Below are 55,004 nucleotides of genomic sequence, written 5' to 3' on the forward strand. Positions count from 1 at the left end.
CCGGAGCCGCTGCGCCCGGCGGCCGGCCTCGAAGGCCGCCGGGCGCAGCGGTGGCGGCTCAGACGTCCGTGACGCGGAGGCCCGTGTGGGCCTTGTAGCGGCGGTTGGTGGAGATGAGGTTGGCGACCAGGGACTCCACCTGGTGGGCGTTGCGCAGCCGGCCCGCGAAGACTCCGCGCATGCCCGGGATACGGGCGGCCAGGGCCTGGACGATGTCCGTGTCGGCGCGGGATTCGCCGAGGACCATCACGTCGGTGTCGATCTCCTCGACCGACGTGTCCTGGAGCAGGACCGCCGAGAGGTGGTGGAAGGCCGCCGTGACGCGGGAGTCGGGGAGCAGGGCCGCGGCCTGCTGCGCCGCGCTGCCCTCCTCGACGTGGAGGGCGTACGCACCCTGCTTGTCGAAGCCGAGCGGGTTGACGCAGTCCACCACGAGCTTGCCCGCGAGGTCCTCGCGGAGCGCTTCGAGGGTCTTGGCGTGGCCCTCCCACGGCACCGCGATGATCACGATGTCGCTGCGGCGCGCGCACTCGGCGTTGTCCGCGCCCTCCACGCCGAGGCCCAGTTCGTCGGCTGCGCTCTGCGCGCGGTCGGCGGCGCGGGAGCCGATGATCACCTTCTGTCCGGCCCGGGCGAGCCGGTAGGCCAGGCCCCGGCCCTGGTCTCCGGTGCCGCCGAGGACGCCGACGACGAGGCCGGAGACGTCCGGCAGGTCCCACGGGTCCTTGGCCGGTGCCTTGGCGGTGGAGGTCTGAGTGCTGTCTGTGGAGGTCATGGGGGCGAGGGTAATGCCGGTATCCGCAGAGTCGAACGGCCATGGGGCGGCTCACGGCCGGCCGATGCGGGCGAAGCGCTCCCGCGCGTCCCTTCCATGCGGCAGGATGCGGCCATGGACGCCGTGAGGGTCGCGCTGCTGCGCGAGGTGCTCGCCGGTACGCAGTGGATCGGTGCCGTGCGCCGCTTCGCCGGATCGCTGCGGCGCTCCGTCGAGCCGGCCGGCGGGAATCTGCTGCTGGTGGGGACCGAGCAGTACGAGCCCTGGCATCTGGCGGCGCACCTGGTGGACGAGGCCGCCTGGGCCGGGCTGCCGGAGCTGGCGCCCACGCTCGTACGGCACCGCGTACTGCCCGGGGAGCCGCCGCACCTGTCGGTGGGGCTGGGCCGGCTGGAGGCGGCCCGGCGCGGGCACACCCTGCTGGTGGTGGCCCCGGAGCAGCCCGGGGCGGGGCTGCTGGAGCGGGTGCACGACGCCCGGCGCGCGGGGGCGACCGTACTGTCCCTGGACGGTGGGGATCCGGATCTGGCCGCGCTCGCGCACGACGCCCTGTCCGTCGGGGAGGGTGCGGACGAGCTGGACCTGGACACCGTGCAGCACCTGGTCAGCGCGGCGGCCGGGGAGAACGGCCTGCCGGTGCGGCGCGGGCCGCGGCGGCTGCGGGACCGGCTGGCGCGGCTGGCCGACCAGCTGACCGCGCCGCCGCCCAGCCGCTGGTAGGACGCGACGGCCAAGGGCCGGCTAGGAGGCCGTGCCCTCTTCCTCCTCGCGGGACTTGTCGTTCCACTTGGGGTCGTTCTGCCATTCGAGGTTGCGTTCCTGAGCGCTTTCCATGGCGTGGGCGGCCTCCTCCGGCGTGGAGTACGGTCCGAAACGGTCCTTCGCCGGGCACTCCGGGCCTTCCTCGACCTTGTGGTGCACCAGGCAGTAGTACCACTCGCCGGGTTTGCCCACCTGACGCTTCTTGAACAGGGCCATCGTCCTCGGGCTCCTCTCGATACCGCTCTCTGCCGCCATGCTGCCCCATCCCCGCTGGATACACTCGCTTGCATGTCTGGCCAGTCGCTGCTCGTACCAGGCGAGCTTTCTCCCGTCCGTTCCGTTCCCGGAAACATCCGCCGGCCCGAGTACGTGGGCAAGCCCGCGCCCACTCCGTACACCGGACCGGAGGTGCAGTCGGCCGCGACCATCGAGGCCATGCGCATCGCCGGCCGGATCGCCGCCCAGGCGATGGAAGAGGCCGCCAAGCTGATCGCCCCGGGGGTGACCACCGATGAGCTGGACCGGGTCGCGCACGAGTACATGTGCGACCACGGCGCCTACCCGTCGACGCTGGGCTACCGGGGCTTCCCGAAGTCCCTGTGCTCCTCGGTGAACGAGGTCATCTGCCACGGCATCCCCGACTCCACCGTCCTGCGCGACGGCGACATCGTGAACCTCGACGTCACCGCCTTCATCGGCGGCGTGCACGGCGACAACAACGCCACGTACCTGTGCGGTGAGGTGGACGAGGAGTCGCGGCTGCTGGTGGAGCGCACCCGCGAGGCCCTGAACCGGGCCGTCAAGGCCGTCAAGCCGGGCCGCCAGATCAACGTGATCGGCCGGGTCATCGAGTCGTACGCGAAGCGCTTCGGCTACGGCGTGGTCCGGGACTTCACCGGGCACGGCATCAACTCGTCCTTCCACTCCGGCCTGATCATCCCGCACTACGACAGCCCGCACGCCACGACGGTCATCGAGCCCGGGATGACCTTCACGATCGAGCCGATGCTGACCCTGGGCACGCACGAGTACGACATGTGGGCGGACGGCTGGACCGTCGTCACGAAGGACCGCAAGCGCACCGCGCAGTTCGAGCACACACTGGTGGTGACGGACACGGGAGCCGAGATCCTCACCCTGCCGTAAAACCTCCGCCGGGGGCGTTTTACCGACAATGCGTCGGGAAGACATGGACTTAGGTAAACCTAAGCACGAGGATCGGGCGTGACGGCCGTGCCGTCACGCCCGTCGGGCCCGTCTCCTCGTCCCGTCTCCGGAGGATTCTCTTGGACGCCTTCTCTACGGTCATCCGTGTCGCGTCGCACGAGCAGCACACCGAGGCAGAGACCTCCACGTTCATGAGCGACCTGCTCGGCGGCCGGCTCGGGGTGGACGCGTACACGCGCTACACCGAGCAGCTGTGGTTCGTGTACCGGGCTCTGGAGGACGCGGCCGAGTCCTTGAAGGACGACGCGGTGGCGGGCCCGTTCATACGGCCCGAGCTGATGCGCGTCGCCGAGATCGAGCGCGACCTGGCGCACCTGCGCGGGCCGTCCTGGCACGAGACGCTGATCGCGCTGCCCGCGACCGAGGCCTACGCGGCCCGCGTGGCGCAGTGCGCGGCCAGCTGGCCCGGCGGGTACGTCGCCCACCACTACACCCGGTACCTGGGCGACCTCTCCGGCGGCCGGATCATCCGCGACAAGGCCGAGCGGACGTGGGGCTTCACGCGCAAGGGCGACGGCGTGCGGTTCTACGTCTTCGCGGACATCGCCAACCCCGCGGCCTTCAAGCGGACCTACCGCGAGCTGCTGGACGCGATCGCCGCGGACGACCTGGAGAAGCAGCGCATCATCGACGAGTGCAAGCGCGCCTTCGCACACAACGGCGCGGTCTTCCGCGAGCTGGGCGCCGAGTTCCCGCTGAGCGCCTGACGCGCTCCACGTCGTACGGCGCCCGGCGCCCCCAGGCATCCCCAGGCGCCCCATGAACTCCAATGCACCCCCATGCACCCCCAGGCGCACCGGCGCCCGGGGGTGCCTGCGCACTCAGTCGCCCTGGATCAGCCAGGTGACCAGGCCGACGAAGATCAGCAGGACCTCGGCGGCCTTGGCGTAGACGAGGGCGAGCGTGCAGCCGATGCTGCCCGCCACGATGCGGTTCGTCCGCTGCTGCGGGGTCCGCGGCCGCCGCCAGGTGGCAGCCGCCAGGCCCAGCGGGAGCAGGTACGGCAGCGAGAGCCAGAGCGACGCCTGCACCAGGTAGGAGGCCGAGTAGCTCAGGCCGCCGGCCACCAGCGTCAGTGCCGTGAAGAGCGCGGGGACCAGCAGCCACTGCTGCGTCTCGGCGGGGCGCGGGGCGGCACTCGAGGTCGTGTTCATGCCCCCATTCCACCCCCGGAAGGCACCCCGGCCCCAGGGCGCACGTACTCAACTACGGCTGCGTACCTACTCAGTCCCGGTGTGCGCCTGGGGCGGCTTCGCGAAGCGGACGCGGCCGCCGATCTCGACGGTGCCGTCCGGGCCGGGTGCGGTGAGGATCTGGGAGCCCGCGCCCTGGGTGATGTTCAGGGCGCGGTTCAGCTCGGCGGTCAGCAGTATCGCGGCCGATCCGGTGGCCTCGTCCTCGGTGATGAACCCGTCGGGGCGGCGCGGGAAACCGCGGGCCCGGATGCGGCCCGCGGCCTCGTCCTCCCAGGCCCAGGCGTACAGCCAGCCCTCGCCGGGCGGCGGCGCGGGCAGCGCGTCGACCTCGGCGGGGCTCGCGTACTGCTCGGTGCGCTTGCCCTCGACCCACTCGGGGAGGGCCGTGATCCAGGTGAACTCCCCGTCGTCACGGGCCCATACGGAGCCGGCGGGCGGCTGGAGCTCCTCTACGTCGAGCAGCCAGGCGACCCCGACCAGCGGATGGCCGGCGAAGGACATCCGCGTTCCGGGTGTTCGGATGTCGACGACTCCGCGCTCGGGGTCGTCGACGAACACCGTCTCGCTGTAACCGAGTTCGGCGGCCAGCGCCTGCCGCGACGCGTCGTCGGGGCAGGTCCGGCCGTCGCGGACGACGCCGAGCAGGTTGCCGTACCGCCCGTCGCCCGCACAGAAGACCTTGAGCACATCGAGATCGTTCACGCGGGAATTGAAACACGGTTGAGATCCGGACGGTGCGCCGCCTGCGCGCGAGGTGGATCGCGCCCGCACCGGCCGCGAGCGACCGCGCCGGAGGTGGCGAGCAGGGCCCCGGCCGGGGGGTCTACCGGCAACCCGTGGAGGTGCTCCCGCATCCGCGTACCGGGGTTCCGCTCGTGGTCCCCGTGCGGGACGACGGCCGTTCCGCCGTACGGAGCAGTCGCAATTCGCTTGACCTCTGCTTGAGCTTCCCATGGGATATTCATGGAGATTCCGTGACGCCCTCGTGTCCGGCGGTCGTAGGTGTGGGCCGAATCACTGGACGCGCGGGTACGGGTCAGGTAAGCCTCGGTTAAGTTAGGTCCGCCTCACCGGCCGCCCTCCTGATCGGGGCGGCCGTCTGCCGAACGCCAGCCAGCCAGGAGCCCGCATGCGCCCCGCCCGCCTCACCGTCCTCGCCGCGGCTGCCGCCGTGGCCGCGCTCACCGCCGTCACCGGCTGCGCCGAGAAGAGCGGTTCCGGCGACGAGGCCATCAAGGTCGCCGCCTCCGACAGCGCCTGCGAGCTCTCCAAGGCGGAGTTCCCGGCGGGCAAGGCGAACTTCGAGGTCGAGAACAAGGGGTCGAAGGTCACCGAGGTCTACGTCTACTTCCCGGACGGCCGGATCGCCGCCGAGCGCGAGAACATCGGCCCCGGCACCAAGGCCTCCATCGCCGCCGAGCTCAAGGCGGGCGACTACGAGATCGCCTGCAAGCCCGGCATGAAGGGCGACGGCATCCGCCAGAAGGTCAAGGCCACGGGCAAGGGCGCCGCCGAGAAGCGCAGCCCCGAGCTGGACGCCGCGGTCGCCGAGTACCGCAAGTACGTACAGGAGCAGGCCGACGAGACCCTCCCCAAGGCGCAGGCCTTCGCGGACGCGGTCAAGGCCGGCGACGTCGAGGCCGCCAAGAAGGCGTACGCCGCGTCCCGCATCGGCTGGGAGCGCACCGAGCCGGTCGCCGAGTCCTTCGGCGACATCGACCCGAAGGTCGACGTCCGCGAGGACGGCCTGGAGGCCGGCCAGGACCCGGCGAAGGACTGGACCGGCTGGCACCGCCTGGAGAAGGCCCTGTGGGCCGACAACAAGATCGGCGACGAGGAGAAGAAGCTCGCCGACCAGCTGATGACCGACCTCACCGACTGGCAGAAGAAGGTCGGCGGAGCGGAGATCACCCCCACCTCGATGGCGAACGGTGCCAAGGAGCTGCTGGACGAGGTCGCCAGCGGCAAGGTCACCGGTGAGGAAGAGCGCTACAGCCACACGGACCTGGTCGACTTCAAGGCCAACGTCGAGGGCGCCCAGAAGGCGTACGAGCTGCTCAAGCCGGTCGCGGCGAAGAACGACGCGTCCCTGTCCGCCGAGCTGGACAAGCAGTTCGGCGCGATGGGCACGCTCCTCGACAAGTACCGCGCCGACAAGAACACCTACGAGTTCGCGTCGTACGAGACGGTCGGCAAGGACCAGCGCAAGGAGCTCTCGGACGCGGTCAGCGCGCTCGGGGAGCCGCTGTCCAAGCTCGCCGCCGCCGTCGCCAAGTAACGCGTATCAGGGGTAGGGACATGTCTGAAGACACCAGCACCACCACCGAGGCCGCCGAAACCGCCGCCGTCGATGCCGCCGGCGGGCCGTCCCGCCGGTCCGTGCTCGGCTGGGGCGGTGCCGGGCTCGCGCTCGGCGCCGCCGCGGCGGGCGGCACGGTCGCCGCGTTCACCGGCGCCACGGACACCGTTCCGGCCGCGCTCAGCGGCTCCGCGGTGCCCTTCCACGGCGAGCACCAGGCCGGTATCGCCTCCGCCGTCCAGGACCGGCTGCACTTCGCGGCGTTCGACGTGAAGACGAAGGACCGTGCGGAGCTCGTCCAGCTCCTCAAGGACTGGACGCGGGCCGCCGAGCGGATGACCGCCGGTCTCGCCGTCGGCGAGGGCGCGGTCGGCGGCCTCCCCGAGGCCCCGCCGGACGACACCGGTGAGGCGCTCGGCCTCAAGCCGTCCCGGCTGACGCTGACCATCGGCTTCGGCGCCTCGCTCTTCGCCAAGGACCGGTTCGGCCTGGAGGGCAAGCGCCCCGAAGCCCTGGTCGACCTGGAGCAGTTCCCCGGCGACAACCTCGACCCGGCCAAGAGCGGCGGCGACCTCTGCGTGCAGGCCTGCGCGGACGATCCGCAGGTCGCGGTGCACGCGATCCGCCAGCTCGCCCGGATCGGCTTCGGCAAGACGGCGGTGCGCTGGTCGCAGCTCGGCTTCGGCAAGACCTCGTCCACCACCCCGGACGAGCAGACCCCGCGCAACATGATGGGCTTCAAGGACGGCACCCGGAACGTCTCGGGCACCGACAACGCCGCCCTCGACAAGCACGTATGGGTCGGGGACGAGGCCAAGGACGCCTCTGCGTGGATGGCCGGCGGCTCGTACCTGGTCGCCCGCCGGATCCGGATGCACATCGAGACCTGGGACCGCACTCCGCTCCAGGAGCAGGAGGACATCTTCGGCCGGGACAAGGCCGAGGGCGCGCCGGTCGGCAAGTCGAAGGAGCGCGACGAGCCGTTCCTGAAGGCCATGAAGCCGCAGGCGCACGTCCGCCTCGCGCACCCGGACACCAACAGCGGTGCCACGATCCTGCGCCGCGGCTACTCGTTCACCGACGGTTCGGACGGACTGGGCCGCCTCGACGCGGGCCTGTTCTTCCTCGCCTACCAGCGGGACGTCCGCAAGGGCTTCATCCCGATCCAGCGCAACCTGTCCAAGAACGACGGGCTGAACGAGTACATCCAGCACGTCAGCTCGGCCCTCTTCGCCATCCCTCCGGGCGTCCGCGACAAGGACGACTGGTGGGGCCGGGCACTGTTCGCGTAGTTCCGCGGCTAGGAAAGGAACCTACGTGTTCAGCAATTACCTGATCGGCCTGCGCGAGGGGCTCGAGGCCAGTCTGGTCGTCTGCATCCTCATCGCGTACCTGGTGAAGACCGGGAACAAGGACAAGCTGGGACCGCTGTGGCTCGGCGTCGGCCTCGCGGCCGCGCTCAGCCTGGCCTTCGGCGCGGCGCTCGAATTCGGCACCTCGGAGCTGACGTTCCAGGCGCAGGAGGCGATCGGCGGCAGCCTGTCGATCGTCTCGGTGGGCCTGGTGACGTGGATGGTCTTCTGGATGAAGCGCACCGCGCGGCATCTGAAGACCGAGCTGCACGGCAAGCTCGACGCGGCCCTCGCGATGGGCACGGGAGCCCTGGTGACGACGGCGTTCCTGGCCGTCGGCCGGGAGGGCCTGGAGACCTCGCTGTTCGTGTGGCGGTCGGTCCACGCGGCCGGTGACGGCGCGGGGCCGCTGGTGGGCGTCCTGCTCGGCATCGGATCGTCGGTCCTGCTGGGCTGGCTGTTCTACCGCGGCGCGCTGAAGATCAACCTGTCCAAGTTCTTCACGTGGACCGGCGGCATGCTGGTCGTGGTCGCCGCGGGCGTGCTCGCGTACGGGGTCCACGACCTCCAGGAGGCCGAGTTCCTGCCCGGCATCATGAACAAGGCCTTCGACGTCACCGCGGCGATCCCGCCGGACAGCTGGTACGGGACCCTGCTGAAGGGCACGTTCAACTTCCAGCCGGACCCGACCTGGCTCCAGGTCGGGGTGTGGGTGCTGTACCTGGTCCCGACGCTGCTCCTGTTCCTCGAGGTGCAGAAGTTCGGCCGTACGGCAGCGGCTCCGGCAGCTCCGCCGGCTCCGGCGGCCTCGGCGGCGGCCGTCTCCGCGGAGACCAAGAGCGGCTCGTGAGCCATCGGCAGACATGACCTGCGGAAGGGGTCCGGATCATCCCGATCCGGACCCCTTCCGCACGTCCGGACCGCGCCCGTGTCACCAGAGGCGGTCGACGAGCCCCGGGTACAGGGCGATCCGCGCTCCCACGAAGGCCGCGGCATCGGTGCCGGGGCCGGGGAAGTCGGCCAGGACCTCCTTGTCGAAGCCGGGAGCGTCCGTGGCCAGCGGCTCCTCGGGCGTCCCGCCGACCAGTACGGTCCCGGGCAGCCGGGTGAAGCCGGCCGCCTCGTAGAACGGGACGAGCGGCCGGTCGCAGCTGAAGAGGACCAGGTCCACGGCCGGGTCGGCGGCCAGCGCCGCGCGGGCCGCCGCCACCAGCCGGCCGCCGTACCCGCGGCCCCGCGCGGTGTCCCGGGTCACCACCGCGCTGAGCCCGGCGGCGCGGTACGTGCGCCCCGCGTGCCGGACCGGCTTGTGGAGCAGCGCCAGCGAGGCGGCCACCGTCCCCGACCCGTCCAGCAGCAGCATCGCCCTGGGCGCGAGGGCGGGATCGTGCCCGGCGCGGGAGCCGGGCCAGGCCTGCGCCTCCAGGGCGGCGACCTGCACGGCGAACCCGACCGGAAGCTCGGCCTCTTCGTACGTCAGCACCGTCGTCACGGGCGGTCCTCCTCTTCCTGCCACGGGCTCCTGCCACGGGTTCCTACAGCGGGCCCCTGCCGCGAGCCGGCGCCGCGGCCGCGCGGGCGGGTGTCGCAGCCCGCGCGGGCCGCCGGGCCGCCATCCGGGAGGCGGGGGCCGGCGCCGCGCGGGCCGTGGCTCATCCGATCCGGACCCCGCGGCCGCCGACCCGCACCCGCGGGTCTCCGGCCCGCAGCTCCACCGTCAGGACGCCCGGGCGGCCCATGTCCTCGCCCTGGTGGAGCGTGAGCACGGCGTCCTCCGGGGCCAGGCCGAGCTCGCGCGCGTACGCCCCGAAGGCGGCCGCGGCGGCTCCGGTGGCGGCGTCCTCGACGACGCCGCCGACCGGGAAGGGGTCCCGTACGTGGAACAGCGCCGGGCCCGCCCGGTGCACCAGCTGGACGGTGGTCAGGTCCAGGCGCCGCATCAGCGCCTCCAGCCGGGGGAAGTCGTACGCGAGGTCCGCGAGCCGGGCCCGGGTGGCGGCGCCGAGCACGAGGTGGCGGTTTCCGGCGTAGGCGATCCGGGGCGGGATGCCCGGGTCCAGGTCGGCCTCCGGCCAGTCCAGTGCGGCCAGCGCCTCGGCGAGGTCGGCCGGGTCGACGTCCTCGACGTGCGGCTCGACGCTGGTCAGGACGGCCCGCAGGCCGCCGTCGGACTCGGTCACCGAGACCGGCACCGTGCCCGCCGGGGTCGCGAACACGAGCTCGCCCGGACCGATCCGCTCCGCCAGTGCCACGGAGGCGGCCACGGTGGCGTGCCCGCAGAAGGACACCTCCGCCTTCGGGCTGAAGAACCGCAGGGTGAAGGCGCGTCCGGGCTGCCCGCCGAGCCCTTCCGGCGGCGCGGTCAGGAAGGCCGTCTCGCTGTAGCCCAGGCCGGCCGCGATCTCCAGCATCCGGGCGTCGTCCAGGCCGCTCGCGTCGAGCACGACCCCGGCGGGATTGCCGCCCGCGGGGTCACCGGAGAAGGCCGTGTAGCGCAATACCTCAGTCGTCATGATCGCCTCAACTCCGGTCCGCGGCACCGCATTCCCGCCGCACCAGCGGTACGTGCGCCGGTTCAGCCGCGCCCGACGTACGGCATCGTCGTCGCCATCACCGTCGCGAACTGCACGTTCGCCTCCAGCGGCAGCTCCGCCATGTGCAGCACCGTGCGCGCCACGTCGGCGGCGTCCATCACCGGCTCCACCGCCAGCTGCCCGTTCGCCTGGAGGATCCCGGTCTGCATCCGCTCGGTCATCTCGGTGGCCGCGTTGCCGATGTCGATCTGCCCGCAGGCGATCCGGTACGGCCGTCCGTCCAGGGAGAGCGACTTCGTCAGGCCCGTCATCGCGTGCTTGGTCGCGGTGTACGCGATCGAGTTCGGCCGCGGCACGTGCGCGGAGATCGAGCCGTTGTTGATGATCCGGCCGCCCTGCGGGTCCTGCGCCTTCATCTGCCGGAAGGCCGCCTGCGCACAGAGGAAGGCCCCGGTCAGGTTGACGTCCACGACCGAGCGCCAGGCCTCGTACGTGAGGTCCTCCAGCGGGACCCCGCCCGGGCCGAAGGTCCCGGCGTTGTTGAAGAGGAGGTCGAGGCGCCCGTAGTGCTCGCGCACCGCGGCGAACAGCGCGGCCACGTCGTCCGGATCGCTCACGTCCGCCCGTACGCACAGCACGTCCGCGTCGGTTCCGGCCGCCTTCGCCGTCTCCTCCAGCGGTTCGGTCCGGCGGCCGGCCACGGCCACGGACCAGCCGGCGGCGGCGAGGGTCAGGGCCACGGAGCGGCCGATGCCGGAGCCCGCTCCGGTCACCACTGCGATCTTCTTCCCACTTGCGCTCATGGGGCCGCAGGGTACGTCACATGTCGCATCGGCCCACGGACGTTCCGACAGCTGAGAGCATGGGCCGTCCGGGGGTGTGAAAAGACGACGAAAAGACTGGAGTTCCGCATGTCGGAGAGAGGCCCTGCGACGGCCCCCTCGCACGAGCCGTCGCCCGAGACGCCCTCCGCACCGCACACCGCTTCCGCCCCCCTGACGTCCGCCCGCCGTACCGGACTGCTCGTCACTTTCATACTCGGCGGGCTCAGCGCCCTCCCCCCGCTGTCCATGGACATGTACCTGCCGGCCCTGCCGGAGGTCACCGGCGCCCTGGACAGCCCGGCCGCCACCATCCAGCTCACCCTCACCGCCTGCCTCGCCGGCATGGCGCTGGGCCAGCTCGTCATCGGCCCGATGAGCGACAAGTGGGGCCGCCGCCGGCCCCTGCTGACCGGCATGGTCGTCTACGTCCTCGCCACCGCGATCTGCGCCCTCGCCCCGACCGCCGAGCTGCTGATCGGCTTCCGCCTGCTCCAGGGCCTGGCCGGGGCGGCCGCGATCGTCATCGCCCGGGCCGTCGTACGCGACCTGTACGACGGGGTCGAGATGGCCCGGTTCTTCTCCACGCTGATGCTCATCTCCGGCACGGCCCCGATCATCGCCCCGCTCATCGGCGGCCAGGTGCTCCGCTTCGCCGACTGGCGCGGGGTGTTCGTCGTCCTCACCGGCGTCGGCGCCGTGCTCACCCTCGTCGTCTGGCGCAGCCTCGGCGAGACCCTGCCGCCCGAGCAGCGCCAGACCGGCGGCGTGGGCTCCGCGCTGCGGACCATGCGCGGGCTGCTCGCCGACCGGGTCTTCGCCGGGTACACCCTGGCCGGCGGCTTCGCCTTCGCCACGCTCTTCTCGTACATCTCCGCCTCGCCCTTCGTGGTGCAGGAGATCTACGGGGCTTCGCCGCAGGCCTTCAGCCTGCTGTTCGGCCTCAACTCCGTCGGCCTGATCGCCGCCGGGCAGGTCAACGGCAAGCTGCTGGTCGGCCGGGTCCGCCTGGACAAGGTGCTGGCGGGCGGGATCGCCGTCATCACGGCCGCCTCGGTGGCGCTGCTGCTGATGTCGTCCGGGGTGTTGGGGGAGGTCGGGCTGGTCCCGATCGCCGCGGCGCTGTTCGTGCTGATGTCGGCGATGGGCATGGTCCTGCCGAACACCAACGCGCTGGCGCTGATGCGCACCCCGCACGCGGCCGGGTCGGCCTCGGCGCTGCTGGGCACCTCCTCCTTCCTGGTCGGGGCGATCGCCTCGCCGCTGGTCGGGATCGCGGGCGAGGGCACGGCGGTGCCGATGGCGGTGGTCCAGCTGGTGTGCTCGCTGCTGGCGGCCGGCTGCTTCACCGGCATGTGCCGGCCGTGGCAGAACCGGGAGTCGGCCGTCTGAGCCGGGCGGCGACGACGCGGCCCCGAGCCGGGCGGCGACGGCGTGCGGCGGACGGCGGGGCCCCGAGCCGGGCGGCCGGGGGCCTGAGCACGACGTCCGGGGCGCCCCGGACGACGGCGTCCGGAGCGCCCCGGGCGCCGTAAACTTCGCAGGTGAACGCCTCCGCCTCCGTCCCCACCACCGCCGAAACCCTCCGGTCCGCGCTGGGCGGGCTGCTCGACGGGCTGCCGCCGAAGCAGGCCACGGCCGCCGTCGAGCGGCTGATCGCCAACTACCGCGGCCGGATCCCGACCGACACGCCCGTCCTGCGCGACCGCTCCGACGTGGCGGCGTACGCGGCGTACCGGATGCCGGCCACCTTCGAAGCCGTACGGTCCGCCCTGGACGCTCTCGCCGAGGCCGCGCCGCAGTGGTCCCCGGCTTCCCACCTGGACGTGGGCGGCGGGACGGGCGCGGCGTCCTGGGCGGTGGACGCCACCTGGGACGGCCCCCGCGCCACCACGGTCCTGGACTGGGCGGAGCCGGCGCTGGCCCTCGGCAAGGAGCTCGCGGCGTCCTCCGGCTCGCAGGTGCTGCGCGCCGCCGAGTGGCGGCGTGCCGTCATCGGATCCGGACTGGCCCTTCCCGAGGCGGACCTCGTGACGGTGTCGTACGTCCTCGGCGAGCTCACTCCGGAGGCCCGCCGGGCCGTGGTCGCCGAGGCGGCCCGCGCCGGGCAGGCCGTGGTGCTGGTCGAGCCGGGCACGCCCGAGGGGTACCTGCGCATCCGCGAGGCCCGCGACCAGCTGATCGGGGCGGGGCTGAGGGTCGCCGCCCCGTGCCCGCACGACGGCACCTGCCCGATCGAGGTCGGGCAGGACTGGTGCCACTTCTCGGCGCGGGTCAGCCGGTCCTCCCTGCACCGGCAGGTCAAGGGCGGCTCCCTCCCGTACGAGGACGAGAAGTTCAGCTACGTCGCCGCGACCCGCTTCCCGGTGGAGCCGGCCCCCTCCCGGATCACGCGGAGGCCGCAGATCCGCAAGGGGCTCGTCCTGCTGGACCTGTGCGGTCCGGAAGGGGAGGGCCTGACCCGGGCCACCGTGACCAAGCGCCACGGTGACCTGTACAAGGCGGCGCGGGACGCCGACTGGGGCCAGGAGTGGCCGCCGGCCGCTCCGTAACTCCCCAGCCGCTACATCCGCAGCTCCTGGGTGCAGCACTTCACGCTGCCGCCGCCCTTGAGCAGCTCGCCCAGGTCCATCGGGATCGGCTCGAAGCCCCGGTCCCGCAGGGGTGCGAACAGCCCGGCCGCCGCCTGCGGGAGCAGGACGTGCCGGCCGTCCGAGACCGCGTTCAGGCCGAGGGCCGCCGCGTCCTCGGCGCCGGCGATCAGCGCGTCCGGGAACAGCCGCCCGAGCACGGCCTGGCTGCCGGGCGAGAAGGCGGGCGGGTAGTACATGACCTCGTCGCCGTCGAGCACGCACAGCGCCGTGTCCAGGTGGTAGTACCGCGGGTCCACCAGGTCGAGTCCGATGACCGGGCGGCCGAAGAACTCCTGGGCCTCGTCGTGCGAGAGCGGGCTGGAGCGGAAGCCCCGGCCGGCCAGGATGTAGGTGGCCGTGACGGCGAAATCACCTTCGCCCTCGTTGACATGCGACGGCTCGTGGACCTCCCGGAAGCCGTGGGCCCGGAACCAGTCGAGATGGATCTCCGCCTCGGCGGCGCGCTCCGGGTAGGCGAACCGGGCGCCGAGCACCCGGCCGTCGACGACGAGGGCGCCGTTCGCGGCGAAGACCATGTCGGGCAGCTCGGGGTCCGGTACGAGCGTCTCGACGGTGTGGCCGAGCGAGCGGTAGCGGTCCCGGAGGTCTTCCCACTGGGCGTGTGCGAGGGGCAGGTCCACCGGTTTCGTGGGATCCATCCACGGGTTGATGGAGTACGTGACCTTGAAGTGTGCGGGTGGGCACATCAAGTAGCGCCGGGGTGTGGCGTCTCTGCGCAAAGAAGGCTCCTCACGACTCACGGAGATGTGGAGAGAATCGTCTCTCCACATCGGGGACCGCGCAGTGAACTGACCGGGTGGTTTACGGAATGACACAGAGACGAGACGTCTCGCGTTGCTAATTTGTCCGAATGAGCAGCAAAACCACTGACGGGAAAGCCCCCGACCCCGCCCGCCGCAACGACCGCTCCCGGCGGGCCATCCTCGACGCGGCGCTCGCCCTGGTCGGGGAGGTCGGCTACAACAAGCTGACCATCGAGGCCATCGCCGCCCGCGCGGGCGTCGGCAAACAGACGATCTACCGCTGGTGGCCGTCGAAGGCGGCGGTCCTGCTCGACGCCTCGCTCGCGCTCGCCGGGGACGCGGAGCGGGAGGGCGGCTGGACCGGCTTCCCGGACACCGGGGACCTCGCCGCGGACCTCAAGCTGGTGCTGCGGGCGACGGTGGACGAGTTCAACGACGAGAAGTACGAGGCCCCCGCGCGCGCCCTGACCGCCGCCGGGGCGACCGACCCCGAGCTGGGCGCCCGCTTCACCGAGCAGCTGCTGGAGCCGCAGCTCGCCCTGTACGAGGCGCGGTTGCGGGCGGCCCGGGAGGCCGGGCAGCTCGTGGAGGACGTGGATCTGCGCCTGACGGTGGAGATGCTGCTCGGGCCGCTGACGTACCGCTGGCTGCTGCGGACGGCGCCGCTCACGCACGCCTATGCGGACGCACTGGTGGACCGGGTGCTGGGCGGGGTGGCGAAGGTCACCGCCGGCTGACCGGACGGCAGCCGGCCGGTGACCGCAGGGACAATTGGCTGAATTCCGCCGGTATGTGACGGTATTCCGCCTAGCGTTCCGCACGCTCCGTTCACCGCTCCCCACCCCCCGGTTGGGGAGAGCGGTCACCCGGACCGCAGGATGGTGGGACCATGTGAGGGTCTGCCGGGGAAACGGTGAGGTGAGGGGATAGATGGGGTCTGAGTCCGGCCGCGTCAAACGCGGCGAGCAGAGCAGGATTTCCCAGTGGCTGCGCCGGCGGCCCAAACCCTCCCCCGAAGATCCCGAGCGCGAACGCGAGGCCCTTCTGCTGGCCGCGGCCGCCGCAGGCCTGCCGCTCGCCCCCGCCGCCCACCCCACCGGCTACCGGTGTTCGTGCGACCGGATCGGCTGTCCCACTCCCGCGCGGCACCCTCTCTCCTTCGCCTGGCAGACGCAGTCGACGACCGACCGCGCGCAGATCGAACGCTGGGCACGCAACCAGCCGCAGGCGAACTTCATCACCGCGACGGGCATGGTCCACGACGTACTGGACGTCCCGCTCGAGGCCGGGGCGAGCGCGCTGGCCCGCCTGCTGGCGGCGGGCATCGAGGTCGGCCCGGTCGCCGAATCGGGCGGTACGGGCGACCAGGCCCGGATGCTCTTCTTCACGGCGACGCGCGGGACCCCGGAGGACGAGGACGAGTGGTGGCCGTGCGAACTGGACTGCCACCCGGAGACGATGGACGAGCACCCGGGCCTGCGGTGGCACTGCCGTGGCAGCTACGTCCTGGTGCCGCCGGCCGCCCTGCCGGGTGACCTGTCGGTCAGCTGGATCCGCGGCATGGAGCACCCGCTCCCGGACCCCCTCACCCTGCTGGAAACCCTGACGGACGCCTGCGCCACGTACGCGGGCGCGTCGCCGGACACCCCGTCCCCGCTGGCCTGGCCCCTGGGCCGGTAGCCCCCGGCCTAGGCCCTGACCGGTACGCCCTGGGCTGGTAGCCCCTGACCGGTAGGCCCTGGGCCCGTACGCCCTGACCAGTAGACCCTGACCGGTAGGCCCCGGGCCTGTACGCCCCGGCCGGTAGGCCAGAGCCGGTAGGCCCTGGGCTGGTAGGCCAGAGCCGGTAGGCCCTGGGCTGGTAGGCCAGAGCCGGTAGGCCCTGGGCTGGTAGGCCCCGGGCCCGTACGCCCCGGCCCGTACGCGGAGCTTCTCCCCGCCCCGCCCTTCCACCGTTCCCCGGGCTCTGCCCAGACCCGTGCCGCACGCGCCGGCGGGCCCCTCGGCGTGCGAGGGGGGTCAGTGGACCTGGGTGACGATCACGTCCAGGGACCAGGCCTTGGCCGGCTTCGCAGGGGCCTCGGCCTCGACCGTGTAACCCAGGTCGCGCAGCGCCGCGACCAGCTCCGCCGGGGTCGCGGGGACGGCAGCGGCCACCAGCAGGTCCCGCACCAGCCGCCCCTTCGTCGCCTTGTTGAAGTGGCTCACCACCGACCGCTTCTCCACCCCGTCCACGACCTGCGAGTGCAGCACCCGCACCGTCGCCGTGCGCCCCGCCACCTCGCCCTTGGGCTTCCACGCCGACGCGTAGGCGGAGGAACGCAGGTCCAGGACCAGCCCGTCCCCCGCCGCAGCCGGCATCACCGCCGCCATCGGCTCCCGCCAGTACGCCCCCAGCGCACCCAGCGCCGGCAGCTTCACGCCCATCGAGCAGCGGTACGAGGGGATCCGGTCCGTCACCCGGACCGCGCCCCACAGGCCCGAGAACACCAGCAGGGACTGCTCCGCCAGCGCCCGGGCCGCCACCGGAAGGTCCGCCAGGCCCAGCGCGTCGTACAGCACACCGGTGTAGATCTCCCCCGCCGGCCGGGCCACCGCGGACCGCAGCCCGGCGTTCTTCGCCACCTCGCCGCGCAGCCCCTCGCTCAGGCCGAGCACCTCGCGGGCCTTCAGTTCGTCCCCCGCGCACAGCTCGACCAGTTCCGCCAGCACGGCCGCCCGCGCATCGGCCAGTCCCGGCAGCGACAGCGTCTGCGGCTTCAGGGGCGCGCCGGAGCCGCCGGCGGCCTTTCCCTCGGACGGCGGCAGCAGCACGAGCACGGTGGTTCTCCTTCAGTACGACACGGCGCAGGGGGTGCGGCCCCCGAGCCAGGGTAAGGCTCTCGCCGTGCCGCCCGGCGCCACCCGCCATACGCTCGATCCATGCCACGCCGTCATATGCACATGACCGGCGCAGACGGGGCTGCCCTGCGGGCCGCGCTGCGTGAACTGCGGACCAGCCTGGACGTGCCGGGGGAGTTTCCGGCCCCGGTGCTCGCCGAGGCCGAGCAGGCGGTCCGCGCTCCGCGGCTCCCGGACCTCGACGCCACCGACATCCCCCTCTTCACCATCGACCCGCCGGCCTCCCGCGACCTGGACCAGGCCATGCACCTGGCGAAGCGCCCGAACGGCGGCGGCTACCGCGTCCACTACGCCATCGCCGACGTCGCCGCCTTCGTCGCCCCCGGCGGCGCCCTCGACACCGAGGCCCACCACCGCGTCGGCACCCTCTACTTCCCCGACGGCAGGATCCCCCTGCATCCGGCCGTGCTCTCGGAGGGCGCGGCCAGTCTGCTGCCCGGCCAGATCTGCCCGGCGCTGCTGTGGCGGTTCGACCTGGACTCCGCCGGCCGCGTGGAGACCACCGAGGTCCGCCGCGCCCTCGTCCGCAGCCGGGCCAAACTCGACTACGACGGCGTCCAGCAGGCCATCGACTCCGGGACCGCCGACGAGTCCCTCGCCCTCCTCGAGGACATCGGCCGGCTCCGCGAGACCCTGGAGCAGGAGCGCGGCGGCGTCTCGCTGAACGTGCCCGAGCAGGAGATCGTCGCGCAGAACGGCTCGTACAGCCTCGTCTACCGGGCCCCGCTCCCCGTCGACGGCTGGAACGCGCAGATCTCCCTGATGACCGGCATGGCCGCCGCCGAGCTGATGCTCGCCGCCGGCGCCGGCATCCTGCGCACCCTCCCGAACGCCCCCGACGGGGCGGTCGGCCGGCTCCGGCGCACCGCCACCGCGCTGCGGATCGACTGGCCGCACCACATGCCGTACGCCGAACTCGTGCGCACCCTCGACCCGCACCTCCCGGCCCACGCCGCGTTCCTCCAGGAGTGCACGGCCCTGCTGCGCGGCGCCGGCTACACGGTCTTCACCGGCGGCGCGATCCCGGACCCCGTCCTGCATGCCGCGGTGGCGGCCCCGTACGCGCACTGCACCGCCCCGCTGCGCCGTCTCGTCGACCGGTACACCGGCGAGCTGTGCGTGGCGGCGGTGGCGGGGGCCGAGCCCCCGCAGTGGGCGCTGTCCGCACTGGGCGCGCTCCCGCAGCGGATGGCCGACGGCTCCAAGCTCGCCAATACGGCCGAGCGGGAGTGCGTGGACCTCGTCGAGGCCGCCCTGCTGAAGGACCACGTCGGCGAGACCTTCGACGCGACCGTGATCGACGTCAAGGACCACGAGCCGCTGGTGGGCACGGTCCACCTGGAGGAGCCGGCGGTGGTCGGCCGTGTCGAATCGCCGTCCGCGCGGCTGCCGCTGGGCGACCGCATCCGGGTCCGGCTGACGGCGGCCGACCCGGGCCGGGCGAAGATCCTCTTCGCACCTGCCTGAGCGCTGTCCCGCCGCCGGGCCGGCGTGCACGCGGCGGCGGGCCTTCCTGGCGTCGAAAGGAGGGGGCGGGCAGTGGCCCGGCACACCGACCGGGTCCGCGAGTCCCCGACCGCCCCGAGAGCGGGTGCCTCCCATGCGCACCGGTTCGTATCGCCTCGCCGCCGGCCCCGTTACGGGCCCCGGCGGTAGCTGGGGGACAGCGCGGCGATGTCCCCGATCCGCATGGCGTCCAGTGGAAACCCTGCCGCTGCGTCAAGGTCAAGCCGTGACGGCACAGCCGGTAACATGGTCGCCACGGCAGACGAGTCGGCCGGGCGGCCGCGTCGGGATCCCCGGATCCCGCCGAGGAACGTCCGGGCTCCACAGGGCAGGGTGGTGGGTAACGCCCACCCGGGGTGACCCGCGGGACAGTGCCACAGAAAACAGACCGCCGGGGGCTTCGGTCCTCGGTAAGGGTGAAACGGTGGTGTAAGAGACCACCAGCGCCTGGGGTGACCCAGGCGGCTAGGTAAACCCCACCCGGAGCAAGGTCAAGAGGAGCCGTCCCCGGACGGCTCTGCGCGAACGCTTGAGGGCTGCCCGCCCGAGTTCGCGGGTAGACCGCACGAGGCCGGCGGCAACGCCGGTCCTAGATGGATGGCCGTCTCCCCGGCGACCGCGAGGTCACCGGGAGACAGAACCCGGCGTACAGGCCGGCTCGTCTGCCCGGCGGGCTCCCGACCAGTTCGGGAGCCCGCTTTTTCATGCTCCCGCACGGGCTCCCGGGGGAGTTCCGGCGCCGCCACCGCTGACCTGCGCGAGAACGCGAGAGCCCCCGCCACGGGTGGCGGGGGCTCGCGTCCTTGCACTCGGGCGGCAGCGGCTAGCGCAGGTGCGAGGTGTCGTTCAGGAGGCGGACCGAGGCGTTGCCGTCCGCGTAGTAGGCCACCGCCGAGAGGGAGGCCGCGGAGAGCTCCATCCGGAACAGCGACTCCGGCGGGGCGCCCAGCGCGAGGCGCACCAGGATCTTGACCGGGGTCACGTGCGTGACCAGCAGCACCGTGCGGCCCGCGTGTGCGGCCAGCAGCCGCTCCCGGGTCGCCGAGATCCGGCGGGTGGCGGCCGTGAAGCTTTCGCCGCCGCCCGTCGGCGCCGCCTTCGGGGAGTCCAGCCAGGCCTGGAGGTCGTCCGGGAAGCGCTCCCGCACCTCGGCGAAGGTCAGGCCCTCCCAGGCGCCGAAGTCCACCTCGCGCAGGCCCTCCTCGACGGTGACCTCCAGCCCGAGGCGGTCCGCGACGGCCTGTGCGGTCTCCCGGCAGCGGCGCAGCGGGGAGCTGACGATCGTCTGGATGGTGCCGCGCGCGGCCAGTGCCTCGGCCACCGCCGATGCCTGGCGGCGGCCGGCCGGCGACAGCTCCGGGTCGGTGCCGCCGCTGCCGGAGAAGCGCTTCTGCGGGGTGAGGGCGGTCTCGCCGTGGCGCAGCAGGACGAAGGTCGCCGGGGTCCCCATGTCGGGACCCCAGCCCGGTGTGCCGGCCGAGGCCTGGGCCGGGCCCGCCGCCGGGGCGGGGATGCGTCCCGATGCGGTGGCGCCGGGCTCCGCGAACAGGGCGTCGGCTCCGGCCTCCCCGCGTGCCGGGGCGGTGGCCGGCGTACCGGACGAGGTGGCGAGGGCGGCCCGTACGGCCGCGGCTCCCTTCGCCGCATCCCCCACAGGGCCCGACGGCGGGCCGGCCAGGGCGCGGGCCGCCGAGGTGTCCAGGGCCGCCGAGGAGGCCGAGGGCTCCCACTGCTTGCCGCGCTTGCCCGCGTCCATCGCCTCGTTGGCGAGCCGGTCCGCGTGCTTGTTGCGCTCGCGCGGGATCCACTCGTACGTGACCTGCGAGCGGGGCAGGATCGTCGCCGCCTCCGCCGCGAGGGGCTTCATGTCCGGGTGCTTGATCTTCCAGCGGCCCGACATCTGCTCGACGACCAGCTTGGAGTCCATGCGGACCTGGACCATGGCGTCCGGGGCCAGTTCGCGGGCGGCCTTGAGGCCGGCGATCAGGCCCTTGTACTCGGCCACGTTGTTCGTCGCGACGCCGATGTACTCCGCGCGCTCGGCCAGCGTCTCGCCCGTCGCCGGGTCGAGGACGACCGCGCCGTAGCCGGCGGGCCCCGGGTTGCCCCGGGAGCCGCCGTCCGCCTCCACGACGAACCGGACAAGCCTCTGCATCAGATGCCCGAGTCGGCCGTACGGACCAGGATGCGGCCGCAGTTCTCGTGGCGCACGACCTGGTCGCGGGCCGCGGCCTTGATCTCGTTGACCTCGGCCAGGTCGAGCTCCAGGCGGCAGCCCTCGCAGCGGCGCTGGTACAGGCGGGCGGCGCCGATGCCGCCCTGCTTGACGCGGATCTTCTCGTACAGGGCCATCAGGTCGGCCGGCATGGAGGCGACGATGACCTCGCGGTCCTTGGTGATCTTCGCGGCCTCGGCGTCGAGCTCGCCGGTCGCCGCGTCGCGGCGGGCGGTGGCGTCGGCCAGCTTGGCCTCGAGGGCGGAGACCCGCTCGGTGATCTCGGTGACCCGCTCCTGCGCGCCCTCCAGGCGCTCCATGACCTCGAGGACGACGTCCTCCAGGTCGGCCTGGCGCTTGGCGAGGGAGACGACCTCGCTCTGCAGGTTCGCCAGGTCGCGGGCCGAGATGCCCGCGCCGGAGTCGAGCCGCTGCTGGTCGCGGGCCGCGCGCTGGCGCACCTGGTCGACGTCCTGCTCCGCCTTGGTCTGCTCGCGGGCGGCGTCGCTCGCCTGCGTCTGGGCCGCCACGAGCAGGTCGCGCTGCTGCGTCAGGTCCTTGGTCAGGGACTCGACCTCGGTGTGCTCCGGCAGCGACTTGCGCTTGTGGGCGAGCTGAGACAGCCGGACGTCCAGGGCCTGGACGTCGAGAAGTCGGATCTGGTCGGCGGGCTCGGCGTTCAGTTGGGGGCTCCAGAGATAGAAGGGGGTGTGGTGACGGACGGCGCGTGCACCGTCCACGGGTCGGTGACCGTGCGCGAGACGTGGGTGCGCAGACCCCAGCCGTGGCGCTCGGAGATCGCGTCGAGCTGCGCGGCGGCCTGCTCGCACCAGGGCCACTCGGTGGCCCAGTGGGCGGCGTCGACGAGGGCGAGCGGGCTCTGCTCGCGGGCCTCGGACACCGGGTGGTGGCGCAGGTCGGCGGTGAGGTAGGCGTCCACGCCTGCGGCGCGGACCGCCGCGAAGTTGCTGTCGCCGGAGCCGCCGCTGACGGCGACGGTACGGACGGTCATGTCGGGGTCGCCGGCGACGCGGATGCCCTGCGCGGTCTGCGGCAGCCGGGCGGCGGCGCGGGCGGCGAACGCGCGCAGGGTCTCGGGGTGGTCCAGCTCGCAGATCCGGCCGAGGCCGCGGCGGCCCTCGGGGTCGCTCGGATCGGGGATCAGCGGGCCGGTGATCCGCAGGTCGAGGGCGCCGGCGAGGGCGTCGGAGACGCCGGGGTCGGCGGTGTCCGCGTTGGTGTGGGCGACGTGCAGCGCGATGTCGTTCTTGATCAGCGTGTGCACGACGCGGCCCTTGAAGGTGCCGGCCTCGACGGTCGTGGTGCCGCGCAGATAGAGGGGGTGGTGGGTGACGACCAGGTCGACGCCCAGCTTCACGGCCTCGTCGACGATCTCCTGCACGGGGTCCACGGCGAACAGGACCCGGGAGACCTCGGCGTCGGGGTCGCCGCAGACGGTTCCGACGGCGTCCCACTGCTCGGCCCGCGAGGGCGGCCAGAGAGTGTCCAGCGCGGCGATGACTTCAGAGAGACGTGGCACAGGCCAAGGCTACCGTCCGCACGGGAGCGGGTCCGTCCGTGGAAGGTCCCGGCCGCCCGGGACCTCGTACGTCGTGCTCGACCGCCTCGGCTGCACAGCACAATCGCCCCCGCCGTCACAGGCGAACCGCCGAGGGGCCACCCGTACGTGTGAAGCGGGAGTGGTCATGCAGTTCGGGCCGACGTGCGAAAACTAGCTTCCTCACCGGAGGTGACGCACGGATGACTGTCTGTGCCATCGAGATCACGACGACGACCCCGTTCACCATCGCCGCGGACGGGTCGTACGCGGCCCGGCTGGCCGGGTACGGTGAGGCCCTCTACCCGGAGCGCTGGACCCTGGCCGGGCCCGAGCCGTACGCGGTGCCGCTGCCGCTCGCGCAGCCCGAGGAGGCCGACAGCGAGGTGCTGGCGCTGGCCGACGGACGGGTGCTGATCCACCGGCGGGTCGCGCAGCGCCACGCCTTCGCGCTGCTGTACCCGACGGGCGGCGCCGCTGCCGGGCCGCGCACCGGGGAACTCCCGCTGGGCTCGGTGGAGCCCGGGGGCGACGGCGTACGGGTGTCCCTGCTGCCCCCGTCGCCGGACGGATACGGAGCCTTCGCCCTGGCCGCCTCGGCCTCCGGGACCACGCTCTGGCAGGTGGCCGGGGGCGTCTTCGGGCAGGTCGCCCGGATCCCGGGCCGGTGCTCCGGCGGCGTCTGGCTGGACCGGAGCGGCCGGATACTGGCCCTGGACCGCGAGCTGGACGGCACCACCAAGGCCGTCGCCGTGGACCTGGGCCGCGGCGGCGAGGTCTCCCCGCTGCTCCAGATCGCGGAAGGCAGCAACGACCGGCTGCTGCTGGCCGACCCCGACAGCGGGCTGCTGCTGATCCGCTCGGACGCCCCGGGCGAACCCCGCCTGGGCTGGGGGGTGCTGGGCAGCTCCCTCCCGGTGCGCTTCCCGGAGTGCCTGCGCGGGGAGGCGGCGACCCCGTTCGCGGTGCAGCCGGGCCAGGCCCTGATGCCGGAGACCTGCGGGGTCGCGCTCCGACTGGAGGGCGGTGGGGGTCCCCCCGGCGGCAGCTGGGGGAGGATCGGGCTGTGGCGGCCCGCCGACCGGCACGTCTTCCGCCTCGGCGCGCCCGACGGCTGGCTCGGCACCGGGCTGTGGAGCCGGGAGGGCCGCCTGCACCTCCCGTACGCCACCCCCGAGGTCCCCTGCGGGCTCGCGAGCCTGACCCTGCCGGTGTCCCCGCCGCCCCCGGTCCGGGTGGACCCGCCGCCGGCCGCGCCGCGGCCCGTACCGCTACAGCAGGCTCCGCTGCGCTGACGAGGGGCGTACGGGGGCGGCGGTCAGCGGTAGCGGCCGGCGGTAGCGGTCGGCGGTCAGCGGTAGCGGTCGGCGGTAGCGGTCGGCGGTCAGCGGCCTTCGAAGGCCAGGTCGCGGGCCGCGTCGAGCGCCGTGGCCACCGCGCCCAGCAGGACCGCGTCCTCCCCCAGGCTGCTGGGCGCCACCTTCGGCCGCAGCGGTGTGAGGGTGCGCAACGTCTGCCCGACCGTGCGCAGCAGCAGATCGGCGCTGTGGCCGACGCCGCCGCCGAGGACGACGAGGTCCGGGTCGAGGACGGCGGAGACCGCCGCGACGGTGTGGGCGAGGCGTTCCCCTTCGACCTCGACCGCATGGGCGGCGGCCGCGTCTCCCGCACGGGCGGCGTCGAAGACGTCCTTGGCGGTGAGGGGCCCGGTCATCCCGTGGGCCCGGGCCGCCTGGACCACGGCTTCGGCCGAGACGGCGTCCTCCATGCTGTCGGGCTCGGGGTCGGGCTCCCGGCGGCCCGCCCACGGCAGGAAGCCGATCTCGCCGGCCCCGCCGTGCGCCCCGGTGAACAGGCGTCCCTCGTTGACGATGCCCATGCCGAGGCCGGTCCCGATCATGATGTAGACGAAGAGCCGGCTGCCCGCGCCGACGCCGTACGTGTACTCGCCGAGCGCCGCGAGATTGGCGTCGTTCTGGACGGCGACGGGCAGGCCGAGCCCGTCGCGGATCCGGTCGAGCAGTCCCGGGCGGCCCCAGCCCGGCAGTTGCTGGGCGTACCGGACCCGGCGCTTGTCCTCGTCGTAGACGCCGGGCGTGCCGACGACGGCCTGGGTGACCTTGCGCGGGTCCAGTGCGGAGTCGGCGACGAGCCCGCGGGCGGCGGACACGGCGAGGTCGGCCATGCTGTTCGCGGTGCGGGCCTGGTTGCGGACGTCGGAGCGGGCGACGACGGCGCCGTCGAGGTCGGCCAGCGCCACGCGCAGCCAGCTCCGGCCGATGTCGAGCCCGAGGGCGTATCCGGCCGTCGGGTCGGGGGCGTACAGCACGGCGATCCGGCCCCGCTCGGGGGCGTGCGTACCGGCCTCCCGGACCAGGCCGGCCTGTTCGAGGGCGGCGAGCGCACTGGAGACGGTGGGCTTGGACAGCCCCGTCTCGCGCGCGAGCTGGGCCCGCGAGGCGGCCCCGCCGGACCGCAGCCGGTCCCACAGCAGCCGCTCGTTGGCGCTGCGCTGCCGCTGGGGGTTCCAGGGCTGCTCGGCGCCCTCGTCACTGCTGGCCATCAGGCCATTCTCGCGCAGCCGGAGGCCGAGCCGGCCGGAGCGCTGGACGGCGGCACGGCTGCACGGCGGCTCGGCGGGACGACCGCACAGCGGCACGCCGCCGCGGCGGCGCGGGCGTCAAGGATTTCTTGACAAGTCGGCCGCGTCAAGGTTTCCTTGACGCATGTTGATCTTGAATTCGAAGGCCGAGCACCGGGACGTCTTCCCCGCCACCCCCTCCATGGCCGTCGCGCTGCCGCTCGCCGTGAGCCTGCCCGCCGTGACGGTGATGTCCGGCGACCGGTTCGGCACCTCCGCCACCGCCGCCCTGGTCGTCGCGGGCCTCGCACTCATCGCCTGCACGGCCGGCCTGTCCGCCCGGGCGACGGCCCGCAACGCCGCCGAGCAGATGCGCCGCGACGAGGAAGTCCTCGACGCCCTCGAACCCCTGGCGGGACTGCACCGATGAACAACGAACCGCTGCTCCACCCGGCAGAGATCGCCCGGATCCGGGAAGGGATCGCCGCAACCGTCCTCGGCGCCCCCGCAGGGCTGGCCGACTCGCTCGAACACGACGCCCACGGGTACCTGCGCCTGGTGGACGCCTCGCGCGTCGGAGCCGAGGAGGCGAGCCGCCTGCTGCGCGAGGCCGTCCAGGGCGCACGGGCCGCCGGCCACAGCTGGGACATGGTGGGCCGCGTCCTGGGAGTGAGCCGCCAGGCCGCTCAGCAGCGCTTCGCGGGCAAGGCCGCGGCCGCGGGCCCGTCGGCACCGCCCGTCGAGGGCCCGGACGCCCCGAAGCGCCGCAAGCTCGCCCCCTTGTCCGCGTTCGACGAGATGACCGCCCTGGCCGAGGCCGGCCAGGGCGGCTGGCACCTGGTCGGCTACGGACCCTTCTTCCATGAGGTGGAGGCATCCAACCACCCCTGGGAGCACTGCCGGGTGCCGTTCGCCTACGGCGCACGCCACCGGCGGATGGAATTGGAAGGCTGGATTCCGGTCGGCGCGGGCTGGTTCCCGTGGCGGTACTACAAGCGGCCCGTCGGCCTCGGCGACCAGGCCTGACCCGCGGCGCGAGCCCGCTAGTCGTGCTTGAGCGCCAGCACTTCCGCCGCGGCGAACGTCTCGTTCGCCGGGCGGGAGTCGTAGTGCGGGGTGAGCAGCTCGTCCAGTTCCTCGTAGGAGAAGGCCTCCTTGCCCGTGTCGAACTTCGCGGCCACCTTGGGGCGTTCCATCACGGCCACGATCCCGCCGTGCACGACGAACAGCTGCCCGTTGGCCTTCGCCGAGGCCGGTGAGGCCAGGTAGCCGACCAGCGGGGAGACGTGCTCGGGGGCCAGCGGGTCGAGCCTGCCCTCCTCCGGGACCTGGAAGCCCGCGAAGACGTCCTCCGTCATCCGGGTCCGGGCGCGCGGGCAGATGGCGTTGGCCGTCACCCCGTACTTGGCGAGGGCCAGGGCGGTCGAGGTCGTCAGGCCCACGATGCCGCCCTTGGCCGCCGCGTAGTTCGGCTGCCCGGCCGAGCCGCCGAGGAAGGCCTCGGAGGAGGTGTTGACGATCCGGCCGTAGACCGGCCCGCCCGCCGCCTTCGACCGTTCGCGCCAGTGCACGGAGGCGAAGTGGGTGGTGTTGAAGTGGCCCTTGAGGTGGACCCGGATGACCGAGTCCCACTCCGCCTCCGACATGGAGAAGACCATCCGGTCGCGCAGGATGCCCGCGTTGTTGACCAGGATGTCGAGCTTCCCGAAGCTGCTCACCGCCAGCTCGACCAGCTCGCGCGCCTGCTCGAAGTCGGCCACGTCGCCGAGGTGCGCCACCACCTGCCCGCCCGCTGCGCGGATCTCGGCGGCCACCTCCTCGGCCGGGGCCGCCGAGGCCTCCCCGGAGCCGTCCCGTCCGCTCTGGCCGAAGTCGTTGACGACCACGCTCGCGCCGAGCCGCGCGAGCTCGATCGCCTCGGCCCGGCCGAGCCCGCGGCCGGCGCCGGTGACGATGGCGGAAAGCCCCTGGAGTGGGAGTGACATCTGTCGGATTCCTCTCGGATCAGAGTTCGATGCAGGTGCGCAGGGCCACGCCGGTGCGCATCTGGTCGAGGGCGTCGTTGATCTCCCCGAGCTGCACGCGGTGCGTGATCAGGCCCGCCAGGTCCACCCGGCCCGCCCGCCACAGCGCGATGGTGCGCTCGTAGGAGCGGAGCACGTCCCCGCCCCCGTACATCGACGGCAGGATCTTCTTCTCGTCGAAGAACAGCGAGAACATGTTGACCGAGTAGTTGTCGTCGAGCGCGCCCGCGCCGACCACGACGACGGAGCCGCCGCGCCGGGTCATCTCGTACGCGGTGTGCGTGGTCGCGGACTTGCCGACGACCTCGAAGACGTAGTCGAAGCCCTCGCCCGCCGTGATCCGGTTCCTGGCGTCGGCGAAGGCCTCCGGCGCGACCGCCTCGGTCGCCCCGAACCGCAGCGCCGCCTCGCGCCGCGAGGCCACCGGGTCCACGGCGATGATCTGCGCCGCGCCCTGCACCTTGGCGCCCTGGATGACGGAGATGCCGACGCCGCCGCAGCCGATGACGGCGACCGAGGACCCGGCCTCCACCTTGGCGGTGTTGACGGCCGCGCCGAGGCCGGTGGTCACCCCGCAGCCGATCAGCGCGGCGATGTCGTACGGCAGGTCGTCGGGGATCGGTACGGCGCACGCGGCGGGCACCACCATCTCCTCGGCGAAGGTGCCGGTGCCGGCGAAGCCGAAGACGTCCCCGCCGCCCGCGCGGCGGAAGTTGGGCGTGGCCACGTTCGCGAAGGACTCCAGGCACAGGTGGCCCTGGCCGCGCTTGCAGGCGGGACAGTGCCCGCACGGCGGCAGCCAGCAGACGAGGACCCGGTCGCCGATCTTGTGGGTGCTCACCCCGTCGCCGACGTCGACGATCTCGCCCGAGCCCTCGTGGCCGGGTATGAAGGGGGCGGGCTGCGGCAGCACGCCGCTCATCGCGGAGAGGTCCGAGTGGCACAGGCCGGTGGCCCTGATGCGGATCCTGACCTTGCCGGGGCCGAAGCCCGCGGTCTCCATGTCGTCGACGACCTCGAGCTTGTCCTGGCCTATCTCGCTCTGCAGTGCTGCGCGCACGGTGCGGCTCCTTGTGTGGTCGGGCGTTACGCGTGTTCGACGACGGTGTCGGCGAGGACCGGCGCGTCGTCCCGTTCGGCGGCGGTCACCGAGACCCGGACCCGGCCGGGCTCCTCCCACATCCGGATCCGCAGGGTCTCGCCCGGGAAGACGATCCCGGCGAAGCGCGTGCGGTAGGCGCGGACCCGCGAGACGTCCCCGCCGAGAGCCGTGTCGACGACGGCCTTGAGGGTCATCCCGTACGAGCACAGGCCGTGCAGGATCGGCCGGTCGAAGCCGGCCAGCTTGGCGAACTCGGGGTCGGCGTGCAGGGGGTTCCAGTCCCCGGAGAGCCGGTACAGGAGCGCCTGCTCCTCGCGGATGTGCCGCTCCTCGACCCGGTCGGGCGCCCGCTCGGGCAGCTCGGCCCTGACGGAGGGCCCGCGGTCGCCGCCGAACCCGCCCTCTCCGCGTACGAAGATCTGCGCGTCGCTGGTCCAGAGCGGCCCGTCGGCGTCCGCGACCTCCGAGCGCAGGACGATGACGGCCGCCTTGCCCTTGTCGTAGACGGCGGCGACCTTGGAGCTGGAGGTGGCCCGGCCCTTGACCGGGATGGGCCGGTGCAGCTCGATGGAGTGCCCGCCGTGCAGGACGGCGGCGAGGTTGACGTCGATCCCGGGTGCGGAGAGGCCGCCCAGCATGGCCATGCCGGCGCCGGCGACGGTCGCGAAGCTGGGGAGTACGTGGAGCTTGGACTCCAGGGTGTAGCGCAGCTCGTCGGGATCGGTGGCGGGGATGCCTGCGCCGAGGCCGAGGTGGTAGAGCTGGATGTCCTTGTGGTCCCAGCCGATGTCCCCCTGGCGGGGGTCGGCGGCGAGGGCCCTGGCGGCATCGATGGGCATGAGGATGCTGCTCCCTGTCTTGGAGAACGGAGCCGTGGAAGACCTCGGTGCGGCCGTCCGCACCGTCGGCCGCACCGAGGTCGCATGCGGGCCGGTTCTAGAACGCGTTCTAGGATCGGTGAGGAATGTATAACGCACGTCCCAGCAGTTGGGAAGACTCCTGACTCCACGTCAGGATGACGTTCGCCGGGGTGTGTTGCCGGTCCGGCGGGGCCCTGTGGGCTGTCCCGCGGCCCCCGGCGGGCGCACGACGCCGGCCACGGCACCTCGTCCCCCGGCTGCCGCCGGGAGGTGCCCCCAGCGTTGTCGGGGCGCCCGGATGCGCCCGGTACGGGGGCCCCGCCGCGCCTTGCGATGCACCGCATCCGACGCCGCGCGCTGATCCGCCGGGGAGGACGGGACAGCCCTTAGGGTGGCCGGGTGGACGAAATGCCGGTGTACCACCGCCCCGCCAAGTCCCTGCGGGTACTGCTGTTCCCGCCGGACGCGGCGCTGGCGGTACGGCTGGGGCTGCAGCCGGACATCGAGGTGGTGGCCTCGGCCTTGGCGCGGCCGGCGGTGGCGCTGGTGGAGGAGCTCGCGTCGGTGACGGCGCTGCTGGCGGAGGATCCGGAATGCCGGGTGCTGGTCCTGACGGGGTCGGCGCATCCGGGGCTGCGGGACGAGGCGCTCGCCGCGGGGGCGGCGGGGCTGGTGCTGCGGGACGGGCCCCTGGAGGACCTGGCGGAATCCATCCGCCGCGCCTCCCGAGGCGAAACGGTCATCGACCCCTCCCTCTCGGGCCCGTAGCCTGCGGCCCTCCGCCGCGCGGAGCCTCTCCCCGCCCCGCCTTTCCCCGTTCCCCGGAGCTCCGCCCCGGCCCCCCCGCGCGTGCGGCGCCGCTGTCGGGGGCCGGCCCCCGGGGTCAGCGGCGGAGCAGGGTCACCACCGCCGCCCCGCCCAGGCCGATGTTGTGGGCCAGGGCGACCCGGGCTCCCGGGACCTGGCGCGGGCCGGCGGTGCCACGCAGCTGCCAGACCAGTTCCGCCGCCTGCGCGAGCCCCGTCGCCCCCAGCGGGTGGCCCTTGGAGATCAGCCCCCCGGAGGGGTTCACCACCCACCGCCCGCCGTACGTCGTCGCCCCGCTCTCCACCAGCTTCCCGGCGGCGCCGTCCTCGCACATGCCCAGCGCCTCGTACGTCAGCAGCTCGTTGATCGAGAAGCAGTCGTGCAGCTCGATCACGTCCACGTCCTCGATGCCGAGTCCCGAGGACGCGAACACCTGCCGCCCCGCCGCCGCCGTCATCGGCTTGCCGACCACGTCGATGCACGAGCCGGAGGCGAACGAGGCCTCCGTGTCCGTCGTCATCGCCTGCGCGACGATCTCCACCGCCTTGTCGTGCAGCCCGTGCCGCACCACGAACCGCTCCGACACCACCACCGCGGCCGCCGCCCCGTCCGAGGTCGGCGAGCACTGCAGCTTCGTCAGCGGCTCGTGGATCGGCTTCGCCGCCAGGATCTCGTCCACCGTGTACACGTCCTGGAACTGCGCGTTCGGATTGTTCGCGGAATGCCGGTGGTTCTTCGCCCCGACCGCCGCCAGCTGCGCGGCCGTGGTCCCGTACCGCTCCATGTGCTCGCGCGCCGCGTTCCCGAAGATCTGCGCGGTCGGCGGCGACATCTCGAAGCCGTGCCCGGCGGCCATGATCCCGTAGTGCCGGGCGACCGGCGAGGTCTTGAAGTCGGAGCCCGCGTCGGCCCCGCCCCCCAGCGCGCCCTTCTTCATCTTCTCGAAGCCCAGTGCCAGCACGCAGTCGCTGATCCCGCCCTCCACGAACTGCCGCGCCATCATCAGCGCCGTCGACCCCGTCGCGCAGTTGTTGTTCACGTTGTAGACCGGGATCCCGCTCAGCCCCAGCTCGTACGCGGCCCGCTGCCCGGCCGTGGAGGCCTGGAAGCAGTACCCCACCGGCACCTGCTCGACCAGGTCGTAGCCGATGCCCGCGTCCGCCAGCGCCGCCGTCCCGGCCTCCTTCGCCATGTCCCAGTACTGCCAGTCCCTCGACTCCGGCTTCTCGAACTTCGTCATGCCGACGCCCACGATGTACGACTTCATGCCCGACAACTCCTAGTCCCTGGGGAGGCCGAGGATCCGCTCGGCGACGACGTTGAGCTGGACCTGCGTGGTGCCCCCGGCGATGGTCAGGCAGCGGGACATGAGCATCCCGTGCACCGCCCGCTCCCCCGCCCCTTCCCGCACCGCGCCCGCCGGGCCGAGCAGTTCGAGCGCGAGCTCGGCGGTCCGCTGCTGGTGCGGGGTCTGGACGAGCTTGCGTACGGAGGCACCGGCGCCCGGCTCCAGCCCCGACACCTGCTGGAGGGTGGTGCGCAGCCCGATGCAGGCCAGGGCGTGCGCCTCGGCGGTGAGCACCCCGATCCGGGCCCGGTACGCGCCGTCGAGCTCGGCGGAGGCGGCAAGGAGCGCTTCCAGGCCGGTGCCGAAGGTCATCTGGTCGGCCATGTGGACCCGCTCGTTGCCGAGCGTGTTGCGGGCGACCTTCCACCCGTCGCCGGGCGCGCCGACGAGGGCGTCCGCGGGCAGCAGGACGTCGTCGAACCAGACCTCGTTGAAGAGGGCCTCGCCGGTGATCTCCTTGAGCGGGCGCACGTCGATGCCTGGGCTGTTTCGCATGTCGACGACGAAGTAGCCGAGCCCCTTGTGCTTGGGGGCGGCCGGGTCGGTCCGGGCGAGCAGGATCCCGAAGTCGGCGCTGTGCGCGGAACTCGTCCACACCTTCTGCCCGTTCACCTTCCAGGAGCCGTCCGCCGTCCGCTCCGCCCTGGTCCGCAGCGAGGCCAGGTCCGAGCCCGCCTCCGGCTCGGAGAACAGCTGGCACCAGGTGACGTCCCCGCGCAGGGTCGGCAGCACGAACCGCTCCCGCTGCGCCTCGGTCCCGTAGGCGAGCAGCGAGGGCACGACCCAGGTGGCGATCCCGAGGTCGGCGAGCTTGATCCCGGCCGCGCGCAGTTCCTGCTGCACGACGAGCTGCTCGACCGGCCCGGCGCCGAGCCCGTAGGGCGGCGGGAGGTACGGGGCCGCGTACCCGGTGGGTGCCAGGATCCGGCGGGCGGCCGCCGGGTCGAGTCCGCGCGCGTCCTCGATGGCGGTACGGGCCTTCGCGCGGTGGGTCTCCGCCTCGACCGGCAGTTCCAGGCGCAGCTCGCGCCGGGCTCCGGCGGCCGCGAGCCGGACGGCCCGCACCCGGTGCCCGTCGCCGGGCCCGAGGAGCTGGCGGGCGACCAGGGCCCGGCGCAGGTGGATGTGCGCGTCGTGTTCCCAGGTGAAGCCGATCCCGCCGAGGACCTGGATGCAGTCCTTGGCGCAGGAGTGGGCGGCGTCGAGCGCGCCCCCGGCGGCCAGCGCGGCCACGAGCGAGCGCACCTCGGCCGGCTCGTCCATCGCCTGGGCGGCGTCCCAGGCCAGGGCGCGGGCCTGTTCGAGGCGCACCAGCATGTCGGCGCACAGGTGCTTGATCCCCTGGAACTGCCCGATGGGCCGGCCGAACTGCTCGCGGACCTTCGCGTACTCGGCGGCGGTGTGCAGCGCCCAGGCGGCGGTGCCGCAGGCGTCGGCGGCGAACAGGGCGCAGGCCAGGTCCCGGACCAGGGCCGCGTCCAGGCGGAGGAGGCGGCCGGGCGCCACGGTGACGGCGCGGGCCCGGACCTCGGCGGTGGGCCGGGTCGGGTCGGCGCTGTCGTGCGTACGGATGTCCAGCGCGGCGGCGTCCACGGCGAACCAGCACGTGCCGTGCGCGGCTTCGGCGGCGAGCAGGACGAGGTCGGCTTCCCCGGCGCCGAGCACCGGCGGCGCGACGCCGTCGAGCAGGTGCCCGCCGCCCTCGACGGCGACGGCGGTCAGGGTCCCCGGGCCGAGGGCGACCGCGCCGATCCGGCCCGCGAGGGGCTCGGCCCCGGCCCGGTCGAGCAGGACGGAGGCCAGCGCGCTCGGCAGGAACGCCCCGGGCAGCGCCGCCCGCGCGGCCTCCTCCACCACGACGGCGAGGTCGAGCAGGGTCCCGCCCTCCAGATGCGGCTCCAGCAGCCCGGACTCCGCGAGCGCATCCCACCAGGAGGGCCGTGCCCCGGTCTGCGGCGGGCTGTCGAGCAGCTTGCGCACCTCCTCGGGCGGCACGGCCCGCGCCACCCAGCCGCGTACGGCCTCGGCCAACTCCCGCTGTTCCCCAGTGATTCCGATGCCCATGGGCAGGCAGGCTAGAACACGTTCCATTCTGACGGAAGGTCAGAACGAGAACGCGTTCTTCTTCGAGTCGGCGTCCGGGCCGACCGGCTGAGGAACGGTGGCGGTCGCCGCGTCGGGGAGGGCGGCGTCGATCAGGGGCGCGGTGCGGCCGCCGGCCACCCGCAGTGCCGCCGGCCCATCCCGCCCCGGTCGAGCACCGCAACCGTCCGGAACGGCCCCACGGTCACGGTCATGGGCTGTTCCGCCTGAATTGCCTCCGCGCACCGTCCCCCTGCCCCTCCCCTGAGCACGAAGGGACCTTGCCGGGGGTCACTTCCCCAGGGCGGCTTGGGCCAAGCTCTTACCGTCGCCCTCGCAGTCCGATGAACCGTCCTGCGGGGTGCCGAGGTGCACCGTGACGCCGAGATTGCGGTCTCGCATCTTGACGATGCAGTCGTAGGGCTGGTTCTTCTCGTACGCGTAGGGCTCCGGATACTCCGTCTTCGCGGCCTCGGCATCGGGCGCCAGGTCCCACTGGACCATCGCGTAACGACCGCTCGACCCCACGGTCGGCCACTCGCACGTCGTCCGCGCGCCGGAAGAGCCCTCGGCGTGGCCGTCCTGGAGGACATTGCGGCCCGCGGGCATCTTCGACGTGAGCTCTTCGCAGGTGCCGAGCTTCTTGTAGTTCCCGTTCCCATCCCCCCACAGCGTGTACGCCCCGCCGCCGAGGGCGGCCACGAGCACGAGCGCGAACGCGGCGAGCGGGACCGCACGCCTGCGCGGTCGCGGTGCGGCGGAGGCCGGAACCGCAGAGGCCGGCACAGCAGAAGCCGGCACGGGAGAGGCCGGCACGGCAGAAGCCAGCACGGGAGAGGCCGGCACGGGAGAGGCCGGCACGGCAGCGATCGCGGGCTCCGGTACGACTTCCGGCACCGGCTCCATCTCGGCCTGCGGGCCGTCCACCAGCCGGCCGACGTCGCCCCGCCGGGCCTCGATCATCCGGTACACGGCAGGCGGCCACGGGCGCCCGGCCGGGGCCACCGGGCCGATCAGCTCCAGGAGTTGCGCCGGGGTGGGCCGGCCCTCCGGCCGCTTGGCCAGGCACCGCTCGATCAATGGCCGCAGTCCCGCCGGAACCGCGGCCAGTTGGGGCTCTGCGTGAACGACGTTGTACAGCGTCTGGAAGGTCGAGTTCCCTGCGAACGGGCTGCACCCGGTCGCCGCCAGCACGAGCACGGAGCCCAGCGAGAACACATCGCCGGCCGGGGTAAGTTCCCGGCTCTCGGCCTGCTCGGGCGACATGAACGAGGGCGAGCCGACCACCCAGCCGGTCCGGGTGAGCTCCGTGGCGCCCTCGCCCTCGACCACCCGCGAGATCCCGAAGTCGATGACCCGGATGCCGTCCTCGGCCAGCAGCACGTTGTCCGGCTTGAGATCCCGGTGGACCAGGCCCACCCGGTGGATCTCCATCAGCGCCGTCGCGAGTCCGGCCGCGAGCCGGCGTACGGCGCCCTCGGGGAGCGGGCCGACCTCCTGCACGGCCGCGCCGAGCGACGGCCCCGTCACGAACACGGAGGCCAGCCATGGCGTCTCCGCGTCCGCGTCGGCGTCCATCACGGCGGCCGTGTAGGCCCCGGACACCTTCCGGGAGGCGGCCACCTCCCGCCGGAACCGGATCCGGAAGTCGTCGTCGGTGGCGAGATGGGCGTGGATCTGCTTGACCACCACCAGCCGCCCATCGGGCGACGCCCCGAGCAGCACCCGGCCCATACCGCCCCGGCCCAACTCGGCCAGCAGGCGGTACGGACCGGCCACCTCCGGGTCGGCCGCCGCCAACGGCTTCATTCAGAGCCCGCGCACGAACGCGTCGAAGGCGGCGGGGCTCACGGTGAAGGCGGGGCCGTCGGGGTTCTTGGAGTCCCGCACGGCGATCCGGCAGGGCTGGGCGGCCACCTCGACACACTCACCGCCGGTGTCACCGCTATACGAGGCCTTGCGCCAGGCGGCGGCGCCGAGGGGGGCACACTCGACGCAATCGCCGCCGTTGGTTCCGCTGTAGGACGACTTACGCCACTGCACGTCCGTCAGCTGCAGGCTGGTCCCCATAACGCTCCTCCATCACGCGAGCAATCAGCGCCGCCGAGTCCGCGGGGGACAGGGCCGTGGCCTGCAAGCGAGCGTATCCGACGGAACGCTCCCTGATCACTTGCGGGTTGGCCGTCATATGACCGGAGTCATAGCTCTCCGCGTAGAAGAGATCAGGGTCATCGTCGAAGCGGAGAAGGTTGAACGATCCCATCATCCCCGCGTGCTCGCCTGCCGAGAAGGGCAGGATCTGGACCTGGACCCATGGCCGGTGCCGGAATCCCAACAAGTGAGTCAGTTGGTTCCGCATGATCTCGCGACTGCCGACTTGGCGGTGCAGAAGCGCCTCGTCCAACACCACACACAGCACTGGGGGCTGCTCACGAAGCAGGATGCGCTGTCGCTCCATGCGAGCCGCCAGCTGCTCATCTTCACCATCCGGATAGCCGACCCGTAGCAACGCCCGCGCGTAGTCCTCCGTCTGCAACAAGCCGTACACCACCTGCGACTGGAAGGCGGAGATGTACGAGGCCCGCGCCTCCATCTCCGCATACGCCTGGAACCAGTGCGGCAGCTGACTCCGCAGCACCAGCCCCACCAGCCGCGAGAACACCCCGTCCGTTTCGAGCGCCGCGTCCACCCGCTCCGAGAAGTCCCGGGTCGGTACCTTCCTCGCCGTCTCGATCTGACCGATCAGCGAGGCCGTGCAGAAGACGTTGCTCCCGAGCTGCCCCTGTTTCAGTCGGGCATCCTCCCTCAGGCGGCGCAGTTCCGCGCCGTAGTAGTCCAGCGGGGACGCGCTGGGATCGAGATCGCGGATGTTGACCATGAGGCGGTCACCCCCAAGTACACGCCGTACGGCGTTCGTTTCGGTCCGTAGCCGAGCGTAACCACGTCACTGCACGCTGGTGACGTGAATCACGTAACTGAGTACTCAGCAAGCGAAGTTGGCGAGAGCTACCGCATGGGCTTCACCGTCGGTGAGCACTCGGCCCGGCACATGCGGCGCATCCTGCGGATCTACCTGGCCAGTTGGGGCCTGGCCGGGCTGACGCACGCCGCCGAGCTGGCCCTGACCGAGCTCGTCGCCAATGTCGTCCGCCATGTCCCCGGCCGGGCCTGCTCGGTGCTCATCCTGTGCGGGCCGGAGGGCTTGCGGGTCGAGGTGACGGACACCTGCCCGAGCCCGGTGCGCGTGATGCGCGGTGACGGCACGGAGCTCGCCCGGGGCGGGCGCGGGCTGCTCCTGGTCGAGGCCGTGACCGACCGTTGGGGCGCGGAGCCGACGGCCACCGGCAAGACGGTGTGGTTCGAGTGCGACGGACCCTGCACCGCAAATCGGCCAGGGCCGAAAATCGCTCTAGATCCCCCCAGTACCAAATGATCCAATCTGGGGCGTTAACGCCGACCCCATTTCTTTCAGGAAGGAAAGCACCCGTGAATTCCGCGACGTACGTGGACCTGCACCGGCACGTCTCCTTGGACATCGAGGCGGAAATAGAGGCCGCCCTGTTACGACTCGCCCCCGCCTCGGGTACGAGCGCCGCCAAGAGCGCGGTGAGCAGACTCCTCCGGCATCAAAAACTGAGGCATCCGCTGTCGGTGCTCCCGATGATGGTGCACGCCATCGAGACGGGGGATCCCGGACCGGCCGTCCCGCTCTCCGCCGTGCACGTGCTGTGGTGGACCTCGGCCTGCTATCTCGACGACCTGGCCGACGGGCACGGCACGACCGCCTCCGGCGGCCTGGGACAGAACGAGGCGCTGCTGGCCTCGGTGCTCAGCGGCACGGTGCTCCCGATCCAGATCATCCGGTCCCTCCCGGTGCCGGCGGCGGTCCAGGGCGCCCTGACGGCCGAGATCGCGACCGGCTGGGTGGTGGGCACCGAGGGCCAGCTGAGCGACATCGACGCGGACGCCGACCGCGCCACCCGGAAAACGGTGATCACGGCCTACCGCGGGAAATCCGGCGGGCCCTTCTCGATGATCACGACAATGGCTGCGGCATTGTCGGGCGCGAGTGACGAAAGAGTGGAACTGTGGCGGGAGTTCGGTTACATATTCGGCATCCTGTGGCAGATATTCAACGACCAGGAAGACATCCTGTCCGGCCGCAATGAGGACCTCCTCAACGGGACGGTCACCTATCTGCTCACCTGCGTCCTCGATGACGCGCCCACGCCGCAGGCCCGGGAGGACATCCTGGGCTGGTGCGACGCCGCACGGCATTCCGAGGAGGCGCGCGCGGAGCTCACCCGCCTCCTCCTCGCGCCGGACGTGCTCGACCGCTACACCGCGGACCTCGACGCCTTCCGCGCCGAGGCGCACCGCCTGCTCACCGCCCTGGGCGGGGACGAGCGCCACCTGCCGATCATGCGGCACCTCGTGGACCACGCGGCGCAGATGCTCCTCCAGCCGGCCCTCGCCGCTCCGGTGGCGGCCTCCGCGTAGGCGGCCGTCCCGGGCTGATCAGCGGAGCACCGCCGCCAGCGCGGTTCGGGCGAGGTTCATGGCGTCCTGCTCACAGGACGAACCCGGGTGTCGCGCGAGCGCGAGCGTCACGCTGACGGTGAGGTTGCGGTCGCGGACGGCGAGAGCGCAGACGGTGGCAGACCCTTTGTCCACCCAGTAGGCCTCGTCACCGACACCGGTTGCGGGCCTGTTGCCGCTCCATGCCGCCCTGAAGCGGCTGCGCTGCTCGTCGAGCGCGTGGTCGAGTCCCCAGCCGCTGAGCAGCAGGTCCCACACGACCACTTCGGTCGGCGGCCCGGAGGGGCCGGAGGCATGCCAAGTGCAGCTGGTCTGCTTGGTGTCGACGTCCTCGGCATGGCGGTCCTCGGCCGCGGTCCGCCCGTCGGGCAACTTCGCTGCCATCTCCGCGCAGGTGGGAATCCCCGAGTACCTGTCGGCGACGGGGGATGCGGAAGCGGGAGCAGAAGCGGGAGCAGAAGCCGCCGCCGATCCGGTGGCCTTCCCCTTCCCGGCCGGGGATCCGGCCCCGCCCTCGGGCCACAGCGAGGAGGCCGCGGCGACGATGCCGGCCACCAGCACAGCGCCGGCCGCCACCCGTGCGGCCCGGCCCCAGGAGGCGGCCGGGCCCGTAGGCGCCGGCGGCACCACCGGCGGCGCCCCGTCGGAGACGTGGGCCCGAGCGGGGCACGGCTCGGTCTGCGGCTGCGGCTGCGGCTGCGGGTCCCGCTCCGGCTCCCGGTCCGGCGCCTTCGCGACCGCAGGGGCCTCGCCGCCGAGCAGCCGGTCGATCTCGGCCCGCTGCGCGGCGGTCATCTCGTACACGACGGGCGGCCACTGCCGACCGGCGGGAGCGACCGGACCGAGCAGGTCGAGCAGCCCGGCCGCAGTCGGGCGGGCGGCCGGGTCCTTGGCCAGGCACCGCTCGACCATCGGGCGCAGCCCGGACGGGACGCCGCTGAGGTCGGGTACGGCGTGGACCACGTCGTACAGCGTCTGAAGGGTCGATGTCCCCGCGAACGGACTGCTGCCGGTCGCAGCCTTGACCAGCACCGAGCCGAGGGAGAACACGTCGGCGGCCTGGGTCAGCTCCTTGCTCTCGGCCTGCTCCGGGGACATGAACGCGGGCGAGCCGATCACCCAGCCGGTCCGGGTCAGCCCGGTGCTGCCCTCGCCGTCCACCGCCCGTGCGATGCCGAAGTCGACGACCCGTACGCCGTCCTCGGCGAGCAGCACGTTGTCCGGCTTGAGGTCCCGGTGGATCAGCCCCGCCCGGTGGATCTCCGCCAGCGCCGAGGCCAGCCCCGCCGCGAGGCGGCGCAGGTACTCCTCGGACAGCACGCCGGCGGACTCCACCGCGGCCCCGAGCGAAGGCCCGGCCACGAACACGGAGGCGAGCCACGGGGTGGGGGCGTCCGCGTCGGAGTCCATCACGGCCGCGGTGTAGGCGCCGGACACCCGGCGCGAGGCCGTCACCTCGCGCCGGAACCGGGCGCGGAACCCGTCGTCGCGGGCGAAGCGGTCGTGCACCTGTTTGACGGCGACGAGCCGCCCGTCCGGCGCGGCGCCCAGCAGGACGCGGCCCATGCCGCCCTGCCCGAGCACACCGACCACCCGGAACGGCCCCACGTACGCCGGATCCGACGGACCCAGACGATCCATACCGGCCTGCCCCCTCCCCCGATAAGGAGGGGGATCATACCGAGACGCCACCACCCGGCCCCGCCGACGCTCGAGACACGGCACCCCAGGGACAGCCCCCGCAACCGCGCCACACCCACCCCGCGCCCGAGCGAAGCCCAACCCAACCCAGCCGACGCTCAAGACACGGGGCCCAGGGGCAGCCCCCGGCAACAGCGCTAACCCGCCCGGCCTCCGAGCCAAGCCCAACCCAGCCACGCCGGCGCTTGAGGCGCGGGGCCCAGGGGCAGCCCCCGGCAACAGCGCCACACCGGCACGGGGGTCCGGGCGGAGCCCGGGTGGAGGCGAAAGGGCGGGGCGGGGAGACGGCTCCGCGCAGCGGTACACCCGCCCCCGGAGGGCCCCGGCATGGTGCGCTACCAGCGGGTAAGGCACCATGGGCCGCCCACCCGCACCGCACCCCCACCCCGGAGGAACACATGGCCACCCCCAAGCCGGAGACCCTCGCCGCCTTCGAGGCCGCCAAGGGGTTCATGCCCGTACGCGAGGGCCTGGCCCTGTACGAGGCCGCCGCCGGAGCGGGGGCGCTGGGGCTGCCGCTGCTGGAGGTCGGCACGTACTGCGGGCGCTCCACGATCCTGCTGGCCGACGCCGCCCGCGAGGCCGGGGTGGCCGCCTTCACGGTCGACCACCACCGGGGCAGCGAGGAGCAGCAGCCGGGGTGGGAGTACCACGACCCGTCGGTCGTGGATCCGGAGGTCGGGCTGATGGACACCCTCCCGACCTTCCGCCGCACCCTGCACAAGGCCGGGCTGGAGGACCACGTCATCGCGATCGTGGGCCGCTCCCCGCAGGTCGCCGCGGCCTGGGGCGGCACGCTCGGCCTCGTCTTCATCGACGGCGGCCACACCGACGAGCACGCCACCCGCGACTACGAGGGCTGGGCCCCGCACGTCGCCGAGGGCGGCACGCTCGTCATCCACGACGTGTTCCCGGACCCGGCCGACGGCGGCCAGGCCCCGTACCGGATCTACCTGCGCGCCCTGGCCTCCGGCGCCTTCGAGGAGGTCTCGGTGACCGACTCCCTCCGCGTCCTGCGCCGCATCGCCCCGGGCATCTGAGAACCCCTGCCGGCCCGCGCCCGCCCCGCCCCGGCCAGGCACGGGCAGCGGCCCGACACGGCTGGGCCCGGGCAGCGGCCCTGCCCGGCAGCGGCAGCGGCAGCGGCCAGGCGCGGCCCGGAGACCCGGCGCAGCCCGGCCCGGCTGGGCCCGGCCGCCCCGGCCAGACGGGGCAGCGGCAGGCACGACAGCGGCACGACAGGCCCGGCCAGGCACGGCAAGGCAGCGGCCCGGCACGGCATGGCAGCGGCCCGGCACGCCAGCGGCCCGGCCCGGCAGCGGCGCGCGGGCGCGGGCAGCGCCAGCGGCCCGGCGAGGCAGCGGCCCGGCCCGGGCAGCGGCCCGGCCCGTCCGGGCTAATCCGCATATAGGCCGATAACCACACCACGCCCCCGGATGGCCCACGGTCCGCGCCAGCGGCCGGCAGCCGGTCTAGCATCGCGACGTGCCCTACGACGACAGCCCCCCCTCCCCCGAGTCCGCCTCCTCGGTCAGCCCGGAGCGGCGGTGGTTCGCACGCCGCTCCGGCCTCGCCGTCGGGGCCGCCGTGCTCGCCCCGACCGCCCTGGCCGGGTGGGTCCTCGTCCAGGTGACGACCGGGGCGGGGGCGGACGACGCCCGCCCGCCGCGGATCGTGATGCCGGCCGCCTCCGCGACGGACACCGCGGCCGCGACCGCCCCGCATGCCTCGGGCTCAGCCTCGGCCTCAGCCACCCGGGGCCCCGCCAAGGGCCCGCTCGCCGGCCGGACCGTGGTCATCGACCCCGGCCACAACACCGGCAACTTCAAGCACACCTCCGAGATCGACCAGAAGGTCGACATCGGCACCAACCTCAAGGAGTGCGACACCACCGGCACCACCACCAACTCCGGTTACATGGAGGCCGAGTTCACCCTCGACGTGTCCCGCCGGCTGCGTGCCGTCCTGGAGGCCAAGGGGCTGAAGGTGGTCCTCACCCACGAGGCCGACCGCCCCTGGGGCCCCTGCATCAACGAGCGCGCCCGCATCGGCAACGAGGCCGCCGCCGACGCCGTGGTCTCGGTCCACGCGGACGGCGTCTCCGAGGGCAACCGCGGCTACCACATCATCCTCCCGGCCAAGGTCAAGGGCGGCGCCGCGGACACCGCCCCGATCGTCGGACCCTCGCGGGACCTCGGCGAGCGGATCGCCTCGAACTTCGCCCGGACCACCGGCTCCGCCCCCGCCAACTACCTCGGCAGCGGCACCGGATTGGTCGTCCGCGACGATCTCGGCGGACTCAATCTCTCAACCCGGCCCAAGGTGTTCATCGAATGCGGCAACATGCGTGACGCCAAGGACGCGGCGCTGCTGACGAGTCCGGAGTGGCGGCAGAAGGCGGCCCAGGGCATCGCGGACGGCATCGTCGGCTTCTTGGGCGGGTAGTCCCACCGGGACAGCCTGCCGCCCCCGATCCTCTCGGCCGCGGGGAACCTCCGTACCATGGTCCCGCCCGCCCCGCTCCTGCACGTGCGACCGCGGCACCACGAGACGACCGAGACCGAGAAGGACACCTAAGACGTGAACATCCGCTCCCTCACTCGAGGCGACGGCGTGGTGATCGGAGCAGCGGCGCTGCTGTTCATCGCCTCGTTCCTCGATTTCTACACCGCGACCGGCGTGGACGCGCCCAGTGCGTGGGACACCGACTCGTTCGGTCTGGCGCTTCCCGCGATCTTCCTGCTCGGCTTCATCGCGGCCGGTCTGCTGATCGCGGGCCGCTTCCAGCCGGAGAGCCGCAAGCTCGCGGGCCTGCCGCTGGCCGCCTGGGGGACGGTGCTCGCGGTCGCGGCCGCCTGGTCCTCCCTCTGGGCCCTGATCATCACCCCGAGCCGCCTCAGCATCGGCGCGGGCTGCATCATCGCCTTCCTCGCCGCCCTCGCGCTGGCCGGTGTGGCCGTCGCGGGCGAGAAGGTCCCGGCGCTCGCCGGTGCGCTGATGCCGGAGCCGAAGCCCGTCGCCCCCGCGCCGTACGGGGCCCAGCCGCAGCCCGGCACCGGGTACGGCTACCCGGGCGGCCAGCAGCCGCAGCCGTACGGGGCCACCCCGCAGCCGATGCCGGCGTACGGCGGCACCCCGACCCCGGCTCCGGCCCCGCAGGACGCGGCGCCCGCCCCGGCGGCGGACTTCACCCCGTTCTGGTTCGCGGTTCCGGTGGCCCGCCCCCTCTTCCCCGAGGACGGCTCCCCCACCCCGCTCGCCGAACTCGCGCCGGGCACCTGGTACCTGGCGGTGGACCAGCGCGGCCCGGCCACGCTGATCGCCCAGACCCAGGACGGCCGCCGCGGCGTCCTGAACGACACCTCGGGCATCCAGCGCGGCTGACCCCGCGCCGGGCCGACCGGTGCAGCGCCTCGACGGCCCCCCGCCCTTCCGGGCGGGGGGCCGTTGCCCTACAGTCACCTGACGCATCGTCAGATACGGCTGGAGGGGACGCACATGCGCCTCGGACTCGCACTCGGCTACTGGGGCCGCGGCCCCGACCCGGCCCACCTCGAGCTCGCCACCGAGGCCGAGAACCTCGGCTACGACTCGGTGTGGACCGCCGAGGCCTGGGGCTCCGACGCCTTCACCCCGCTCACCTGGATCGCCGCGCACACCTCGCGGATCCGCCTCGGCACCGCCATCGCGCAGATGGCCGCCCGGACCCCCACCGCCACCGCCATGCACGCCCTGACCCTGGACCACCTCTCCGGCGGCCGGATGATGCTGGGCCTGGGCCTCTCCGGCCCCCAGGTGGTCGAGGGCTGGTACGGCCGCCCCTTCCCCGCGAGCCCGCTCACCGCGACCCGCGAGTACGTCGACGTCGTCCGCCAGGTGCTGCGCCGCGAGGGGCCCGTCACCCTCGACGGCCGCTTCCACAGCCACCCGTACCGCGGCGGGGACGGCACCGGCATCGGCAGACCGCTGAAGCCCATCACCCACCCCCTGCGCGCGGACCTGCCGGTCCTGCTGGGCGCCGAGGGCCCGAAGAACATCGCCCAGACGACCGGGATCGCGGACGGCTGGCTGCCCCTGTACTGGTCGCCGGCCCGCACCGACGTCTACCGGGCCTCCCTGGCCGACGTACCCGAAGGCTTCATGATCGCGCCCATGGCGCGGGCGAAGGTCTGCGACGACGTGGCCGAGGGTCTGCTGCCCGTCAAGGCGATGCTCGGCTTCTACATCGGCGGGATGGGCCACGCGGCCCGCAACTTCCACGCCGACCTGATGGCGCGGATGGGCTACGAGGAGGAGGCCCGCCGCATCCAGGAACTGTTCCTCGCCGGGCGCAGGGAGGAGGCGGTCCTCGCCGTCCCGGACGCGTTCGCCGACGAGATCTCCCTGATCGGGCCGCGCGAGCGGATCGCCGAACGCCTCGACCTGTGGCGGGGGGGCCCGGTCACCGACCTGCTCCTGACGGCCCCGGACCCGCACACCCTGCGCGTCCTCGCCGAGCTCAACAGCTAGGGGGTGTCCGCCCCGGACTGCGGGACGGCCTCCAGCAGCTCCCGCAGGTCCAGCGGCATGACGGCGATCTCGATGGTCCCGCCGTGCGCGCCGCCCGCGCCGCCCGCGCCGTTGCCGTACGCGCAGGCCACGATCCGCGATCCGGGGTTGATGGAGACGCCCTCCTTCACGGACGGCGCCCGCACCCCGGTGGACCGGCCGCCGGGCAGCGGTACGGGCTCACCGCGCCGGGGCACCCAGCGGGCCCCGCCGGGGCCGCCGAACACCCGGCCGATGCGCCAGCGGCCCGCGCCGGCCGGGTGCCGCGCCATGCACGGGATCCCTTCCGGGCTCCCGGCGGCGGGCCGCTGCCGATGCCTGCGTCGGACGAGCCACCCGGCCCCGACGGCGGCGGCCAGAGCCACCAGGAACTCGATCATCCGCCCATTGAAACAGGCGGGCGGACGAGCGGGACGGCAGGGCGGCGGGCCGGCCGGGCAACGCTGCCCGTCCGGCCCGCCGCCCCGCCGCAGGCCTATCCGCCGCTCAGCTGGGAGGTGCTCGGGACCTTGTCGGTCACCGTGGCGCCCGCGCTCTGACCGGCGTCCTTGACGCCGTTGATGACGTCCTCGAAGGAGCCGATGTCGGCATCGCCCGCGTCGCCCTTGCGCAGCTTGGAGCCGAGGCCCTTGAGGGACGCGATGCCCGCGGCCAGCGGGGCCACCGCCTTCGACAGCAGCGGGTCGCCCTTGGCGTTGTCCGCCGCCGCCTTCAGCCGGTTGTACACGAAGGCGCCCGCGAGGCCCGCCTTGACGAGCGCGAACGTACGGCCCTTGGCGCCCTTCTTGAACTTGCCCGCACGGTACGGCTTGATGATCCACTGGTACGTCGCCCCGGCCGCGAGACCCGCGTTGGCGACGAAGCGCGTCTTGGCGAACTTCTGCTTCTGTGCGGAGGTGCTGGGCGTGGGCTCGGCGGCGAGCGCCTCGTCGGCGACCTCCTGTGCGGTGACCGCCCCGTCGGCAGCAGCCGGCTCGGCCACGGATACGGGGACGGCCTCGCGCTGGCCCCTGCTGCCGCCGGCGCCGCTGCCGCATGCGGTGCCTCCGGCGACCAGCGCGGTGGACAGGGCCAGCGCCGTGACTGCGCGGCGGAGTCGGGAGGTTCTGGGTATGGACACGGTTTCCTCCGGGGAGTGAGGTGTCTCCCCGGCAGCGTCACCCGGGGCCCCGGGGTGCGCCACTTGGGGAACCCGTTCGGCTCTCCCGAGTGGCGCGGTCCGCGACCCGCCCGCATCATCCGGCCCGACGGGCCGTCGTACGGGGTCCTACCGGCAGCAGTCCGGCTCCAGTCCGGACGGCAGCTCCAGCCCCCCGAACACCGCCCCGGTGGCCTCGTCGCCGCCCAGCGCGGCCACGGCGAGCAGCAGCGACCCGGCCGTCCAGGTCGTCTGCTCGACCGGCCACACCGCCTTGTCCTCGAAGACGTAGCCCGTCCAGTACATGCCGTTGTCCGCGCGCAGGTGCGTGATCGACCGCAGGATCTCCAGCGCCCGGTCCGACTCGCCCATCGCCCACAGGGCGAGGGCCAACTCGCAGGACTCCCCGCCCGTCACCCACGGGTTCGGCAGGACGCAGCGCACTCCGAGGCCGGGGACGACGAACTCGTCCCAGCGCTCCTCGATCCGCACCTTCGCCTCCGCGCCGGTGAGCGCACCGCCCAGCACCGGGTAGTACCAGTCCATCGAGTACCGGGACTTGTCCAGGAACCGCTCCGGGTGCCGCCGGATCGCGTGCCCGAGGGACCCCGCCGCCAGCTCCCAGTCCGGCTGCGGCTCCTCGCGGTACTCGGCGATCGCCAGCGCGCACCGCAGCGCCTGGTGGATCGAGGAGGAGCCGGTGAGCAGCGCGTCCTTGACGGCCGAGCCGTCGGCCTCGCGCTTCCAGCCGATCTCGCCGCCCGGCTGCTGGAGTCCGAGTACGAACTCGGTCGCCGCGTAGACGACGGGCCACATGCGGTCCAGGAACGGGTCGTCGCCGGTGGCCAGGTAGTGGTGCCAGACCCCGACGGCTATGTACGCGACGAAGTTGCTCTCGCGGCTCGCGTCCTGCGGCTCGGCGGTGTCCACCCCGTCCGGCCGGTCGGCGTAGGCCGCGTACCAGGAGCCGTCGGCGTTCTGGTGGCGGGCCAGCCAGTCGTACGCCCGCTCCGCCGCCGCGTGCTCGCCCGCGGCGTCCAGCGCCATCGCGGCCTCGGTGTGGTCCCACGGGTCGAGGTGGTGCCCGCGGAACCACGGGATGGCCCCGTCGGAGCGCTGCGCGGCGAGGATGCCGGTCACCGTCCCGGCGGCCTCCTCGGCGGTCAGCACGCCGTCCAGGACCAGGCGTTCGGTGCGCCCGGGCGAGCTCACTTCGCCGCGCCGACGGGCAGGTGCGGCTTCGTCGCGTACGCCACGAAGCTCTTGCCGATGACCGGGTTGAGCGCCTGCTCCGCGAGCCGCGTGGCCAGCGGCTTCTTCATGATGTCCCAGACCAGGAGCTTGTGGTACGCCTTCACCGGCAGCGCCTTGTCGTTGTCGACGCCGAACGCGCACTTGAGCCACCAGTACGGGGAGTGCAGCCCGTGGGCGTGGTGCGTGCCGTACGGCTTGAGGCCGGCGGCCTCCATCTTGCCGAGCAGCTCGTCGGCCTTGTAGATGCGGATGTGGCCGCCCTCGACCTCGTGGTACGCGTCGCTCAGTGCCCAGCAGATCTTCTCCGGGCCGTAGCGCGGCACGGTGATGGCGATGCGGCCGCCCGGCTTGAGGACGCGGACCATCTCCGCGAGCACGCCCTTGTCGTCGGGGATGTGCTCCATCACCTCGGAGATGATGACGACGTCGAAGGACTCGTCGGGGAAGGGCAGGGCCAGCGCGTCGCCCTCCATGGCGGTGGCGGTGGCGCCGGCCGGGGCCTCGCCGGCCTCCTTCATGGCGGCGAACCACTTGGCGACCTCGCGGATCTCCTCGCCGTTGCGGTCGACTGCGACCACCTGGGCGCCGCGCCGGTAGCACTCGAAGGCGTGCCGGCCGGCGCCGCAGCCCAGATCGAGCACACGGTCGCCGGCGGCGAGCGGGAACCGGGAGAAATCGACGGTCAGCACGGGGTCCTGCCTTCGCGGTCGCGGGAGTGGAGGGGGTGGAGGGGCTGGCGGGGGAGGAACATGAAGCGGAAGGTCACCGCGCGCGGCGGGCGCGGCCGGCTGCCTGCTCGATGGCGGCGCGGTAGTGCGCGGCGGTGCCCTCGGCGGCTCTGGCCCAGGTGAACCGGGCCAGCACCCGCTCGCGTCCGGCGGCGCCGAGGCGGGCCCGCAGCTGCGGGTCGCCCAGCAGCCGGCCCAGCGCGGCGGACAGCGCGCCCGCGTCGCCGGGCGGCACCGCGAGGCAGGTCTCGCCGTCGGGGCCGGCGACCTCGGGGATGGCACCGCCGGTGGTGGCGACCAGCGGGGTGCCGGTGGCCATGGCCTCGGCGGCGGGGAGCGAGAAGCCCTCGTACAGCGAGGGCACGCAGGCGACCTGCGCGCTGCGCACCAGGTCGACGAGCTCGGCGTCGGTGATGCCCTTGACGAAGCGGACCGCGTCCTGGAGCCCGTACGTCTCGATCGCGCGGGCGACCGGACCCTGCTCGGCGCGCTTGCCGACGACGACGAGGTGGGCGTCGGGCTGTTCGGTCCGCAGCTTCGCGAGCGCCTCGACGAGGTGCACGAGCCCCTTGAGCGGGACGTCGGCGCTGGAGGTGGTGACGATCCGCCCGGGCACCTCGGCGACGGACGCGTCGGGCGACCACAGGTCGGTGTCGGCGCCGATGTGGACGACGTGGATGCGCTCGTCCCGCACGCCCAGGTGCTCGGCGATCTCCTGCTTGGAGGATCCGGAGACGGTCAGCACGGAGGGCAGCCGGCGGGCGACGCGCCCCTGCATGTGCGTGAAGGCGTACCAGCGCCGGACGGAGGCCCGCTTCATGCGGTCCTTGGCGGCGGCCAGGTCCAGCTTCCGGTCGACGGTGATGGGGTGGTGGATGGTGGTGACCAGCGGCGCGCCGAGGTCGGCCAGCAGGCCGTAGCCGAGCGTCTGGTTGTCGTGGATGACGTCGAACTCGCCCGCGCGCGCGGCGAGATGGCGCCGGGCCCGCAACGAGAAGGTGAGCGGCTCGGGGAATCCGCCGGTCCACATGGTGGCGACCTCGAGCGCGTCGATCCAGTCCCGGTACTCGTCGCGCTTCGGCGTGCGGAAGGGGTCGGGCTGCCGGTACAGGTCGAGACTCGGAAGTTCGGTGAGCGTGGCGCCGGTGTCGAGGACCGGGTACGGCTGCGCGCCGATGACCTCGACGGAGTGCCCCAGCCTCACGAGCTCCCGCGAGAGGTGCCGGACGTAGACGCCCTGGCCGCCGCAGAACGGGTTCCCCTTATAGGTGAGGAGTGCGATGCGCAACGGGCGGTCGCCGTCGGTGGCGGAACCCGCGAAAGGGCTCGTCACCATGGCCTCAGCGGTCACTCTCGGCCCCCATCTCCCTGCACTTTCGCCGGAGCGTAACCGCTCGCATAATGTAGAACAAGTTTCAGACTTGATCCGTCGAAGACCATTGAATCTACCGGCCGGAAACCACACCGTAAGAGGCGGAGCAGGTGATTCGCGCCACGGCTTCGGCGCCTGCCATGCTGGCTGCCGATCAACACACGAACAGCCCGGAAATCAGCACCGCAACGACACGGAACGCCATGGAACGGGACAGATGACAGCGGATGCGAAAGCCGTCGCCATGACGGCGTCCCCTCCCCTGACGGAGCGCCAGGAGGCGCGCCGCCGCCGGATCCTGCACGCCAGCGCCCAGCTGGCCAGTCGGGGCGGTTTCGACGCCGTCCAGATGCGGGAGGTCGCCGAGGCGGCCGGGGTCGCGCTGGGCACCCTGTACCGCTACTTCCCGTCCAAGGTGCACCTGCTCGTCGCGACGATGCAGGACCAGCTCCAGCACATGCACACGACGCTCCGCAAACGGCCCCCGGCGGGCGAGGACCCGGCGGCCCGGGTCGCGGAAACGCTGATGCGGGCCTTCCGAGCCCTGCAGCGGGAGCCGCACCTCGCCGACGCGATGGTCCGCGCACTGACGTTCGCGGACCGGAGCGTGAGCCCGGAGGTGGACACGGTGTCCCGGCTGACCACGGCGATCATCCTGGACGCGATGGGCCTGGAGGCCCCGCCGACGGCGGAGCAGCTCTCCGCGGTCCGGGTGATCGAGCACACCTGGCACTCGGCACTGATCACCTGGCTCTCGGGCCGCGCCTCGATCGCCCAGGTCAAGATCGACATCGAAACGGTCTGCCGTCTGATCGACCTGACGGCCCCGGGCGCGGAGCCGCCTGCCGGTGCGGCCGCGCGAAAGTCCTGATCCCGCCGGTACGCAGCGGGCAGCGGGCAGCGGGCAGCGGGAGACCGGACGGGACCGTCCTCAGCCCCTCGGCCCCTGGCGTCCCTCGCCGTCTCCGCCGCCGGGCTCGTGGGGTCCGGCGGCGGAGACGGCGTGGCCTCATTCCTCCGGGGGGAACACCGCCTCCCCGGAGGCCGCCAGGGTGATCATGATGGCCTCCACCGGGCAGCCCTCCGCCGCCGTCAGGACCGGCTCGTTCGCGTCCGTCTCCGGCTCCCGCGGATGCGACTGGCGCGCCGAGTCCAGCGCGAAGCCCTCCGGCGCGTGGTTCACGCACATCCCCGAGCCGATGCAGACCCCCCGGTCCACCTCCACGTGCCACCGGTCGCCCATGGCGGTCACGCACCCGCCGCGTAGCCCGCCGGCAGGTGGATCATCTTGTGCTCCAGGTACTCGCTCAGCCCCTCGGGCCCGAACTCCCGCCCCACACCGCTGTTCTTGTAACCGCCGAACGGCCCCAGCATGTCCAGGCTGAAGGTGTTCACGTTGAACGTGCCCGTCCGCACCTGCCGGGCGAACTCGATGCCGTGCCCGACGTCCCCCGTCCAGACACTGCCGCTCAGCCCGAACTCCGAGTCGTTGGCGACCCGTACCGCCTCCGCCTCGTCCCCGTACGGGATCAGGCAGACGACCGGCCCGAAGATCTCCTCGCGGGCGATCCGCATCGAGTTGTCGACGTCGCCGAAGAGGGTGGGCTCGACGTACCAGCCGCGGTCCAGGCCGGCCGGGCGGCCGCCGCCCGCCAGGACCTTGGCGCCCTCCTCCTGCCCGATCCGGATGTAGTCCAGCGACCGCTGCCGCTGCCGCTCGGCGACCAGCGGGCCGAGCTGCGTCGCCGGGTCCAGCGGGTCGCCGACCACCAGCGCGCCGGCCGCGGCCGCGAGCGCCTCGGCGACCTCCTCGTACCGGCTGCGCGGCGCGAGCACCCGGGTCTGGGCCACGCAGGCCTGCCCGTTGTTCATCCAGGCCGCCGGGACGATCCCCGCAAGGGTGGACTCGAGATCGGCGTCCGGCAGGATCACCGCGGCGGACTTGCCGCCGAGTTCGAGCGTGACCCGGGTCAGGTTGCGGGCGGCGACCTCCATCACGCGCCTGCCGGCCGCGACCGAGCCGGTGAACGCCACCTTGTCGACGCCGGGGTGGCCGACCAGGTACTCGCTGACCTCCCGGTCGGCGGGCAGGATCGACAGCACGCCCTCCGGCAGCCCGGCCTCCCGCACGATGTCGGCGAGGATGTACGAGTCCAGCGGCGACTCGGGGGACGGCTTCAGGATCACCGTCGACCCCGTCAGCAGCGCCGGCGCGAGCTTGGCGGCGGCCACGAACTGCGGCACGTTCCACGGGATGACGGCCGCGACCACGCCCACCGGCTCCCGGCGCACCAGGATCGGCCCGAGCACCCCCTGGCGGTGCTCCTCGTACGGATAGGCGCGCGCGACCTGGATCGCGGCGTCGTAGACCATCATCGGGCCGAGCGCCTGCGCGAGGACGCTCCAGGAGTACGGGGACCCGTTCTGGGAGCTGATCGACCGGGCGATCTCCTCGTGCCGGACGGCGATCGCGTCCTTGATCCGGGTGACGACCGCGATCCGCTCGTCGAGGGACATCCGGGGCCAGGGGCCCGCGTCGAAGGCCCGGCGCGCGACGGCGACGGCGCGGTCCACGTCCGCGCGGGAGGCGTGCGGGACGCTGCCGATGACCTGCTCGGTGTGGGGGGAGACGATCTCGATCGTGTCGGTGCCCAGCGGATCCGTCCACTCCCCGCCGATGAACAGGTGTCCGTGTTCCACGAGCTCGGTCATGGCTGATGCCTCCTGCGGCTTGGCGTTCCCGAACTGATACCAGTTCTAGTTCTAGGAGTCCACGGCCAGGACGGAACGGCCCGGAAGATCCAACGACTAGTCAGAACGGCCCCCAGATGGTCGACTTGGGCTACTACTGCAACTCGTTCTCGTGAGAGTGAGCCGGGCGGCGGCAGACGCGGCCGGGCGCAGACAGGGAGCCCTCATGCCGCAGGACACGCCATCGCAGGCCGCACGGCCCACCGCACCCCAGGACACGCCCCCCATCAGGCCGCACGTCACCGACCACGGCGGCGGTGTCCGCGGCATCAAGGTCCCGATCCCCGACAACCCGCTCGGCCACACCCTCGTCCACGTCCTCGACACCGACCGCGGCCCCGTCCTCGTCGACACCGGCTGGGACGACCCGCAGTCCTGGGACACCCTCGTCGCCGGCCTCGGCGCACTCGGCATCGCGGTCGCCGACATCCACGGCGTGGTCATCACCCACCACCACCCCGACCACCACGGCCTGTCCGGCCGGGTCCGCGATGCCTCCGGCGCCTGGATCGCCATGCACGCCGCCGACACCGAGGTCGTCGTACGGACCCGGGCCGCCGAGCCCGGCGTCTGGTTCGACTACATGAGCGGGAAGCTCGCCGCCGCCGGAGCCCCCGAGGAACACATCGCGCCCCTGCGGGCGGCGCGCTCCGGCGGCCGCGCGCTCCCCCATGGCCCTCGGCATGGGAGGGGCCCCCACCTGCCCGGGCTGCGGGCCGCCGTCCCCGACCGGGAGATCGTCCCCGGCGAGCTGCTCCCCCTCGCCGGGCGCCGGCTCCGCGCCATCTGGACCCCGGGGCACACCCCCGGCCACGTCTGCCTGCACCTGGAGGAGCGGCACCCGGCGAACCTCCCCGGCAACGGCCGCCTCTTCTCCGGGGACCACCTGCTGCCCGGGATCTCCCCGCACGTCGGCCTGTACGAGCACCCGGAGGACACCCGGGTCACCGACCCCCTCGGCGACTACCTCGACTCCCTCGAACGCATCGGCCGCCTCGACCCCGCCGAGGTGCTCCCGGCCCACCAGCACGCCTTCACCGACGCCCCGGCCCGCGTCCGCGAACTGCTCCGCCACCACGAGGACCGGCTGACCGGGCTGTGGGAGCTGCTGGCCGAGCCGCTGACCCCGTGGGTGCTGGCGGAGCGCATGGAGTGGAACCGGCCCTGGGAGCAGATCCCGTACGGCTCCCGCACCATCGCCGTCTCGGAAGCGGAAGCCCATCTGCGGCGGCTGGTGAAGCAGGGCCGGGCCGAAGCCGTCCCGGGCAGCGACCCGGTCACGTACCGCGCTCTGTGACGGCGGGCCCTCCGGTAAGGGGCGCTGCGGCCCGACGCCACCCTTCCGGGCTACTACGGGCCGGTACAGTAAGGCCGTCGTCCACCCTTCCGTACGGGGGGAAGCCGGTGCAATTCCGGCGCTGACCCGCAACCGTGACCCGCCCCGGCCCCGCCGGGCGGGGAGCCGGACTGCCCCGTACGCGAGGTGCGCGGCTCGCGTCGCCGGAGCCCCGGCGGCCGGCACCGTCGAGGTACACGGAGCCGGAGCCCGGTGCCCTGTGCGCGCCTGCCTCCTGCTCCCCAGCACGAGAGGCACCCGCCCCCATGAACGTCCGCCGCAGCGCTGCTGCGCTCGCCGCCTCCGCCGTGCTCTGCGTGGGCGCCGCCCCCGCAGCCCTCGCCGCACCCTCCCCCTCCGCCCCGCCGGCCCCGGTGATCCCCTCCGGGCTGTACGGCAAGAACGACCCGACGTACGACGGCGTGTGGCGGCAGTCCTTCGCGCTGCTGGCCCAGCACACGGTCGGCGTCAAGCCCGCCGAGCAGGCCGTCGGCTGGCTCGTCGGCCAGCAGTGCGCCAACGGCGGCTTCGCCTCGTTCCGCGCGGACGCGGGCGCGGCCTGCGACGACAAGACGATGTTCGACACCAACGCCACCGCGATGGCCGTGCAGGCGCTGAAGGCGCTGGGCGGCCAGGACGCGGCGGTGCAGAAGGGCGCGGACTGGCTGAAGTCCGTCCAGAACGACGACGGCGGCTGGGCCTTCGTCCCCGGCACGCCGAGCGAGGGCAACTCCACCTCCATCGTCATCAGCGCGCTGGCCGAGGCGGGCGAGACGCCGGCCGAGGTCAAGTCGAAGGCGGGCAAGTCCGCGTACGAGGGCCTGCTCGCCTTCCAGCTGGGCTGCGCCACCGAGCCGGCCGCCGACCAGGGCGCCTTCGGGTACCAGCCGGCCGACGGCAAACTCCCGGCCAACGCCGACGCCACGGCCGCCGCGGTCCTGGCCGGCCTCGGTCAGGGGTCACTCGTGGCCCCCGCCTCCACGGACACCCCCGCGGCCGCGCTCGCCTGCCCGGCGGGCGCCGCCGACCCGGCGACCGCCGCCCAGGGCGCGGCCGGCTACCTGGCCGAGGCGCTGAAGAAGGACGGCCACCTGACGGCCGTCACCCCCGGCGCCGACCAGCCGACCCCGGACACCGGCAACACCGCCGACGCGGTGATCGCGCTGGCCGCGGCCGGGCACCAGCAGTCGGCGGCGGGCGCGCTGGAGTGGCTGAAGGCGAACTCGGCGGAGTGGGCCAAGGGCAGCCCGGCGGCCCTCGGCACCCTGGTGCTGGCCGCGCACGCGACGGGCACGGACCCGAGGGCGTTCGGCGGCACGGACCTGGTGACGGCGCTGAACGCGACGGGCCCGGCCCCGCAGGCGGGCGACACGGCCGCGGCGAAGGCCAAGGCCGACACGTCGGACTCCGGCACGAACATCTGGTGGATCGTCGGCGCGGGCCTGGCGGCCGGCATGGGCATCGGCGTCCTGCTGAGCGGCCGCCGGAAGAAGAACCAGCTCTGATGCGCCGCGGCCTGACCCCGGCGGCCCTCGCGTTCGGCATCCTCCTCACCCTCCTGGCGTCCTCCCCCGCGCTGGCGGCGGGCTACCGCTACTGGTCGTTCTGGGAGGGCGCGGGAGGCCAGTGGCAGTACGCCACGCAGGGCCCCTCGACGGCCCGTCCGGCGGACGGCGCGTCCCTGGGCTTCCGCTTCGCGGTGAGCCAGGACGCGGCGGCCGAGGCGGCGACGCCCCGCGCGGCGGCCGACTTCGCGCCGGTCTGCGCGTCGACGCCGGCCGTGGAGGGCCGCAAGCGGATCGCGGTGGTCGTCGACTTCGGCGTCCCGGCGGACGCCCCGGCGGGCGACACCCCGCCGCAGGGCACCCCGCGCACGGCCTGCGCCCAGGTCGCCCCGGACGCCACGGCGGCCGAGGCCCTGGCGGCGGTCGCCAAGCCGCTCCGCTACAACAGCGCGGCGCTGCTGTGCGCGGTGTCGGGCTACCCGAAGCAGGGCTGCGGCGAACAGATGACGGACGCGGAACCGAAGCCGTCGGCGCAGGCCGAAACCAAGGACGGAGGCCCGTCGGCGGGCCTCCTGGCAGGCCTGGCGGCGGTCGCCGCCCTGGCGGCAGCCGCAGTCTGGCAATCCCGCCGCCGCCGATGACACCCCCCGCCGAACACCCCGGCCCGGTGAACCCGGACACCGCCGACCAACCGACCGCGGCCGACACCCCGCTCCCGGCACAGGCCGAACACCCCGGCCCGGTGAACCCGGACACCGCCGAGCGGCCGTCCCCGGCCAGCCCGC

54 protein-coding genes, 1 other RNA gene and 1 riboswitch are annotated in these 55,004 nt (G+C 73.4%); of the genes, 26 read left to right on the forward strand and 29 right to left on the reverse strand.

All coding sequences use genetic code 11. The features are described 5' to 3' along the window. Positions 1-58 precede the first annotated feature (58 nt). Positions 59-775 (reverse strand): NADPH-dependent F420 reductase, encoded by a 717-nt coding sequence (gene npdG / locus AB0I68_RS02365; RefSeq protein WP_363175278.1) that lies wholly within the window; start codon positions 773-775, stop codon positions 59-61. A gap of 114 nt (positions 776-889) precedes the next feature. Between npdG and AB0I68_RS02370 the strand changes: the two genes are divergently transcribed. Beyond that, positions 890-1,495: a hypothetical protein gene (locus AB0I68_RS02370; protein WP_363175279.1), complete on the forward strand. Its 606-nt coding sequence runs from the start codon at positions 890-892 to the stop codon at positions 1,493-1,495. Positions 1,496-1,516: 21 nt separating this feature from the next. Here the strand turns inward: AB0I68_RS02370 and AB0I68_RS02375 are convergent, their stop codons facing one another. Next, positions 1,517-1,753 (reverse strand): hypothetical protein, encoded by a 237-nt coding sequence (locus tag AB0I68_RS02375; protein ID WP_363175280.1) that lies wholly within the window; start codon positions 1,751-1,753, stop codon positions 1,517-1,519. Positions 1,754-1,825: 72 nt separating this feature from the next. On the opposite strand from AB0I68_RS02375, the gene map reads away from it, so the two are divergent. Next, positions 1,826-2,683 carry a type I methionyl aminopeptidase gene (gene map / locus AB0I68_RS02380; RefSeq protein WP_363175281.1) on the forward strand — a complete coding sequence of 286 codons (858 nt, stop codon included), beginning with the start codon at positions 1,826-1,828 and terminating at the stop codon, positions 2,681-2,683. Positions 2,684-2,823: 140 nt separating this feature from the next. Continuing rightward, complete coding sequence (locus tag AB0I68_RS02385; protein WP_363175282.1) at positions 2,824-3,471, forward strand: biliverdin-producing heme oxygenase; 648 nt, start codon at positions 2,824-2,826, stop codon at positions 3,469-3,471. Positions 3,472-3,585: 114 nt separating this feature from the next. Here the strand turns inward: AB0I68_RS02385 and AB0I68_RS02390 are convergent, their stop codons facing one another. Further along, positions 3,586-3,918, reverse strand: a complete 333-nt coding sequence (locus tag AB0I68_RS02390; protein WP_363175283.1) for a hypothetical protein — start codon at positions 3,916-3,918, stop codon at positions 3,586-3,588. A 66-nt stretch (positions 3,919-3,984) separates the two neighbouring features. Next, on the reverse strand, positions 3,985-4,662 hold the full coding sequence (locus AB0I68_RS02395) for a PhzF family phenazine biosynthesis protein (protein ID WP_363175284.1): 678 nt from the start codon (positions 4,660-4,662) through the stop codon (positions 3,985-3,987). A gap of 427 nt (positions 4,663-5,089) precedes the next feature. Here AB0I68_RS02395 and efeO point away from each other — a divergent pair, with 427 nt between their 5' ends. The 3 genes from efeO to efeU are packed head-to-tail and all read left to right on the forward strand — an operon-like array spanning position 5,090 to position 8,461. Further along, positions 5,090-6,238, forward strand: coding sequence for an iron uptake system protein EfeO (gene efeO / locus AB0I68_RS02400; protein WP_363175285.1), 1,149 nt, complete (start codon positions 5,090-5,092; stop codon positions 6,236-6,238). A 20-nt stretch (positions 6,239-6,258) separates the two neighbouring features. Continuing rightward, entirely contained in the window at positions 6,259-7,551 is a 1,293-nt protein-coding gene (gene efeB, locus AB0I68_RS02405; RefSeq protein ID WP_363175286.1) for an iron uptake transporter deferrochelatase/peroxidase subunit, read from the forward strand. A 25-nt stretch (positions 7,552-7,576) separates the two neighbouring features. Beyond that, positions 7,577-8,461 carry an iron uptake transporter permease EfeU gene (gene efeU / locus AB0I68_RS02410; protein ID WP_363175287.1) on the forward strand — a complete coding sequence of 295 codons (885 nt, stop codon included), beginning with the start codon at positions 7,577-7,579 and terminating at the stop codon, positions 8,459-8,461. An 81-nt stretch (positions 8,462-8,542) separates the two neighbouring features. On the opposite strand, the gene AB0I68_RS02415 is transcribed toward efeU, so the two are convergent. The 3 genes from AB0I68_RS02415 to AB0I68_RS02425 form a co-directional block, all read right to left on the reverse strand. Then, positions 8,543-9,103 (reverse strand): GNAT family N-acetyltransferase, encoded by a 561-nt coding sequence (locus AB0I68_RS02415; RefSeq protein WP_363175288.1) that lies wholly within the window; start codon positions 9,101-9,103, stop codon positions 8,543-8,545. A gap of 160 nt (positions 9,104-9,263) precedes the next feature. Next, on the reverse strand, positions 9,264-10,124 hold the full coding sequence (locus tag AB0I68_RS02420) for a PhzF family phenazine biosynthesis isomerase (RefSeq protein ID WP_363175289.1): 861 nt from the start codon (positions 10,122-10,124) through the stop codon (positions 9,264-9,266). A 62-nt stretch (positions 10,125-10,186) separates the two neighbouring features. After that, positions 10,187-10,948, reverse strand: a complete 762-nt coding sequence (locus AB0I68_RS02425) for an SDR family oxidoreductase (RefSeq protein WP_363175290.1) — start codon at positions 10,946-10,948, stop codon at positions 10,187-10,189. A gap of 108 nt (positions 10,949-11,056) precedes the next feature. Here AB0I68_RS02425 and AB0I68_RS02430 point away from each other — a divergent pair, with 108 nt between their 5' ends. Both AB0I68_RS02430 and AB0I68_RS02435 read left to right on the forward strand, forming a co-directional pair. After that, entirely contained in the window at positions 11,057-12,358 is a 1,302-nt protein-coding gene (locus AB0I68_RS02430) for a multidrug effflux MFS transporter (protein WP_363175291.1), read from the forward strand. A 152-nt stretch (positions 12,359-12,510) separates the two neighbouring features. Next, on the forward strand, positions 12,511-13,518 hold the full coding sequence (locus AB0I68_RS02435; RefSeq protein ID WP_363175292.1) for a small ribosomal subunit Rsm22 family protein: 1,008 nt from the start codon (positions 12,511-12,513) through the stop codon (positions 13,516-13,518). An 11-nt stretch (positions 13,519-13,529) separates the two neighbouring features. On the opposite strand, the gene ddaH is transcribed toward AB0I68_RS02435, so the two are convergent. After that, positions 13,530-14,339: a dimethylargininase gene (gene ddaH, locus AB0I68_RS02440; protein WP_363175293.1), complete on the reverse strand. Its 810-nt coding sequence runs from the start codon at positions 14,337-14,339 to the stop codon at positions 13,530-13,532. A 131-nt stretch (positions 14,340-14,470) separates the two neighbouring features. Here ddaH and AB0I68_RS02445 point away from each other — a divergent pair, with 131 nt between their 5' ends. Then, positions 14,471-15,100, forward strand: coding sequence for a TetR/AcrR family transcriptional regulator (locus AB0I68_RS02445; protein WP_363175294.1), 630 nt, complete (start codon positions 14,471-14,473; stop codon positions 15,098-15,100). 193 nt (positions 15,101-15,293) lie between these two features. Next, positions 15,294-16,043 (forward strand): bifunctional DNA primase/polymerase, encoded by a 750-nt coding sequence (locus AB0I68_RS02450; RefSeq protein ID WP_363175295.1) that lies wholly within the window; start codon positions 15,294-15,296, stop codon positions 16,041-16,043. A gap of 339 nt (positions 16,044-16,382) precedes the next feature. Here the strand turns inward: AB0I68_RS02450 and yaaA are convergent, their stop codons facing one another. Next, positions 16,383-17,183 carry a peroxide stress protein YaaA gene (gene yaaA / locus AB0I68_RS02455; RefSeq protein WP_363175296.1) on the reverse strand — a complete coding sequence of 267 codons (801 nt, stop codon included), beginning with the start codon at positions 17,181-17,183 and terminating at the stop codon, positions 16,383-16,385. Between the two features lie 102 nt (positions 17,184-17,285). Here yaaA and AB0I68_RS02460 point away from each other — a divergent pair, with 102 nt between their 5' ends. Further along, positions 17,286-18,731, forward strand: coding sequence for an RNB domain-containing ribonuclease (locus AB0I68_RS02460; protein ID WP_363175297.1), 1,446 nt, complete (start codon positions 17,286-17,288; stop codon positions 18,729-18,731). Positions 18,732-19,033: 302 nt separating this feature from the next. Beyond that, positions 19,034-19,435: RNase P RNA component class A (rnpB, locus tag AB0I68_RS02465), an RNA gene on the forward strand. A gap of 158 nt (positions 19,436-19,593) precedes the next feature. Here rnpB and AB0I68_RS02470 read toward each other — a convergent pair. The 3 genes from AB0I68_RS02470 to AB0I68_RS02480 are packed head-to-tail and all read right to left on the reverse strand — an operon-like array spanning position 19,594 to position 22,525. After that, positions 19,594-20,925: a bifunctional RNase H/acid phosphatase gene (locus AB0I68_RS02470; protein ID WP_363175298.1), complete on the reverse strand. Its 1,332-nt coding sequence runs from the start codon at positions 20,923-20,925 to the stop codon at positions 19,594-19,596. Next, a complete protein-coding gene (locus AB0I68_RS02475) occupies positions 20,925-21,668 on the reverse strand; it encodes a C4-type zinc ribbon domain-containing protein (protein WP_363175376.1) in 744 nt (247 codons plus the stop codon). The genes AB0I68_RS02470 and AB0I68_RS02475 overlap by 1 nt, the downstream gene beginning before the upstream one ends. Continuing rightward, the gene (locus tag AB0I68_RS02480; protein WP_363175299.1) at positions 21,665-22,525 is read right to left on the reverse strand and encodes a Nif3-like dinuclear metal center hexameric protein; all 861 of its coding nucleotides are present in this window, start codon (positions 22,523-22,525) and stop codon (positions 21,665-21,667) included. Before AB0I68_RS02480 ends, AB0I68_RS02475 begins: the two co-directional genes overlap by 4 nt. Before the next feature lie 221 nt (positions 22,526-22,746). Between AB0I68_RS02480 and AB0I68_RS02485 the strand changes: the two genes are divergently transcribed. After that, a complete protein-coding gene (locus AB0I68_RS02485; protein ID WP_363175300.1) occupies positions 22,747-23,838 on the forward strand; it encodes a hypothetical protein in 1,092 nt (363 codons plus the stop codon). An 89-nt stretch (positions 23,839-23,927) separates the two neighbouring features. Here the strand turns inward: AB0I68_RS02485 and AB0I68_RS02490 are convergent, their stop codons facing one another. After that, the gene (locus AB0I68_RS02490) at positions 23,928-25,106 is read right to left on the reverse strand and encodes an ROK family transcriptional regulator (protein ID WP_363175301.1); all 1,179 of its coding nucleotides are present in this window, start codon (positions 25,104-25,106) and stop codon (positions 23,928-23,930) included. A 163-nt stretch (positions 25,107-25,269) separates the two neighbouring features. On the opposite strand from AB0I68_RS02490, the gene AB0I68_RS02495 reads away from it, so the two are divergent. Together AB0I68_RS02495 and AB0I68_RS02500 are read left to right on the forward strand one after the other, a co-directional pair. Next, positions 25,270-25,554: a hypothetical protein gene (locus AB0I68_RS02495; RefSeq protein ID WP_363175302.1), complete on the forward strand. Its 285-nt coding sequence runs from the start codon at positions 25,270-25,272 to the stop codon at positions 25,552-25,554. Further along, a complete protein-coding gene (locus AB0I68_RS02500) occupies positions 25,551-26,150 on the forward strand; it encodes a hypothetical protein (protein ID WP_363175303.1) in 600 nt (199 codons plus the stop codon). Before AB0I68_RS02495 ends, AB0I68_RS02500 begins: the two co-directional genes overlap by 4 nt. A 17-nt stretch (positions 26,151-26,167) precedes the next feature. On the opposite strand, the gene AB0I68_RS02505 is transcribed toward AB0I68_RS02500, so the two are convergent. Genes AB0I68_RS02505 through AB0I68_RS02515 form a run of 3 tightly spaced genes read right to left on the reverse strand, consistent with a single transcriptional unit; the run spans position 26,168 to position 29,089 of the window. Next, positions 26,168-27,109 (reverse strand): 3-oxoacyl-ACP reductase, encoded by a 942-nt coding sequence (locus AB0I68_RS02505; RefSeq protein ID WP_363175304.1) that lies wholly within the window; start codon positions 27,107-27,109, stop codon positions 26,168-26,170. A 19-nt stretch (positions 27,110-27,128) separates the two neighbouring features. Then, positions 27,129-28,208: a Zn-dependent alcohol dehydrogenase gene (locus AB0I68_RS02510; protein WP_363175305.1), complete on the reverse strand. Its 1,080-nt coding sequence runs from the start codon at positions 28,206-28,208 to the stop codon at positions 27,129-27,131. 26 nt (positions 28,209-28,234) lie between these two features. Next, positions 28,235-29,089 (reverse strand): MaoC/PaaZ C-terminal domain-containing protein, encoded by an 855-nt coding sequence (locus AB0I68_RS02515; RefSeq protein WP_363175306.1) that lies wholly within the window; start codon positions 29,087-29,089, stop codon positions 28,235-28,237. Between the two features lie 429 nt (positions 29,090-29,518). Between AB0I68_RS02515 and AB0I68_RS02520 the strand changes: the two genes are divergently transcribed. Then, the gene (locus tag AB0I68_RS02520; RefSeq protein ID WP_363175377.1) at positions 29,519-29,878 is read left to right on the forward strand and encodes a DNA-binding response regulator; all 360 of its coding nucleotides are present in this window, start codon (positions 29,519-29,521) and stop codon (positions 29,876-29,878) included. Between the two features lie 115 nt (positions 29,879-29,993). On the opposite strand, the gene AB0I68_RS02525 is transcribed toward AB0I68_RS02520, so the two are convergent. The 5 genes from AB0I68_RS02525 to AB0I68_RS02545 form a co-directional block, all read right to left on the reverse strand. Then, positions 29,994-31,184, reverse strand: a complete 1,191-nt coding sequence (locus AB0I68_RS02525; RefSeq protein ID WP_363175308.1) for a lipid-transfer protein — start codon at positions 31,182-31,184, stop codon at positions 29,994-29,996. A gap of 12 nt (positions 31,185-31,196) precedes the next feature. Further along, positions 31,197-33,329 (reverse strand): acyl-CoA dehydrogenase family protein, encoded by a 2,133-nt coding sequence (locus AB0I68_RS02530; RefSeq protein ID WP_363175309.1) that lies wholly within the window; start codon positions 33,327-33,329, stop codon positions 31,197-31,199. Between the two features lie 309 nt (positions 33,330-33,638). Continuing rightward, positions 33,639-35,156: a serine/threonine-protein kinase gene (locus AB0I68_RS02535; protein WP_363175310.1), complete on the reverse strand. Its 1,518-nt coding sequence runs from the start codon at positions 35,154-35,156 to the stop codon at positions 33,639-33,641. Further along, a complete protein-coding gene (locus AB0I68_RS02540) occupies positions 35,157-35,417 on the reverse strand; it encodes a DUF397 domain-containing protein (RefSeq protein ID WP_363175311.1) in 261 nt (86 codons plus the stop codon). Next, positions 35,377-36,225, reverse strand: coding sequence for a helix-turn-helix transcriptional regulator (locus AB0I68_RS02545; RefSeq protein ID WP_363175312.1), 849 nt, complete (start codon positions 36,223-36,225; stop codon positions 35,377-35,379). Before AB0I68_RS02545 ends, AB0I68_RS02540 begins: the two co-directional genes overlap by 41 nt. Positions 36,226-36,360: 135 nt before the next feature. Here AB0I68_RS02545 and AB0I68_RS02550 point away from each other — a divergent pair, with 135 nt between their 5' ends. Further along, on the forward strand, positions 36,361-36,780 hold the full coding sequence (locus AB0I68_RS02550) for an ATP-binding protein (protein ID WP_363175378.1): 420 nt from the start codon (positions 36,361-36,363) through the stop codon (positions 36,778-36,780). Positions 36,781-36,833: 53 nt separating this feature from the next. After that, positions 36,834-37,847, forward strand: coding sequence for a polyprenyl synthetase family protein (locus AB0I68_RS02555; RefSeq protein WP_363175313.1), 1,014 nt, complete (start codon positions 36,834-36,836; stop codon positions 37,845-37,847). Between the two features lie 18 nt (positions 37,848-37,865). Here AB0I68_RS02555 and AB0I68_RS02560 read toward each other — a convergent pair whose 3' ends face one another. Beyond that, positions 37,866-39,527 carry a serine/threonine-protein kinase gene (locus tag AB0I68_RS02560; RefSeq protein WP_363175314.1) on the reverse strand — a complete coding sequence of 554 codons (1,662 nt, stop codon included), beginning with the start codon at positions 39,525-39,527 and terminating at the stop codon, positions 37,866-37,868. Positions 39,528-39,985: 458 nt separating this feature from the next. Here AB0I68_RS02560 and AB0I68_RS02565 point away from each other — a divergent pair, with 458 nt between their 5' ends. The 4 genes from AB0I68_RS02565 to AB0I68_RS02580 all read left to right on the forward strand — a co-directional run bounded on the left by AB0I68_RS02565 (position 39,986) and on the right by AB0I68_RS02580 (position 44,096). Beyond that, on the forward strand, positions 39,986-40,627 hold the full coding sequence (locus tag AB0I68_RS02565; protein WP_363175315.1) for a class I SAM-dependent methyltransferase: 642 nt from the start codon (positions 39,986-39,988) through the stop codon (positions 40,625-40,627). A gap of 445 nt (positions 40,628-41,072) precedes the next feature. Continuing rightward, positions 41,073-42,032: an N-acetylmuramoyl-L-alanine amidase gene (locus AB0I68_RS02570; RefSeq protein WP_363175316.1), complete on the forward strand. Its 960-nt coding sequence runs from the start codon at positions 41,073-41,075 to the stop codon at positions 42,030-42,032. 135 nt (positions 42,033-42,167) lie between these two features. Further along, positions 42,168-42,971 carry a hypothetical protein gene (locus AB0I68_RS02575; RefSeq protein WP_363175317.1) on the forward strand — a complete coding sequence of 268 codons (804 nt, stop codon included), beginning with the start codon at positions 42,168-42,170 and terminating at the stop codon, positions 42,969-42,971. A 114-nt stretch (positions 42,972-43,085) separates the two neighbouring features. Then, positions 43,086-44,096 (forward strand): LLM class F420-dependent oxidoreductase, encoded by a 1,011-nt coding sequence (locus tag AB0I68_RS02580; protein ID WP_363175318.1) that lies wholly within the window; start codon positions 43,086-43,088, stop codon positions 44,094-44,096. Here AB0I68_RS02580 and AB0I68_RS02585 read toward each other — a convergent pair. The 5 genes from AB0I68_RS02585 to AB0I68_RS02605 form a co-directional block, all read right to left on the reverse strand. Continuing rightward, positions 44,093-44,515, reverse strand: a complete 423-nt coding sequence (locus tag AB0I68_RS02585) for a hypothetical protein (protein WP_363175319.1) — start codon at positions 44,513-44,515, stop codon at positions 44,093-44,095. The two genes, AB0I68_RS02580 and AB0I68_RS02585, sit on opposite strands and share 4 nt — an antisense overlap. A 95-nt stretch (positions 44,516-44,610) precedes the next feature. Further along, entirely contained in the window at positions 44,611-45,249 is a 639-nt protein-coding gene (locus AB0I68_RS02590) for a hypothetical protein (RefSeq protein ID WP_363175379.1), read from the reverse strand. Between the two features lie 153 nt (positions 45,250-45,402). Beyond that, positions 45,403-46,485, reverse strand: a complete 1,083-nt coding sequence (locus AB0I68_RS02595; protein ID WP_363175320.1) for a prenyltransferase — start codon at positions 46,483-46,485, stop codon at positions 45,403-45,405. After that, entirely contained in the window at positions 46,482-47,216 is a 735-nt protein-coding gene (locus tag AB0I68_RS02600; protein ID WP_030156375.1) for a class I SAM-dependent methyltransferase, read from the reverse strand. The genes AB0I68_RS02595 and AB0I68_RS02600 overlap by 4 nt, the downstream gene beginning before the upstream one ends. Positions 47,217-47,289: 73 nt before the next feature. Beyond that, positions 47,290-48,606, reverse strand: a complete 1,317-nt coding sequence (locus AB0I68_RS02605) for a glycosyltransferase family 4 protein (protein ID WP_363175321.1) — start codon at positions 48,604-48,606, stop codon at positions 47,290-47,292. 238 nt (positions 48,607-48,844) lie between these two features. Here AB0I68_RS02605 and AB0I68_RS02610 point away from each other — a divergent pair, with 238 nt between their 5' ends. Continuing rightward, the gene (locus tag AB0I68_RS02610) at positions 48,845-49,498 is read left to right on the forward strand and encodes a TetR family transcriptional regulator (RefSeq protein WP_363175322.1); all 654 of its coding nucleotides are present in this window, start codon (positions 48,845-48,847) and stop codon (positions 49,496-49,498) included. A 138-nt stretch (positions 49,499-49,636) separates the two neighbouring features. Here AB0I68_RS02610 and AB0I68_RS02615 read toward each other — a convergent pair whose 3' ends face one another. Both AB0I68_RS02615 and AB0I68_RS02620 read right to left on the reverse strand, forming a co-directional pair. After that, a complete protein-coding gene (locus AB0I68_RS02615) occupies positions 49,637-49,870 on the reverse strand; it encodes a ferredoxin (RefSeq protein ID WP_363175380.1) in 234 nt (77 codons plus the stop codon). 5 nt (positions 49,871-49,875) lie between these two features. Continuing rightward, entirely contained in the window at positions 49,876-51,339 is a 1,464-nt protein-coding gene (locus tag AB0I68_RS02620; protein ID WP_363175323.1) for an aldehyde dehydrogenase, read from the reverse strand. A 205-nt stretch (positions 51,340-51,544) separates the two neighbouring features. Here AB0I68_RS02620 and AB0I68_RS02625 point away from each other — a divergent pair, with 205 nt between their 5' ends. From AB0I68_RS02625 to AB0I68_RS02635, 3 genes are all read left to right on the forward strand, one after another. Then, on the forward strand, positions 51,545-52,675 hold the full coding sequence (locus tag AB0I68_RS02625; RefSeq protein WP_363175324.1) for an MBL fold metallo-hydrolase: 1,131 nt from the start codon (positions 51,545-51,547) through the stop codon (positions 52,673-52,675). 97 nt (positions 52,676-52,772) lie between these two features. Continuing rightward, positions 52,773-52,851, forward strand: a riboswitch (cobalamin riboswitch). A gap of 129 nt (positions 52,852-52,980) precedes the next feature. After that, complete coding sequence (locus AB0I68_RS02630) at positions 52,981-54,219, forward strand: prenyltransferase/squalene oxidase repeat-containing protein (protein WP_363175325.1); 1,239 nt, start codon at positions 52,981-52,983, stop codon at positions 54,217-54,219. Beyond that, complete coding sequence (locus AB0I68_RS02635) at positions 54,219-54,860, forward strand: SCO2322 family protein (RefSeq protein ID WP_363175326.1); 642 nt, start codon at positions 54,219-54,221, stop codon at positions 54,858-54,860. Before AB0I68_RS02630 ends, AB0I68_RS02635 begins: the two co-directional genes overlap by 1 nt. The last annotated feature ends 144 nt before the right edge of the window (positions 54,861-55,004 follow it).

It is taken from the genome of Streptomyces sp. NPDC050448, from assembly GCF_040655295.1.
In the GTDB taxonomy this organism is placed as follows: Bacteria; Actinomycetota; Actinomycetes; order Streptomycetales; family Streptomycetaceae; genus Streptomyces.

Coding starts and splice junctions, on each gene's coding strand:
- npdG (WP_363175278.1), bottom strand. CDS start 775: ATGACCTCCACAGACAGCACTCAGACCTCCACCGCCAAGGCACCGGCC.
- AB0I68_RS02370 (WP_363175279.1), top strand. CDS start 890: ATGGACGCCGTGAGGGTCGCGCTGCTGCGCGAGGTGCTCGCCGGTACG.
- AB0I68_RS02375 (WP_363175280.1), bottom strand. CDS start 1,753: ATGGCCCTGTTCAAGAAGCGTCAGGTGGGCAAACCCGGCGAGTGGTAC.
- map (WP_363175281.1), top strand. CDS start 1,826: ATGTCTGGCCAGTCGCTGCTCGTACCAGGCGAGCTTTCTCCCGTCCGT.
- AB0I68_RS02390 (WP_363175283.1), bottom strand. CDS start 3,918: ATGAACACGACCTCGAGTGCCGCCCCGCGCCCCGCCGAGACGCAGCAG.
- efeO (WP_363175285.1), top strand. CDS start 5,090: ATGCGCCCCGCCCGCCTCACCGTCCTCGCCGCGGCTGCCGCCGTGGCC.
- efeB (WP_363175286.1), top strand. CDS start 6,259: ATGTCTGAAGACACCAGCACCACCACCGAGGCCGCCGAAACCGCCGCC.
- AB0I68_RS02420 (WP_363175289.1), bottom strand. CDS start 10,124: ATGACGACTGAGGTATTGCGCTACACGGCCTTCTCCGGTGACCCCGCG.
- AB0I68_RS02425 (WP_363175290.1), bottom strand. CDS start 10,948: ATGAGCGCAAGTGGGAAGAAGATCGCAGTGGTGACCGGAGCGGGCTCC.
- AB0I68_RS02430 (WP_363175291.1), top strand. CDS start 11,057: ATGTCGGAGAGAGGCCCTGCGACGGCCCCCTCGCACGAGCCGTCGCCC.
- AB0I68_RS02445 (WP_363175294.1), top strand. CDS start 14,471: ATGAGCAGCAAAACCACTGACGGGAAAGCCCCCGACCCCGCCCGCCGC.
- AB0I68_RS02450 (WP_363175295.1), top strand. CDS start 15,294: ATGGGGTCTGAGTCCGGCCGCGTCAAACGCGGCGAGCAGAGCAGGATT.
- AB0I68_RS02460 (WP_363175297.1), top strand. CDS start 17,286: ATGCCACGCCGTCATATGCACATGACCGGCGCAGACGGGGCTGCCCTG.
- AB0I68_RS02470 (WP_363175298.1), bottom strand. CDS start 20,925: ATGCAGAGGCTTGTCCGGTTCGTCGTGGAGGCGGACGGCGGCTCCCGG.
- AB0I68_RS02485 (WP_363175300.1), top strand. CDS start 22,747: ATGACTGTCTGTGCCATCGAGATCACGACGACGACCCCGTTCACCATC.
- AB0I68_RS02490 (WP_363175301.1), bottom strand. CDS start 25,106: ATGGCCAGCAGTGACGAGGGCGCCGAGCAGCCCTGGAACCCCCAGCGG.
- AB0I68_RS02495 (WP_363175302.1), top strand. CDS start 25,270: ATGTTGATCTTGAATTCGAAGGCCGAGCACCGGGACGTCTTCCCCGCC.
- AB0I68_RS02500 (WP_363175303.1), top strand. CDS start 25,551: ATGAACAACGAACCGCTGCTCCACCCGGCAGAGATCGCCCGGATCCGG.
- AB0I68_RS02505 (WP_363175304.1), bottom strand. CDS start 27,109: ATGTCACTCCCACTCCAGGGGCTTTCCGCCATCGTCACCGGCGCCGGC.
- AB0I68_RS02515 (WP_363175306.1), bottom strand. CDS start 29,089: ATGCCCATCGATGCCGCCAGGGCCCTCGCCGCCGACCCCCGCCAGGGG.
- AB0I68_RS02520 (WP_363175377.1), top strand. CDS start 29,519: ATGCCGGTGTACCACCGCCCCGCCAAGTCCCTGCGGGTACTGCTGTTC.
- AB0I68_RS02525 (WP_363175308.1), bottom strand. CDS start 31,184: ATGAAGTCGTACATCGTGGGCGTCGGCATGACGAAGTTCGAGAAGCCG.
- AB0I68_RS02530 (WP_363175309.1), bottom strand. CDS start 33,329: ATGGGCATCGGAATCACTGGGGAACAGCGGGAGTTGGCCGAGGCCGTA.
- AB0I68_RS02535 (WP_363175310.1), bottom strand. CDS start 35,156: ATGAAGCCGTTGGCGGCGGCCGACCCGGAGGTGGCCGGTCCGTACCGC.
- AB0I68_RS02540 (WP_363175311.1), bottom strand. CDS start 35,417: ATGGGGACCAGCCTGCAGCTGACGGACGTGCAGTGGCGTAAGTCGTCC.
- AB0I68_RS02545 (WP_363175312.1), bottom strand. CDS start 36,225: ATGGTCAACATCCGCGATCTCGATCCCAGCGCGTCCCCGCTGGACTAC.
- AB0I68_RS02550 (WP_363175378.1), top strand. CDS start 36,361: ATGGGCTTCACCGTCGGTGAGCACTCGGCCCGGCACATGCGGCGCATC.
- AB0I68_RS02560 (WP_363175314.1), bottom strand. CDS start 39,527: ATGGATCGTCTGGGTCCGTCGGATCCGGCGTACGTGGGGCCGTTCCGG.
- AB0I68_RS02565 (WP_363175315.1), top strand. CDS start 39,986: ATGGCCACCCCCAAGCCGGAGACCCTCGCCGCCTTCGAGGCCGCCAAG.
- AB0I68_RS02580 (WP_363175318.1), top strand. CDS start 43,086: ATGCGCCTCGGACTCGCACTCGGCTACTGGGGCCGCGGCCCCGACCCG.
- AB0I68_RS02585 (WP_363175319.1), bottom strand. CDS start 44,515: ATGATCGAGTTCCTGGTGGCTCTGGCCGCCGCCGTCGGGGCCGGGTGG.
- AB0I68_RS02610 (WP_363175322.1), top strand. CDS start 48,845: ATGACAGCGGATGCGAAAGCCGTCGCCATGACGGCGTCCCCTCCCCTG.
- AB0I68_RS02615 (WP_363175380.1), bottom strand. CDS start 49,870: ATGGGCGACCGGTGGCACGTGGAGGTGGACCGGGGGGTCTGCATCGGC.
- AB0I68_RS02620 (WP_363175323.1), bottom strand. CDS start 51,339: ATGACCGAGCTCGTGGAACACGGACACCTGTTCATCGGCGGGGAGTGG.
- AB0I68_RS02625 (WP_363175324.1), top strand. CDS start 51,545: ATGCCGCAGGACACGCCATCGCAGGCCGCACGGCCCACCGCACCCCAG.
- AB0I68_RS02630 (WP_363175325.1), top strand. CDS start 52,981: ATGAACGTCCGCCGCAGCGCTGCTGCGCTCGCCGCCTCCGCCGTGCTC.
- AB0I68_RS02635 (WP_363175326.1), top strand. CDS start 54,219: ATGCGCCGCGGCCTGACCCCGGCGGCCCTCGCGTTCGGCATCCTCCTC.